Origin of the sequence: Clostridium sp. HBUAS56017 (genome assembly GCF_007115085.1) — a bacterium.
In the GTDB taxonomy this organism is placed as follows: Bacteria; Bacillota; Clostridia; order Clostridiales; family Clostridiaceae; genus Clostridium; species Clostridium cibarium.
The window spans coordinates 1-57,671 of the sequence record NZ_SULK01000009.1 but is presented as its reverse complement, the minus strand read 5'-3'; the positions used below and the strand labels follow the sequence as shown (position 1 = coordinate 57,671).

The 57,671-nt window shown below is 29.2% G+C and carries 47 protein-coding genes and 1 riboswitch (1 of these 48 running past the window's edge); of the genes, 43 read left to right on the top strand and 4 right to left on the bottom strand.

Going from position 1 to position 57,671, the window contains the following annotated elements; all coding sequences use genetic code 11:
- From FAY47_RS09440 to FAY47_RS09425, 4 genes are all read left to right on the top strand, one after another.
- On the top strand, window positions 1-156 hold the 3' portion of the coding sequence (locus FAY47_RS09440) for a GNAT family N-acetyltransferase (RefSeq protein WP_143316465.1). 615 nt of this gene lie to the left of the window's left edge; the window shows 156 of its 771 coding nt (coding positions 616-771); its start codon lies off the left edge, out of view; its stop codon occupies window positions 154-156.
- Window positions 157-175: 19 nt separating this feature from the next.
- The gene (locus FAY47_RS09435; protein ID WP_143316464.1) at window positions 176-637 is read left to right on the top strand and encodes a hypothetical protein; all 462 of its coding nucleotides are present in this window, start codon (window positions 176-178) and stop codon (window positions 635-637) included.
- Between the two features lie 31 nt (window positions 638-668).
- Window positions 669-1,091, top strand: a complete 423-nt coding sequence (locus tag FAY47_RS09430) for an N-acetyltransferase (protein WP_143316463.1) — start codon at window positions 669-671, stop codon at window positions 1,089-1,091.
- A 229-nt stretch (window positions 1,092-1,320) separates the two neighbouring features.
- The gene (locus tag FAY47_RS09425; RefSeq protein ID WP_185966781.1) at window positions 1,321-1,605 is read left to right on the top strand and encodes a hypothetical protein; all 285 of its coding nucleotides are present in this window, start codon (window positions 1,321-1,323) and stop codon (window positions 1,603-1,605) included.
- Window positions 1,606-1,647: 42 nt separating this feature from the next.
- Here FAY47_RS09425 and FAY47_RS09420 read toward each other — a convergent pair whose 3' ends face one another.
- Complete coding sequence (locus tag FAY47_RS09420; protein WP_143316461.1) at window positions 1,648-2,616, bottom strand: alpha/beta hydrolase; 969 nt, start codon at window positions 2,614-2,616, stop codon at window positions 1,648-1,650.
- 192 nt (window positions 2,617-2,808) lie between these two features.
- Between FAY47_RS09420 and FAY47_RS09415 the strand changes: the two genes are divergently transcribed.
- Complete coding sequence (locus FAY47_RS09415; RefSeq protein WP_143316460.1) at window positions 2,809-4,071, top strand: hypothetical protein; 1,263 nt, start codon at window positions 2,809-2,811, stop codon at window positions 4,069-4,071.
- Window positions 4,072-4,274: 203 nt separating this feature from the next.
- A riboswitch (glycine riboswitch) is annotated at window positions 4,275-4,377 on the top strand.
- Window positions 4,378-4,511: 134 nt separating this feature from the next.
- Window positions 4,512-5,870, top strand: coding sequence for an amino acid permease (locus FAY47_RS09410; RefSeq protein WP_143316459.1), 1,359 nt, complete (start codon window positions 4,512-4,514; stop codon window positions 5,868-5,870).
- Window positions 5,871-6,001: 131 nt separating this feature from the next.
- On the opposite strand, the gene FAY47_RS09405 is transcribed toward FAY47_RS09410, so the two are convergent.
- A complete protein-coding gene (locus tag FAY47_RS09405; protein ID WP_143316458.1) occupies window positions 6,002-6,430 on the bottom strand; it encodes a hypothetical protein in 429 nt (142 codons plus the stop codon).
- Window positions 6,431-6,676: 246 nt separating this feature from the next.
- Between FAY47_RS09405 and FAY47_RS09400 the strand changes: the two genes are divergently transcribed.
- Both FAY47_RS09400 and FAY47_RS09395 read left to right on the top strand, forming a co-directional pair.
- Entirely contained in the window at window positions 6,677-7,039 is a 363-nt protein-coding gene (locus FAY47_RS09400) for a metalloregulator ArsR/SmtB family transcription factor (RefSeq protein WP_143316457.1), read from the top strand.
- A gap of 26 nt (window positions 7,040-7,065) precedes the next feature.
- Window positions 7,066-9,258 (top strand): heavy metal translocating P-type ATPase, encoded by a 2,193-nt coding sequence (locus tag FAY47_RS09395; protein WP_143316456.1) that lies wholly within the window; start codon window positions 7,066-7,068, stop codon window positions 9,256-9,258.
- Window positions 9,259-9,379: 121 nt separating this feature from the next.
- Here the strand turns inward: FAY47_RS09395 and FAY47_RS09390 are convergent, their stop codons facing one another.
- Window positions 9,380-9,610 (bottom strand): DUF3892 domain-containing protein, encoded by a 231-nt coding sequence (locus FAY47_RS09390; RefSeq protein ID WP_143316455.1) that lies wholly within the window; start codon window positions 9,608-9,610, stop codon window positions 9,380-9,382.
- A 190-nt stretch (window positions 9,611-9,800) separates the two neighbouring features.
- Here FAY47_RS09390 and FAY47_RS09385 point away from each other — a divergent pair, with 190 nt between their 5' ends.
- The 15 genes from FAY47_RS09385 (at window position 9,801) to FAY47_RS09315 (ending at window position 24,015) form a co-directional block, all read left to right on the top strand.
- Entirely contained in the window at window positions 9,801-10,643 is an 843-nt protein-coding gene (locus FAY47_RS09385) for an ABC transporter substrate-binding protein (protein ID WP_143316454.1), read from the top strand.
- A 34-nt stretch (window positions 10,644-10,677) separates the two neighbouring features.
- Window positions 10,678-11,529, top strand: coding sequence for a transporter substrate-binding domain-containing protein (locus FAY47_RS09380; RefSeq protein ID WP_143316453.1), 852 nt, complete (start codon window positions 10,678-10,680; stop codon window positions 11,527-11,529).
- A gap of 42 nt (window positions 11,530-11,571) precedes the next feature.
- Window positions 11,572-12,426: an ABC transporter substrate-binding protein gene (locus FAY47_RS09375; protein ID WP_143316452.1), complete on the top strand. Its 855-nt coding sequence runs from the start codon at window positions 11,572-11,574 to the stop codon at window positions 12,424-12,426.
- 134 nt (window positions 12,427-12,560) lie between these two features.
- Window positions 12,561-13,745, top strand: coding sequence for a serine hydrolase domain-containing protein (locus FAY47_RS09370; protein WP_143316451.1), 1,185 nt, complete (start codon window positions 12,561-12,563; stop codon window positions 13,743-13,745).
- A 119-nt stretch (window positions 13,746-13,864) separates the two neighbouring features.
- Complete coding sequence (locus FAY47_RS09365; RefSeq protein WP_143316450.1) at window positions 13,865-14,926, top strand: galactose ABC transporter substrate-binding protein; 1,062 nt, start codon at window positions 13,865-13,867, stop codon at window positions 14,924-14,926.
- Window positions 14,927-15,165: 239 nt separating this feature from the next.
- Window positions 15,166-15,843 (top strand): response regulator transcription factor, encoded by a 678-nt coding sequence (locus FAY47_RS09360; protein ID WP_143316449.1) that lies wholly within the window; start codon window positions 15,166-15,168, stop codon window positions 15,841-15,843.
- Window positions 15,831-16,985, top strand: a complete 1,155-nt coding sequence (locus FAY47_RS09355; RefSeq protein ID WP_143316448.1) for a HAMP domain-containing sensor histidine kinase — start codon at window positions 15,831-15,833, stop codon at window positions 16,983-16,985. The genes FAY47_RS09360 and FAY47_RS09355 overlap by 13 nt, the downstream gene beginning before the upstream one ends.
- Window positions 16,986-17,042: 57 nt before the next feature.
- Window positions 17,043-17,714 (top strand): ABC transporter ATP-binding protein, encoded by a 672-nt coding sequence (locus tag FAY47_RS09350; RefSeq protein ID WP_143316447.1) that lies wholly within the window; start codon window positions 17,043-17,045, stop codon window positions 17,712-17,714.
- Complete coding sequence (locus tag FAY47_RS09345) at window positions 17,714-20,197, top strand: FtsX-like permease family protein (RefSeq protein WP_143316446.1); 2,484 nt, start codon at window positions 17,714-17,716, stop codon at window positions 20,195-20,197. Before FAY47_RS09350 ends, FAY47_RS09345 begins: the two co-directional genes overlap by 1 nt.
- Window positions 20,198-20,460: 263 nt before the next feature.
- Window positions 20,461-21,027 (top strand): flavodoxin family protein, encoded by a 567-nt coding sequence (locus FAY47_RS09340; protein ID WP_143316445.1) that lies wholly within the window; start codon window positions 20,461-20,463, stop codon window positions 21,025-21,027.
- Between the two features lie 158 nt (window positions 21,028-21,185).
- Window positions 21,186-21,581 carry a MerR family transcriptional regulator gene (locus tag FAY47_RS09335; RefSeq protein ID WP_143316444.1) on the top strand — a complete coding sequence of 132 codons (396 nt, stop codon included), beginning with the start codon at window positions 21,186-21,188 and terminating at the stop codon, window positions 21,579-21,581.
- A 72-nt stretch (window positions 21,582-21,653) separates the two neighbouring features.
- Window positions 21,654-22,298, top strand: a complete 645-nt coding sequence (locus tag FAY47_RS09330) for a flavodoxin family protein (protein ID WP_143316443.1) — start codon at window positions 21,654-21,656, stop codon at window positions 22,296-22,298.
- 40 nt (window positions 22,299-22,338) lie between these two features.
- Window positions 22,339-22,590, top strand: a complete 252-nt coding sequence (locus FAY47_RS09325) for a kinase to dihydroxyacetone kinase (RefSeq protein ID WP_143316442.1) — start codon at window positions 22,339-22,341, stop codon at window positions 22,588-22,590.
- A gap of 173 nt (window positions 22,591-22,763) precedes the next feature.
- Window positions 22,764-23,495, top strand: a complete 732-nt coding sequence (gene lepB / locus FAY47_RS09320; RefSeq protein ID WP_185966787.1) for a signal peptidase I — start codon at window positions 22,764-22,766, stop codon at window positions 23,493-23,495.
- Window positions 23,496-23,511: 16 nt separating this feature from the next.
- The gene (locus FAY47_RS09315; RefSeq protein WP_185966780.1) at window positions 23,512-24,015 is read left to right on the top strand and encodes a sigma-70 family RNA polymerase sigma factor; all 504 of its coding nucleotides are present in this window, start codon (window positions 23,512-23,514) and stop codon (window positions 24,013-24,015) included.
- Window positions 24,016-24,160: 145 nt separating this feature from the next.
- On the opposite strand, the gene FAY47_RS09310 is transcribed toward FAY47_RS09315, so the two are convergent.
- On the bottom strand, window positions 24,161-24,724 hold the full coding sequence (locus tag FAY47_RS09310) for a TetR/AcrR family transcriptional regulator (protein WP_143316439.1): 564 nt from the start codon (window positions 24,722-24,724) through the stop codon (window positions 24,161-24,163).
- A 171-nt stretch (window positions 24,725-24,895) separates the two neighbouring features.
- On the opposite strand from FAY47_RS09310, the gene FAY47_RS09305 reads away from it, so the two are divergent.
- The 20 genes from FAY47_RS09305 to FAY47_RS09215 all read left to right on the top strand — a co-directional run.
- Window positions 24,896-27,862: an MMPL family transporter gene (locus tag FAY47_RS09305; protein ID WP_143316438.1), complete on the top strand. Its 2,967-nt coding sequence runs from the start codon at window positions 24,896-24,898 to the stop codon at window positions 27,860-27,862.
- Between the two features lie 52 nt (window positions 27,863-27,914).
- Window positions 27,915-28,616: an MBL fold metallo-hydrolase gene (locus FAY47_RS09300; protein ID WP_143316437.1), complete on the top strand. Its 702-nt coding sequence runs from the start codon at window positions 27,915-27,917 to the stop codon at window positions 28,614-28,616.
- Between the two features lie 165 nt (window positions 28,617-28,781).
- Window positions 28,782-29,330: a sigma-70 family RNA polymerase sigma factor gene (locus FAY47_RS09295; RefSeq protein WP_143316436.1), complete on the top strand. Its 549-nt coding sequence runs from the start codon at window positions 28,782-28,784 to the stop codon at window positions 29,328-29,330.
- A 9-nt stretch (window positions 29,331-29,339) separates the two neighbouring features.
- Window positions 29,340-30,521: a DUF4179 domain-containing protein gene (locus FAY47_RS09290; protein ID WP_143316435.1), complete on the top strand. Its 1,182-nt coding sequence runs from the start codon at window positions 29,340-29,342 to the stop codon at window positions 30,519-30,521.
- A 232-nt stretch (window positions 30,522-30,753) separates the two neighbouring features.
- Window positions 30,754-33,552, top strand: a complete 2,799-nt coding sequence (locus FAY47_RS09285) for a sugar-binding domain-containing protein (protein ID WP_143316434.1) — start codon at window positions 30,754-30,756, stop codon at window positions 33,550-33,552.
- A gap of 78 nt (window positions 33,553-33,630) precedes the next feature.
- Window positions 33,631-34,596 carry a tRNA-dihydrouridine synthase family protein gene (locus FAY47_RS09280; RefSeq protein WP_143316433.1) on the top strand — a complete coding sequence of 322 codons (966 nt, stop codon included), beginning with the start codon at window positions 33,631-33,633 and terminating at the stop codon, window positions 34,594-34,596.
- A 297-nt stretch (window positions 34,597-34,893) separates the two neighbouring features.
- Window positions 34,894-36,039, top strand: coding sequence for a DegT/DnrJ/EryC1/StrS family aminotransferase (locus FAY47_RS09275; RefSeq protein ID WP_143316432.1), 1,146 nt, complete (start codon window positions 34,894-34,896; stop codon window positions 36,037-36,039).
- A 33-nt stretch (window positions 36,040-36,072) separates the two neighbouring features.
- Window positions 36,073-37,056 carry an NAD-dependent epimerase/dehydratase family protein gene (locus FAY47_RS09270; RefSeq protein ID WP_143316431.1) on the top strand — a complete coding sequence of 328 codons (984 nt, stop codon included), beginning with the start codon at window positions 36,073-36,075 and terminating at the stop codon, window positions 37,054-37,056.
- The gene (locus FAY47_RS09265; RefSeq protein WP_143316430.1) at window positions 37,025-37,990 is read left to right on the top strand and encodes a TIM barrel protein; all 966 of its coding nucleotides are present in this window, start codon (window positions 37,025-37,027) and stop codon (window positions 37,988-37,990) included. The genes FAY47_RS09270 and FAY47_RS09265 overlap by 32 nt, the downstream gene beginning before the upstream one ends.
- Complete coding sequence (locus FAY47_RS09260; RefSeq protein WP_143316429.1) at window positions 37,983-39,146, top strand: M20/M25/M40 family metallo-hydrolase; 1,164 nt, start codon at window positions 37,983-37,985, stop codon at window positions 39,144-39,146. The genes FAY47_RS09265 and FAY47_RS09260 overlap by 8 nt, the downstream gene beginning before the upstream one ends.
- A gap of 116 nt (window positions 39,147-39,262) precedes the next feature.
- Window positions 39,263-40,381, top strand: a complete 1,119-nt coding sequence (locus FAY47_RS09255; RefSeq protein ID WP_143316428.1) for a DegT/DnrJ/EryC1/StrS family aminotransferase — start codon at window positions 39,263-39,265, stop codon at window positions 40,379-40,381.
- The gene (locus tag FAY47_RS09250) at window positions 40,381-41,250 is read left to right on the top strand and encodes a GNAT family N-acetyltransferase (protein WP_143316427.1); all 870 of its coding nucleotides are present in this window, start codon (window positions 40,381-40,383) and stop codon (window positions 41,248-41,250) included. Before FAY47_RS09255 ends, FAY47_RS09250 begins: the two co-directional genes overlap by 1 nt.
- Window positions 41,251-41,266: 16 nt before the next feature.
- Window positions 41,267-42,583 (top strand): nucleotide sugar dehydrogenase, encoded by a 1,317-nt coding sequence (locus FAY47_RS09245; protein WP_143316426.1) that lies wholly within the window; start codon window positions 41,267-41,269, stop codon window positions 42,581-42,583.
- Between the two features lie 38 nt (window positions 42,584-42,621).
- Complete coding sequence (locus FAY47_RS09240; RefSeq protein ID WP_143316425.1) at window positions 42,622-43,944, top strand: DUF6271 family protein; 1,323 nt, start codon at window positions 42,622-42,624, stop codon at window positions 43,942-43,944.
- Entirely contained in the window at window positions 43,937-45,271 is a 1,335-nt protein-coding gene (locus FAY47_RS09235; protein WP_143316424.1) for an MATE family efflux transporter, read from the top strand. Before FAY47_RS09240 ends, FAY47_RS09235 begins: the two co-directional genes overlap by 8 nt.
- A 17-nt stretch (window positions 45,272-45,288) precedes the next feature.
- Complete coding sequence (locus tag FAY47_RS09230; protein WP_143316423.1) at window positions 45,289-46,344, top strand: glycosyltransferase family 2 protein; 1,056 nt, start codon at window positions 45,289-45,291, stop codon at window positions 46,342-46,344.
- An 86-nt stretch (window positions 46,345-46,430) separates the two neighbouring features.
- Window positions 46,431-46,583 carry a hypothetical protein gene (locus FAY47_RS20630; RefSeq protein ID WP_207706233.1) on the top strand — a complete coding sequence of 51 codons (153 nt, stop codon included), beginning with the start codon at window positions 46,431-46,433 and terminating at the stop codon, window positions 46,581-46,583.
- 435 nt (window positions 46,584-47,018) lie between these two features.
- Entirely contained in the window at window positions 47,019-48,713 is a 1,695-nt protein-coding gene (locus FAY47_RS09225; protein ID WP_185966778.1) for an ABC transporter ATP-binding protein, read from the top strand.
- A gap of 427 nt (window positions 48,714-49,140) precedes the next feature.
- Window positions 49,141-50,334: a lysine 2,3-aminomutase gene (gene ablA, locus FAY47_RS09220; protein ID WP_143316421.1), complete on the top strand. Its 1,194-nt coding sequence runs from the start codon at window positions 49,141-49,143 to the stop codon at window positions 50,332-50,334.
- Window positions 50,335-50,442: 108 nt separating this feature from the next.
- Window positions 50,443-57,671 (top strand): non-ribosomal peptide synthetase (locus FAY47_RS09215; protein WP_143316420.1); only part of this gene is annotated, 7,229 nt, incomplete at its 3' end.

The following is a 57,671-nucleotide window of genomic DNA, read 5'->3' as shown; positions in this document are numbered from 1 at the left end:
GCATTAGCTTGTGGTGCTAAATTAATTCTAGAGTGTTTAAATAAAGGTTTATATCCAAGTTGGGATGCACAAAACAAGGGTTCTGTGGCTTTAGCTGAAAAACTTGGTTATCATTTTGATAAAGAATATGTAGCATATGAAATAACGAACTATTAAGTGAGGAGAATTTATAGAAATGGGAAGATCATTTATACCAGATGAATTTGTTGTTCCAACTATATATAAAACGGAGAATTTTACCATAAGAAAGCTTACTGTTTTGGATTTACAGAAGGATTACATTGCTGTTATGGAAGCTAGAGATCATATTCATGAGCTTTATACGAAAGAATATACAAATGGATGGCCAGCTGATAATCTAACACTTGAAGAAGATGAGAATGATTTAAAACGGCACGAGAAGGAATTTAATGAGAGAGTTGCCTTTGCTTATACTGTATTTGATATCCAAAATGAAAACTGTTTAGGTTGCATTTATATTGATCCATCAGATTGCTATGATGCTGAAATTACTATGTGGACAAGAGACCATGTGACAGATATGCTTCTTTATAAAACGGTTAAAAAGTGGATAGAAAATCATTGGCCTTTTGAAAATACATATTACCCAATTCTAGGAGAGTTATATGATAAATAGTAATTTATTTTATATAGCAAGGAGATTAATTATGATTAGAGAGTTTAGAACAAAAGATATTGATAGGATAATGCAACTATGGATTGATACAAATATTTTGGCACATAATTTTATTGACAGTAAGTATTGGCAAGATAACTTTGAAGCAGTTAAGGAAATGATGCCTAAAGCAACAATTTATGTATATGAGAAAAATGGTGCGATACAGGCATTCATCGGTTTAATGGAGAGTTTTGTAGCAGGAATCTTTGTGTCAAGTAATTTTCAATCAAAAGGAATTGGGAAGTTACTACTTGATTATTCAAAATCTAAACACAATGAATTGTCTTTATGTGTTTATAAAAAGAATAATGATGCATTACGATTTTATTTAAGAGAAGGTTTTACAATTTCAACAGAACAAGTAGATGAAAATACTGGAGAAATAGAGCTGGTTATGAAGTGGAAAAAATGATTATAGGGAGAAACTTACAAATTTGAATTAAAGGGTAAGTTTTATAATGTTAACAAAATATATATTTCACCATTAATTACAGAAAAAGGTTTTATTTTACGCAAAAATGGTTAATATTTCTAATAGGTAAATCTTAAAAGGATGTTTATTAAAAATATGGATTTATGATATACTTACAAAAGCTGCAGAAATTGTGTATAATATAAAAAGTAAGAAAGTGGTGAAAACAATGGGAGAAAAAGAACTATATGTTCTAGAGTATGTAAATGAAAAAATCAATGGAAATGAAACTGTCAGATATAATTCTGACGTAGAAGAAGCATATGCAGTAAATGAAATAGCATATTATCTTAAAAGACTGGTATCTAAAAGATATTTCTTAGGAAGAGATTGGGCTAAAACAAGTGGTGAAGAGGTAAGTGAATATAAAAATAATGTAGTAGCTATAGATTATGAGAAGCTTTCTTTAACTAATGCAGGTAGAAAAGAATTGAAAAAACAAGAGTTACTATAAAATTTACAATGGTAGGGTTTTGATACCCTACCATTTTTTGTGTTATTCTTGTTCTGCATAATAATGATCAACTGCATAAATAAATGAATTGGTTAGAAAGGTAAATGACTTTTGGCTCACTTCAGCATTAGGACACATTTGATCAAAGCCATGAAAGCAACCTTTATACATTTTGAATTGAACTTCAACACCAGCTTTTTTTAAGTTTTCTACATATTGAATGGTTTCATCTCTAAAAGGTTCCAAATCACCAACAAAAGTAACTGTTGGTGGAAGATTACTGTAATCTTTTTCTCTTGCAGCAGCTGCATAGCATGGAACATTTGGACTGCCAAAAAGATTACCAAGATATAGTTTCCAGCCATTATAGTTAGATTTTGAGTTCCAAACTGGAGCGTTATTATCCCTTGCTGATTCAGTTATCATTCTATCATCTATCATTGGATATAATGGCATTTGGAAGGCAATATTAACTTCCTTCTTATCTCTTGCATATAGTGTAAGTGCAGCTGTTAAACCACCACCAGCACTATCTCCACCAACCATTAACTGATTTTCATTGATTCCTAATTCTTTTGCATGGTCTTTCATCCATAAAAGAGTTTCATAGCTATCTTCTAGAGCAGCAGGATATGGTGCCTCAATGGATAATCGATAATCAGGAACTACTACTATACAATCTCTAACTTTCATAAATTCTTTTGCATATAGCTTTGATTGATAAGGTGTTCCTATTGCATAACCTCCTCCATGGAGCCATAAAACTCCTGGGAGATTTTCTTTTTTGGTTTTAGATTTAAATATACAAACACGCATCATGGAACCATCTTTTCTTGAGATTTTCTTTTCTATGAATTCCATGGAATCGTCATTCATCTTTAATTTGATTTTTTTCCCAAGCTTATACATTAGACACAAACTTAAAGTATTATTAAATATACTATTAGCTATTTTAATTATTCTACCGTAAGTTCTTAAATCTTTATCAATCATACTACTTTTTATTTTCATATGCTTATCCTCCTTGTTGGTAAAAGCTGAGCAGCTAGTTAAGTATTATGTTAGATGATAATATCAATTAATTCAACAATTTTCCTCATCATTTTAAGCAGATGGTAGATTTTTCTTAGCAATTGTTTTAGAATAGAAATATTGGAAGACATAAGAAAAAATAATATAAGAACTAAAGAAATAGGGGGAATTATGAAGATACTAGATTTTTTTAAGGGAAAAGAAAGGGTAGACAAGCTTATTGAAGAGCTTCAAAATCCTAATGAAGAAAAGAGAGAAGAAGCGTTAAAAGCAATTTCTGAAATGGAGTTAACTTTAACAGAAGGAATTAAGCTGTTAGAAGCATGCAAAGGTGAATTTCCAAAAAGCAAGTATGAATGGAAGGATATTTCATCAGATCTTATTGCCATTTGTGCAGCAAGGCCCTATGGTGAATATATATTGAAAATAGAAAATATATATAAGGATTTAAATGATAATGCAAAAATAGCTGCGTTAAACTTTTTAGCAAGTTATGATAATGAAAAGGCCTTAATAAGCTACGTTAAGCTTTTAGAAAAGGATTATCAGAAGCTTATGAGCTTGCCTGTAGGTAATTTGAATGGAAATCCAAGAGGGATAGATATTTTGTTTCCAAGAATATTAAAGTTCGCCGATAATAAGGACATAGCAGTAGATATATATATGATATTATTGACTTGCTTTAATAACGGACTTATTCGTGAGGAAAAAATTGAATCTTCAAAGGCAGTTATAGTTCAAGATATAGTGGATATGGCTCATAGAATTATAAATTATAAATTTAATGAAGATGATAAATCTTTATGGGACAATGATGATTATTTAGACCTTAGATACTCTGCTGGAGTATACTTTGATTTAGGTGGATATATAAATGATCCAGAGGTTATATTATCGTTAAGAGGTTTAATGAAAATTAAGGATATGAGGCTTAAGATGTTTGCTGGAGTTTCATTAATAAAACTAGGTGAAAATTTAAGTGAAGAAGATGCATTGGAGATAGCAGGAGATAATGAAACAAGAAATTGGTTCTATATTAACCTTAAAGGACTTGATAAATTAGAGGTTTATCCTGAAAAATATAATACTCAAAGTTTTTTTGCAGAATCAAATATGGTTGATTGGCTTGTGTACCCAACAGAGCTTGGAAGAGTACCAGATGAAATTGAACTTATGAATGTATTTACTGATGGTGATGATGAGTATTATTTGTTCCGTTTTAGATGTGAAAATGAAGAAGATCCAGAAGAAAGTAAATGGATGGCAGGATTATCGGGACCTTTTAACACAAGTGAAGGGGCAACTACATCTGCAGGAGGATATACCTTTAGTCGTTTTGACAAATGGGAGGATAAGACTCCAGAAGAACATATGAAATCTATAGTTGGAAATATAGGTGAGTTTTGGAAGAAGAGAGCAGAAGAATTAGAATAGGTGTTATTCTAATCAATATGACAAAATAAAACTATAATTTTAACGAAAATAAAAAAAATGTTGCAAGTATATTGAAAATATATTACGATATAACAGTAAAATTAAATAAAGTTCAGATGAAGATAGCGGGAGAGTTATGGCATAGCTATACACCGAAGAAGTAAATCTTTCAGGTACCTATTAAATTAGAGATGACCGTTATTGGATGAACCCTTGGAGAGACTCGAAATAGAGCACCGAAGGAGAAAGTTATATGGAAAAACAACCTATAGCGAAACTCTCAGGTAAAAGGACAGGGACAGGTAACATATCTTATAAAAGTAATATAATATTAATTACTTAGTTTAGATCTTATCTATTCCCATTTGTATCTCCAATCATAAAATACTTATCGAAGGGGTAGTTATTAAAACACCTCATGACGTAAATGGAGGGATAAAATGGAAAAATCACAAAAACAAGACTTATCAAGAGGACTAAAAAATCGACATGTTCAATTACTGGCCATAGGAGGAGCAATTGGTACTGGATTATTTCTAGGTTCAGGGAGATCAATTCATTTGGCTGGTCCATCAATTTTATTTGCTTATATGATAACAGGGGTAATTTGTTTCTTTATTATGCGTGCCCTTGGGGAATTATTGCTTTCTAATTTAAATTATCATTCTTTCGTAGACTTTGTACATGACTATCTAGGAAATAAAGCAGCATTTATTACTGGGTGGACATACTGGTTTTGTTGGATTTCACTTGCTATGGCTGACTTAACAGCAGCTGGACTTTATGTGCAGTATTGGTTTCCAAATATAGCTCAATGGGTTCCAAGCCTTATAGCTCTTGTAATTTTACTTATTATGAATCTTACTGCAGTAAAATTATTTGGTGAAATGGAATTTTGGTTTGCATTAATTAAAATCATAGCTATTTTAGCCTTAATTATAATTGGTACATTCATGATTATAAAAGGATTTTCTACAGATGCAGGTGCTTCTAGCTTTACAAACCTTTGGAGTCATGGTGGATGGTTCCCAAATGGAGTAAAAGGATTTATTCTTTCTTTCCAAATGGTAGTGTTTGCATTTACAGGAATTGAATTAGTAGGTTTAACTGCTGGTGAAACTGAAGATCCAGAACGTGTTATTCCAAAGGCTATTAATAATATTCCAATTAGAATTATTATCTTCTACATAGGGGCACTTTTAGTTATTATGAGCATTTATCCATGGAACTCAATAAATCCAGAGAAGAGCCCATTTGTACAAGTGTTTGCAGCAGTGGGAATAGCAGCAGCAGCAAGTATAGTAAATTTCGTTGTATTAACTTCAGCAGCATCTGCTTGTAACAGCGGTATTTTTAGTACAAGTCGTATGGTTTATTCTCTTTCTAGAGAAGGTAATGCATCTAAGTCAATGGGAAAATTAACTTCTAATGGTGTACCTTCTAATGCATTGTTTGTTTCTTCAGTGGTTATATTTGTTTCAGTTATATTGAACTATGTTATGCCAGAAGGGGTATTTGTATTAATTACAAGTGTATCAACATTTTGCTTTATTTTTATCTGGGCGATTATAGTTATTTGCCATTTAAAATATCGTAAAACTAACGTTGAACTTGCTAAAAAGAATAAGTTTAAAATGCCATTTTACCCTATAATGAATTACATAATTTTAGGATTTTTAGCTTTTGTTATAGGTGTACTAGCACTTAATGAGGAAACTCGTGTAGCATTAATTGTAACACCTGTATGGTTTATAATCCTTGGAGTGATTTATAAGATACTTCAATCAAAGAAAAACTAAGAAAATTAATAATAGAATAGAGTATAAACTTTATATATAAGTTAAAAATAAAGAGGGCTGATTTTTTAAGGAAATCAGCCCTCTTTTTAGTCTTATATAAGTTCCAATTAATATTATATTAAAGGAAAATTTTAAAGTATAGTAATTTCCTCTCCACCTTCATTTACTCGTTGTTGAGCTCCTATAACTTTAATTAAGTCAGAAATAACATTGGAAAAATATCCAAATGCAATATTTAATTGGGGCTCTAAAGACTTATAAGTATCCCTTGAATTATTATATGCCATTTCCAAATCCAACTCTGATGCTGCTACTAAATATAATATAGAGTTTCCAATTAGTAAGAAAAACTCACCTAAAGCAGATAGTTTCTCTTGAATTAAATTTATTTCTTTTATGTTAATATCGTAATCCTTGATTTTTGCAATTTCTTCATAAATCCCAATTTGGGCCGCTTTTATAATAAAAAAGTATCCAATTATTCCTATTGTTGCTCCAAGTGACTCCATATTTAACAAAATTATTAATTGCAATGCCTTCTCATCATCACTGTTTTTCATACTTGTATCTCCTCTATACTTTAATATATTGGATTGCGACAAATTTGTTATAAGTATTATTTTCAAAAAAGGTTAATTATCCACTTTTATATTATTGAGAAAATTGGGTTTTTAAATAATTTAAAAATAATATATTCATTAAAAGTTTGAAAATTAATTTCATTTATGTTGACAAAATAGGATAGAGTTGCATATAATAAACATATGAACAAATATTCATACGTTCAAAGGAAAAGAGGGGTATATATGGGAAAAAATGATAATGAATTTTGTAGTTGTACTGTAATTCATGAAGATATAGTAAGTAAAGTTAAGGAATCTATACCAAAAGAGGAAACTCTTTATGATTTAGCAGATTTATTTAAAGTCCTTGGAGACTCAACGAGAATAAAAATATTATGTGTATTATTTGAAGCTGAGATGTGTGTTTGTGATATAGCAGCACTTCTTGGAATGACTCAATCAGCTATTTCGCATCAACTACGAGTTTTAAAACAAGCTAGATTAGTGAAATATAAAAGAGAAGGTAAAGTAGTTTACTACTCACTAGATGATGATCATGTTAAAGGTATCTTTGATCAAGGCTTAAGTCACATATCCGAAAGATAATAATTTTAAGATTGGGGGAAAAAGCTATGGCAAATAATATAAAATTAGAAACTAGTTCTACTGATAATAAGTCACAAAACTCAAGCAGTCTTAAATCTGTAAAAAAAGAATTTATGCTAGAAGGGCTTGGGTGTGCCAATTGTGCCGCAAAAATTGAAAGAGAATCAGGTAATGTAGATGGTGTAAGATCAGCATCAGTAGATTTTGTATCAACAAAGTTAACTATGGAAATAGAAGACCCATCAAAACAAAATGATATTATTGATAATGTTAAGAAGATAGTTAAGAGGATTGAACCTGATGTTAATGTTATGGATATGGATAGCATTCAGAATAAATCAAAAGCTAAAAATGAAGAAGTTGAAGAAGAAAGTAATAAGAGCGAGATCATTAGGCTTATCATTGGTGCCTTGATTTTTGCAGTAGCAACTATTATGAAGCTTTCTCAGCCAATAGAATTATTATTGTATCTGGTAAGTTATGTACTTGTTGGTGGAGAAGTAATTTTAGGTGCTTTTAAAAATATAATTAGAGGACAAATATTTGATGAAAACTTCTTAATGAGTATAGCAACCGTAGGTGCATTTGCTATAGGTGAGTACCCTGAAGGTGTAGCAGTTATGCTTTTCTATCAAATAGGAGAAATGTTCCAAGACATGGCTGTTAATAAATCAAGAAAATCTATTTCAAGTCTTATGGATATTAGACCAGACTTTGCTAACTTAAAGTTAGATGGTGATCTTAAAAAAGTAGATCCTGAAGATGTAAAGATAGGTGATATTATAGTAGTAAAACCAGGTGAAAAGGTACCTTTAGATGGTAAGGTAATCGAAGGAAAATCTATGGTTGATACTGCTGCATTAACTGGTGAAAGTGTTCCAAGAGAAGTTTCAGTAGGAGATAATATTTTAAATGGAGTTATTAATAAAAATGGACTTTTAACTATAGAGGTTGAAAAGAAATTTGGAGATTCTACCGTTGCAAAAATATTAGACTTAGTTCAAAATGCAAGCAGCAAAAAAGCTCCAACAGAAAACTTTATAACAAAGTTTGCAAGATACTATACCCCAGCTGTTGTTTTTGCAGCATTGGCATTAGGTTTAATCCCACCACTTGTTATAGAAGGAGCAACTTATTCAGAGTGGATTTACAGGGCGTTATCATTTTTAGTGGTATCTTGTCCATGTGCTTTAGTGGTATCTATACCTCTTGGATTCTTTGGAGGAATAGGTGGAGCATCAAAGAATGGAATACTTGTTAAGGGTGGAAATTATCTTGAGGCATTAAATTCAGCAGAAATGGTTGTATTTGATAAGACAGGAACTCTTACAAAAGGTATATTTAAGGTTACAGAAGTAAAACCAGAAGAAAATATTTCTAAAGATGAACTTGTAGCTTGTGCAGCCTATGCAGAAAATTATTCAAATCACCCAATAGCAACTTCTATATTAAGAGCATATGGAAGTGAAATAGTAAAAGAAAAAATAAAAGATTATGAAGAAATATCAGGTCATGGAGTTAAGGTTACCCTTGATGGAAAAGAAGTACTTGCTGGTAATTATAAGTTAATGGATAAGGAAAATATAAAGTATAAGCAAGTTGAAACTATAGGTACTGTAGTCCATGTAGCAATAGAGAAGAAATATGCTGGATATATAGTTATTTCAGATGAGGTGAAAGAAGATTCAGCTAAGGCTATAAAGGCTTTAAAAGAAATCGGTATTAAGAAAACAGTTATGCTTACTGGAGATAACAAAAAGGTTGGAGATGCAATTTCTAAAGAATTAGGCTTAGATGAAGTTTATTCTGAATTATTGCCAGATCAAAAGGTGGAAAAGCTAGAATTATTTTTTAAAGAAAAATCACCAAAGGGTAAAGTGATATTCGTAGGTGATGGAATAAATGATGCACCTGTTTTAGCTAGAGCAGATATAGGAATAGCTATGGGTGGGGTAGGCTCAGATGCAGCAATTGAAGCTGCTGATGTAGTTATAATGACAGATGAACCTTCAAAAATTGCCTCAGCTATAAAAATAGCAAAGAAAACAAGAAGAATAGTAATGCAAAATATAGTTTTTGCATTAAGTGTAAAGTTAGTCATACTAGCGCTTGTAGCAATTGGTATGGGAACAATGTGGGAAGCGGTGTTTGGAGATGTTGGAGTAGCGTTACTTGCAGTTTTAAATGCCATGAGAGCTATGAAAATAGAAAATATGTAGAGATGTTAAAATTAAGTGTAGTCATAATATTGGCTGCACTTTTTTAAATAATGTTAAAAGAGCTATGTAAGCAGAAGAAATATCTGTTTATATAGCTCCTTTTTTATTTAATAAAAAAATATTAAAAGGTTGGCTTATTATCTAAGTTATCACTTTCATTATCATTAGGATTACTTCTTAAATACTCTCTTCCATTTCTTGACTTTCCAACGTTTACGCCTTCAATTAGATGATCCTTAGCCATCATTATGGCCTCATCAATTGAATACACATTACCATTTTCAAGCATTACATCAGTTATATCTCCATCAGGATTTTTCTTTACCTTTACTACTTTTGATTTATCATCCATATTAGCACCTCACTTTTATTTTCTAATATTATTTGTAATTATATTGGTTTTTATTAAAAAACTTAAGTAAGAATGTATTTAAGTTAAATGGTATATTTAATATCTTATTTTTAAATAATAATGAGGAAGAGAATAGGGGAATATAAAAATATTTATAGGTATAAGATTAGATTTTTTAGGAGGAATTTAGTTGAAAAGTTATTTTAAATTTATAGTTTCGTTAATTGTTATTTTAAGCTTAGGAGTTCCGGTAAGTGCAAATATGATAAAGGACAATATAGCTTCGGTGCAGCAAGCAGATAGATTGCAAAAAATAAAGGAAAAGGGGGTATTAACAGTATATTCAGCTAACACTGCTCCATATTCTTACAAAGACCCTAAAACAGGTGAGTTTCGTGGAGTGGATGCAGAAATTGTAATGGAGCTTGCAAAGAGGCTTGGAGTAGGCAAAGTGGATGTAAGGTATATTCCATTTAGTAACGCAATAAATGAATTAATAAAAAATCCTGATGTAGACATGATAGCAGAGGGATTTTATATAACAGGTGAGCGTGAAGCTTTAGTCAATTTTACAATCCCAATCTATAATGCTAGTGAGGTGGTAGTAACTAGAAGAGATACTGGGATAAATAGCAAAGAGGACTTGAAAAATTCAGTTGTTGGTGTGCTTGAAGGCACAGTATATAGAACATTGGCTGAGAAGTGGAAAGAACAAGGAATTATAAAGGATTATATGTCTTTTTTTGACAATAATTCTTTAATAATAGGCCTAGAGAATAAGTTGGTAGATGCTGTGTTAACAGATTCTATAATAGCAGAAAATATTCTATCATCTAAATATAAGTCGAATTTTAAATTATTGTCTCCAAGTCAATATAAATCAGAAATAAATTATAATACAGCATATCCTGTGAAGAAAGGTGACGATAAATTCTTAAATGAAATTAATAAAAAATTGCAAGAGATGAAAGAGGATGGAACCATATATGAAATTATGTCAAGGAATGGGGTGTCAAGATATTACATTCCATAATTAATAGAATTTAAGTGTACTAGGAGGAGTTTTATTGAAAAGTTATTTTAAATGTATAGTTTCGCTAATTATTATTTTATGTTTTTCAGTATGTGTTAGAGGAGAAGTAATAAAGGCAAAAAATGAAAATGTAGCTTCGGGGCAGCAAACAGATAGATTACAGAAAATAAAGAAAAAAGGGGTATTAACCGTAGTTGCAACTAATAACAAACCATATTCCTATAAAGATCCTAAAACTGGTGAATTTGTTGGAGTTGATGCGGATATTTTAAAAGAAGTAGCTAGACGTATAGGAATTAATAAGGTAGATGTAAAGTACACTCTTTTTAGTAATGCATTGGAAGAATTGATTAAAAATCCTGACATTGATTTATTTGCAGAAGGAATATATGCAACAGAAGAACGTAAAGCTTTGGTGAATTTTACTATTCCAATTTATTATGAGAATGAGGTCGTATTAACTAGAAAAGACTCCAATATTAATAGTAAAGAGGATTTGAAAAATTCAACTGTTGGTGTTCTTGCAGGTACAGTGTATGTCCAATTAGTTGAAGGCTGGAAAAATCAAGGGATTATAAAAGATTATAGGGTTTATCCCGATAATAATTCTTTGACAATGGCATTAGAAAATAAAACATTAGATGCCATTTTAACAGATTCCTTAATTGCAGAGAACATTATCTTGTTAAAGCCTAAGTCAAAATTTAAATTATTATCTCCAAGTCAATACAAATCCGAGATAAATATTGATATAGGATATCCTATTAAAAAAGAGGATGTAACTTTATTAAATGCGATTAATGAAAAATTGCAGGAGATGAAAGAGGATGGAACTTTATTTGAGATATTAGCTAAATATGGATTAATAGCACATTACGTTCCATAAAAGACTTAAAGGTGGACTATATATTATTTAGGAGGAGTTTTAGTGAAAAGTTATTTCAAATTCATAGTTTCATTAATTGTGATTCTAAGCTTTGGAACAGGTGTAAAGGGAGAAACAATAAAAGTAAAAAATGAAAATATTATGTCTTCAGCACAGCAAATAGATAGATTACAGAAGATAAAGGAGAAAGGAGTATTAACCTTACTTTCGGCAAATGATAAACCTTATTCTTACGATGATCCTAAAACAAGTTTATTTACTGGAGTCGATGCAGATATTTTAAGGGAGGTAGCTAAGCGTCTTGGACTAAAAAAAGTAGATGTAAAATATACTACCTTTCCTAATGCAATAAATGAATTAATAAAAAATCCCGACATTGATTTATTTGCTCAAGGAATATATCAAACTGAGGAGCGTAAAGCACTTGTGAATTTTACAAATCCTATTTATGCTTGTAATGATGCAATAATGGTTAGAAGGGATTCCACAATAAAAAGTAAAGATGATTTAAAAAACGCAAAAATAGGTGTACTTGTAGGTACTGTTTATGAAGATTTAGCTAAGGATTGGAAAAGTAAAGGGGCGATAAAAGATTATATAATTTTTTATGATGATAACTCTGTATTAATATCATTGGAGAATAGGGCAATAGATGCTATATTAACAGATTCTATAATAGCAGAATATAATGTTTTATTTAAAGAGAATCCAAAGTTTAGATTATTATCTCCAAACCAATATAAACCCGACATTAATTTAAGTGTGGGATATCCTTTGAAAAAAGAGGATGTGACTTTACTAAATGCAATTAATGAAAAATTGCAAGAGATGAGAGAAGATGGTGCCTTATATGAGATATTAGCTGAGCATGGTTTGTTAGGTCATTATATTCCATAATAAATTCAGAAGTATTTCCATAGCGCAGAAATGTGTTATGGAAATTTTAATTTAACATAATCTAAAATTTGCATTTATATTATTACTATTTTGGTATAATAAGGGTATAAACTATATATAGGAGGGAATTTGAGATGCTTAATAAAATGGAGAGGGAACAAATAAAAAAAGTATTAAAAGGTAGTATAGACAGTAATTTTATAGCTGGAGCAAATTTAATGGTAATAAAGAATGGAAAGGAAATTTTCTATCATGAAGATGGGTTAGCTGATAGGGGGACAAGGTCTCCAATAAAAAGAGATTCTATATTTAGATTATATTCAATGACCAAGCCTATTACAGCAACTGCTGTAATGATACTTTTAGAAAGAGGTGAACTGGATTTATATGATTCAGTAAGTAAGTATCTACCAGGCTTTAAAGATCAAATGGTCGGAGAAGGTGATACCTTAGTTCCAGTAGAAAGAGAAGTAATGATTAAGGATCTACTTTCTATGACATCAGGGCTAGTATATGATGGAAGTAGTAGGGCTGGCAAAGATACGGAAGCTTTATTTAAGGAAATAGACAGAAGGTTACTTGGTGATTCACCAATGAGCACTATAGAGATTATAAACAAATTGGGAAAGTGTGCCTTAGCTTTTCAGCCAGGTAGTTCTTGGAACTATGGAACCTCTGCAGATGTACTTGGAGCTATTATAGAAGTAGTTAGTGGCAAAAGCTTTGGAGAGTTTTTAAAAGAAGAAATATTTGGGCCATTAGATATGAAAGATACTGGATTCTGGGTGCCTGAAGAAAAGAGGGAAAGGCTTGTAAAAACTTATGCAGATAATAAAAATGGAGATTTAGAGCTTTATACTGAAAATCATTTAGGGATAATTAATAAGATGGATAGGAAGCCAGCCTTTGAATCTGGAGGAGCTGGTTTAGCTTCTACTATCGATGACTATTCAAATTTTGCAAGGATGCTTATGAATAAAGGAAGTTTTAATGGTGTTCAAATTTTAAAGCCCCATACAGTGAAATACTTAACATCGGGAAGGTTAAACGATATTCAGCAAGAAAGTTTTAATAATTGGATTACCTTATGTGGACATAGTTATGGCAATCTTATGCGTGTAATGACAGATTGCAGTAGAGCTGGAGACCTTGGAAGTCATGGAGAATATGGATGGGATGGTTGGCTTGGATCATATTTTGGCAATTGTCCAAAGGATGATTTAATATTCTTATTTATGATTCAAAAGACTGATGCAGGTACTACTACACTTACTAGAAAGTTAAGAAATATTATATTAAGCTCCTGCTGTGAAATTTAGTATAACATATTCATAATATATAAATTAAACCCTGGACAATTTTTTGCCTAGGGTTTAATTTATATTTTCTTTTTTATAGCACATAATAGGCATAGGACTATGATTATGGGAGGCTAAAAATGAAAATATTAAGAAAAATAATAATTTCTATTATAACTTTAGCTATAGTAACAAGTATATTAGCATGTAGCAATGAAAAAATTACAGTTGCTATATTTCATGAGTATAAAACAGCACCAGTTAGAGTTGGGGTATTATTAAATAATTTTTATAATCCATATAACTTACAGATTAAGAGTGATTTAGAAAAAATTCAAGAAGAAAATAAAAATCAAATAGAATTTGCTTTTTTTAATGGAGAAGGTAATATTGCCATAGAAAGTGAAATTATTAATAATATGATTGCAAACAGGTATGATCTTTTGGTATTAGGAGTTGTGGATAAGAGTGCATCTGAACTGGTAGAAGAGGCAGTTTACAAAGCTAAACAAAGCAATACTCCACTCATCTTTTTTAATATAAATACCTCTAAATTAGATTCAATTAAAGGTTATGAAAAGGCACTTGCTATAAATACTGATTCAGTTCAAGCAGGTATTCTAGAAGGTAAAATGATTGTTGATCTATGGAATAATGATAGGAAAAGCATAGATAAAAATGGTGATAATAAACTTCAATATGTTTTAATAGAAGGGGAAAAGGAAAGTTATTCAAGTATTGTAAGATCAAAATACTCTATTTCCACAATTAATGATGCAGGAATAGAAACAGAGGAACTTGCAAGAGTAACTGCTAATTGGAATATAGAAATAGCTGAAAGTGCAATAACACCATTGATTTTTAAATATGGTAATAAAATTGAAGCTATAATATCCAATAATGATTCTATGGCAATAGGTGCTGTTAATGCACTTCAAAAGTATGGATTTAATAAAGGGAGTAAGGGGAAGAATATATCAGTTTTTGGAATTGGGGGAGTATCTGAAGCACAAGAGCTAATAAAAAATGGTTATATGACAGGTACGGTTGTACAAAATACGCGCTTACTTACAGAGGCTATTTATAAAATAGGAATGAATTTGGTTTTAGGTGAAAATCCTCTTAAAGACACTAATTATGAATTTGATGAAATGGGTAAAGTTGTTTTTATACCATTTGAAGAAGATGTAGTTAAAAAGTAAAGTTATGAATATTCTTTTATGGTAATATTCCTTAGAATATATATTCTGATATTCTTAAGAATATGCTGGTAAAATGCGGGTTTTCAAGAACTAGACTATGATAATACATCTATTAACATTATATATCATAAAAGGACTATATTGGAGTTTGAGTTAAATAGGTGTTAGAATGTATTTAGTTATAGTAAGTAGACTTTAATGAATTACGAATATAACTATATGTTATATAAGGAGGCAATATGAGAAAGTGGAAAATATTAATTGCTGATGATGAAGAGGGCATAGTAAGTACAATGAAAAACTATTTTGAGATGTCAGATTATCAGGTAGTTACAGCTTGTAATGGTAAAGAGGTTCTTGAAAAAATATCTTGTGAGCCAGATATAATATTATTGGATATTAATATGCCTGATTTGGATGGATTCTCCACATGTCAGCGAATTCGAGATCATGTTTTTTGTCCTATTCTCTTTCTTACAGCACGAATTGAAAGCAGTGACAAGGTTAAGGGGCTTCGTATGGGGGCAGATGATTATATAGTTAAACCTTTTGATTTTGATGAGTTAGGGGCAAGAGTAGAAGCACATTTACGTCGCGAACAGAGAAAGAAAAATCAGCCAACAGTACGATTCTTTAAAGAATTGTCAATTAATTATTCTGAAAGAGAGATTTTTATAAATCAAAATTCAGTTGTATTATCTAAACGAGAGTTTGATATTGTAGAACTTCTCTCAATGAATTCAGGACAAGTCTTTGACCGTGATCGGATTTACGATATAGTATGGGGGATTGACGGGGAAGGTAATAGTGATACAATCATGGAACATATTCGAAAAATTCGTGCAAAGTTAGGAAGATATACACTTCATAATTATATCGAAACAGTTTGGGGGATAGGATATAAATGGAATGGTTAAAACAAATGAATTTAAAAAAGTCATTTTTCTGTCTTATTCTAATTTTCTTGCTAATTGCAATAATCTTAAGTATTCTAGTATTTTTAGGATGTAGTAAAATTCAGCAAACAATTGCTCCAGCAATTTCTATAGATATTGAAAATAATAAATTAACATCTGACTTAGAAACTGATTCAAATAGATCAATAAATACTTGGTATAATGTGTTGAACATTATACAGATTGCTCTACCTGTGATATTTATTATAGTTGCTCTATTAGCAGCAGATATTGTATTTTATCATATAAAATTGAAGCAACCTCTTGCAATATTAAAGAATGGAGCAGAAAAAATCATGCGAAATGATTTAGATTTTACTATTAAAAAATATTCGGATGATGAACTTGGGAGTCTCTGTACTACATTTGAATCTATGAGATGTGAATTGTTAAAAAGCAAAAAAGAATTATGGAGACAAGTGGAAGAACGAAAACAATTAAATGTAGCTTTTTCACATGACTTGAGAAATCCTATTACTGTTTTAAAAGGAGCAATAAAGATACTTGAAAAGGGCTTTTTGAACGGAAAAATTACAGCTCAAAATGCACAAGATAATCTGAATTTGATAGATAAATATATAAAACGTATTGAAATTTATGTGAAGAATATGAATACTGTCCAGAGCTTAGAAGATGTTCAATGTGTTTTGGAATCAACAAATTGGAATACTTTTGTTGAAGAATTTTATGAAAGTATTCATTTGTTAGTAGAAGGGACAGATATTGACGTATTGATAAATATAGAAAAAGAAAACAGTATTGTTTGGATTGACAAAGCAATTATACTTAACGTTGCTGAAAATTTAATCACAAATGCTATTAGATATACAAAAACTAAAATTCAAATAGATTTTTCTTTAAATAAGAATGAAATAATTTTATCAATTCAAGATAATGGAGTTGGGTTCCCAGAAAAAATTTTAAAGCATGGTACAGAACCTTTTATAAGAGGGGAAGAAATAAACAGGCATTTTGAACATTTTGGTCTTGGTTTATATATTTGTCAGTTGATGTGTAAAAAGCATGGTGGTGTATTGGAATTACAAAATAATTTTACAGGAGCTTTGTGCAAAGCTAAATTTTATATTTGCAAAAAAACTTGAGAGAATCTTGAGATTTGATTGTTATACTCTCCATATGAAAGAAAGGAGAGTGTTTTTATGTTCATTGAAACAAAAAACTTGTTAAAAGTTTATGGTGTTGGGGAAAACGAAGTTGTTGCTCTAAATAAAGTAAATATTAAAGTTGAATCTGGGGATTTCATTTCTATTATGGGTCCTTCAGGAAGTGGAAAAAGTACATTGTTACATTTGCTTAGTGGTTTGGATATGCCTACATCTGGAAGTGTTTTTTATGATGGTGAAGATATTTACAATACAAGTGATAAGGAACTTTCAAGGTTTCGACGTGAAAAAATAGGTTTTGTATTTCAGAAATTTAATCTTATACCAGTTTTAACTGCAAGAGAAAATATTATTATGCCATTACTATTGGACAAGAAAGAACCTGATGAAATTTATTTAAAACAGATTACAGACTTGTTGGGGATTAGCGAGAGACTTTCGCATCTACAAAGTGAACTTTCAGGAGGACAACAACAACGTGTTGCTATTGCACGTGCACTAATTTCTAAACCTGATATTATTTTTGCAGATGAACCAACAGGTAATTTAGATAGTAAAAGTGGTAGTGAGGTTATGGAGCTTTTATGCAGTATATGGAGGGATATGGGAAAGACTTTGATAATAATTACTCATGATAATAGGATTGCGAAAATGGCTAAAAGACAATTTGTAATTGTGGATGGGGTATTATCGGAGGTGACAGTTTGATGAAATCATATAGCACTTTAGCTTGGAAAGAATTAAAAGCACAGAAAGTTACGTCTATACTTATACTTATTGCCATTGTTTTATCAACTGTAATGACGACAGCAATTGGACAATCATTAGGTATTTTAAGGTATTTGAGGCAGCAGCAAGCGGTGCAACTAAATGGCTACAGGTATGCAACCTTTCACAATATTGATGAAAACCAAATAAATGAATTATCAAAGGACCAGCGTTTATCTTGGACAGGTAGTAATATTCTTCTTGGAACTACTAAGTTGAAAAATAGTGGTGTTACTATATCACTAAACGAATATGATAAAAATTCAATAAATGCTTATCCAGGAATATCTAAGGTAAAATCCGGTAGGTTACCTGAAAATGCATGTGAAATTGCATTATCTCAAAATACATTAGAACTTATGAACTTTAGTGGAGGTATAGGAGATACAATTCATTTAGATTTAGATATTTCTTTATTAAAAGATAAAAATGCCACTTATAAGTACGGAGCTGATTTTAAATTGTGTGGTATTTTGGAAAACAATTATCTTGGATATAGTAGTGGGTTAGTAGTTGGTATTGCAGGCAGTGGAACTGCCAAAGAGATTCTTCCTGAAAAATATCAAGTATATTCTCTTGATTTTATAACTTCAAACAAAAAAGATTTTCAGCGAACAGTACTTAATTTGGCAGATGAGTTTCATATTGACAAAGACTATATTCAATATAATTGGCTTTATTTAGATTCGTTGGGGATTAATTATGATTCAAATAGTGATAGGGAAGGAAAGACTTCTGGATTTTCTTTTATGACTGTTACAGGTTTTCTTATAGGTTTTTTAGTGTTGCTAGCAGCTGGTCTGGTAATTTACAATATACTAAAAATTGCAGTGGGGAAACGTATTAAAGAATATGGTTGTTTAAGAGCAATAGGTGCAGATCGGAAACAACTTTACTATTTAGTGGTAAAACAAATCTGCATACTATGTGGAATAGGAATTCCATTAGGAGCTATTATAGGTACTCTTTCAGCTAAAGGGATTACCAAAATTGTAACAAGTTCATTTCCACCAGATGCTTTTATGGCAAGCAGTGTTGAAGAAGTGATAACTTTAATTGAACAAAATAGTTCTAGTAAATTATTACCTTTGCTTATAAGTGCATTAATTACATTGCTTTTTGCTTTTTTAGCTGCAATACCTGCTGCTAGATATGCAGGGAAGGTATCACCTACAGTTGCTATGGCTGAAACTTTTGTGAAAATAAAGCGTAAAAATCGAAAGAAAAAACATATTAGAAATTTCGAGATGTTTTATGCAAATTTAAATTTAAAACGTAATACTGGAAGATCTGCAATAACAATTATTTCTTTGGTTATGAGTATTACTGTATTTATTGCATTAAATGCATTTTCTAATCTTTTGGATTCTTCTAAAGAAGTGCAAAAATTGCACATCGGTGATTATTCATTGACCAATGAGACGGTAGGATTTTCGCCTTCAATTGTTGCTAAAATTGGAGAACAAAGAGGCGTAGCTTCCTTATCTACAATTAAATTTATGGAATATCATCAAAATAAGAATAGGTCTTTAGATATTAAAATAGATTTTCAGCTAAAGCAACCATACGAAACGATTCAGGTTATTGGTGTAGATGAAGAAAGATTGAAAAAGTTATATCCAAATATGACAGAGGCTGAGAATCAAGCATTGAAGTCTGGTATAGCTTGCTTAATTAAAAATCCTGTATCAATGTCAATTGAAGGGGAAGTCCATGAGGCTACTTCTTTTAAACCTGGGGATAGAATAACAGTGCAAGATTGCTCTATGGATGTTATTGGAAACACAGAAGCTGTATCATTGGTGGGCAAGGGTTATTCAAATGGTGTTCAAGTTATTGTATATGATACAATATATGATAAATTGACAGGCAAAAATGAGTATACAGAACTATATCCAATACTAGCAAAGGATGCAGATAAAGATGCTATTGAACAGATTTTTAAAGATATTTGCAGCGAGATTCCAGAAAGTAGTTGGATTTCTTTCAATAACACTGATAAGCAATTGGAGGAAAGCTGCCAACAGATAAAGATGTTAGCATGGGGATTAATTATTTTTATTGGCTTAATAGGTTTATTGAATATTATTAATACAACATATACTAATATTCATACTCGAATTGATGAAATTGGGATGTTACGAGCTATTGGAATGAGTAGTAGCAGTCTTTATAAGACATTTTTATGGGAAGGAGTATATTATGGTATAATTGCTTCAATTGTTGGCTCCTTGGCAGGATATATATGTGCTATTTTTGTGCAAGCGGCAACTACAGAGAAGATAGCTTTAGTGGCAATACCAATAGTTTCTATATTAGAAGTAACAATTATATCCGTTATTTCTTGCTTAATTACAACACTTATTCCATTAAGAAAAATAACGCGAATGAGCATTGTTAATTCTATTGACATAGTTGAATAACCATTAGTTTAAAGTTGCTAAATATATGAGCGTCTTAGAATGATTTTTATTTATTTTAAGACACTCTTTTTTTCAACATTTTCAGTATTTCGTCTTTAATAAGTAAAGGCATTAAATGTTTGGACTTTTAAAAATATATAATGGTATTAAATTAAGCAGTAATATAGGTAGAATATGATATAATAGTTCTATATTTGGAAGTGGGGCACTATTTTTGAAGTAATTGGCGGATTTAAAATTTAACTAGGGAGGATGTGCATGGGATGAAGGTTTTAGGAATTAATGGCAGTTCTAGAAAAGATGGAAATACGGCATTGATTATGAAGACTGTTTTTGAGGAATTGGAAAAAGAGGAAATTGAAACGGAAATGGTTCAATTCTCTGGAAATATAATTGAGCCTTGTAAAGGGTGCTTTGCATGTAAGGGGAAGAATAACTGTGTTTTTAAGAAAGACATGTTTTATGAATATTTTGAAAAAATGAAGTTAGCAGATGGTATTCTTCTGGGATCTCCAGTCTATTCAGCAGATGTAACAGCAAATATGAAAGCTTTTTTAGAAAGAGCAGGAGTTGTTGTTGCTACAAATCCAGGTTTGCTTAAACATAAGGTTGGTGCATCTATATCTGCTGTTCGTAGAGGTGGAGGAATGACAGCAGTAGATACAATGAACCATTTCTTGTTAAATAAAGAAGTTATCATAGCAGGGTCTACATATTGGAATATGGTTTATGGAAAAGATGTAGGTGATGTATATAGAGATGAAGAAGGAATGGAGAATATGCGTAATTTGGGACAAAATATGGCTTGGCTATTAAAGAAAATTAATTAAACCATGCAGAGTGGTTAGGGAAATATGGAACGTCAGGCAAATTGACTTAAAGGTTAAACATGAAAAAGAAGACTATTTAGAGAAACTGAATTTGAGGTTAATTCAAAAAAGATTGTATTTAATTTTCTAAATTATTGTAATAAGCAAGGAGAAAAAGTTTGAATAAATATACACGAAAGGATTTATCAGAATTATTTAATATAGGAAAAGAAACTCTTAGATATTATGAAAATATAAATTTGATACCTAATCCAGTAAGGAATGAAAGTGGTTATAGAATTTATTCAGAGGATGAGGTATTAAGAATTAAATTTATTGTTCAAATGAAAAATTATGGATTTAGCTTAAGAGAAATATCTGATTTGATTAGAATGGTTAGTAATGATAAATGTGCCAATCAATATAAGTTAGTAGATTATATAGATAATAAGATAACTGGAATTGAAAATCAAATTAAAGAATTATATCAATTGATAGAACTATTGAATAAAGTAAAGGAAAACAAGCATTTAGGTGAATGCGATTTTTTTAAATCTTTAATAAATAATTATTGACATTGTTCTATACTACAACCATTACACTATTAATATAATTAATTTTATAAAATAGGAAATGGGGTTTTAAACATGAAGATAATTGCTATTAACGGAAGTCCAAGAAAAAACGGAAATACAGGAATTTTGCTAAATAAAGCTCTTGAGGGAGCAGCTTCAAATGGAGCAGAAACAGAAATATTCCATTTATATGATTTTAATTACAAAGGATGTAAAAGTTGTTTTGCATGTAAATTAATAAATGGTAATAGTTATGGAAATTGCTCTATTAATGATGAAATAAGTCCAATTCTAAAAAAAATTAAGAACTCAGATGCTATAATTCTTGGTTCTCCAATTTATTTAGGATCAATTACAGGTGAAATGAAATCTTTTATGGAACGATTAATTTTTCCATATCTAGTTTATGATGAAAATTATTCTTCACTTTTTCCTAAAAAAATTTCTGTAGGATTAATTTATACCTTTGGAGTTGATGAACAAAGATTGAAACAATCAAAATGGCAAGAATCCATTAAATACAATGAATTTTTAGTGGAAAGATTTTTAGGAAAAGCAGAATCACTTTTTGTAACCGATACTTATCAATTTGATGATTATTCAAAATATGTTTCAACAGCTTTTGATGCTGGTAATAAATTAAAACGTAGGGAAGAAGTATTTCCGCAAGATTGCAAAAAGGCATTTGAATTAGGAAAACGACTAGTTGAAATATGATAAGATACTTAAAAATTTGTAAAGGAAAAGGAGATAAACTATGCTTGAATATAAATTTGATACCCAGTTATTAATTGCAGGAGAAAATCTTTCTGAAGATGAAATAAATGAATATATTACAAAGAACTTTGAAGGGGATTCCTTACTTGCAGTTGGTGATGAGGAACTGATAAAAATTCATTATCACACAAATGCTCCATGGAAGGTACTTGAGTATTGTGCTTCATTAGGTGATATTCATGACGTTGTTATAGAAAACATGGAACGTCAGGCAAATGGACTTAAAGGTTAAACATAAAAAAGAATACTATTTAGGGAAACTGAATTTGAAGTTAATTCAAATTTAGTTTCCCTTATATTATATTAAATTTATAAATTACTGTAACCTTTTCTTTATTATTTGTACTAATATATGTAAGACAAATGCATTTGTGGAAAATAATTAAATGTTGGAGGATATATAATATGGATAAAAATAAAGAATGTTCAGTAATAAAAGATTTAATACCATTATATAAAGATGAGGCTTTAAGCAAGTTATCTGTAGAAGCAGTTGAAGAACATATTGAAAAATGTGATTTTTGTAGGAAATATAAAGATAATGTTTTTGGTGAATTATCTAAATCAGGTTCAATTGACAATAATATGCCTGAATTTGAAAAGCGTGAAGTACAAAATTATAAAAATATCGCTAGTAGATTAAAAAAGAGAAGAATTAGAAATGCTTTAATAACTGCCTTTAGCACTGTTTTAGTAATTATGCTTTTTTGTTCTATTTTCACATTTCATAAAGTGTTAAGCGGAATTATGGAGCCAACAATTGAAATGGGGGATATATGTTTTATCAATAAAATGTCTTATAAATTTTCTAAACCTATTGAAGGTGATCTTGTTTATTTGTTAAGAGAAGATCCAAGTTTCCATTATGAATTCAAAGATGTTGGCAGAATTGTTGGCATTCCAGGAGATAAGATACTTATTAAAGATGGTGTATTATATGTTAATGGTGAAGAAAAACAGAAAGATGTTTATGAATATATAAAAAATGGTGGAATAGCTAAAACAGAAATTACAGTTCCTGATGGAAAGTATTTTGTTATGGGAGATAATGTAAATATTAGTTATGATAGTAGGTTTGAAGAGGTTGGATGTATAGACGAAAAAAATGTACTTGGAAAGGTTTGCTTTGCATGGTAACACAGGGTGAATAATGATGAATGATTTTCAAGATATTTATGAAAAATATTATTATGAAATATTCAGATTCATAAATAAGTTAGTTAATTATAATAAAAGTGTTTCAGAGGAGCTTACCCAAGAGACTTTTTATCAAATATTTATATCTTTACATAGATTTAAAGGAAAAAGTGATATAAAAACATGGATGTGTCAGATTGCTAAAAATGTATGTTTTAAATATTTTAGAAAAAATCCTATAAGTGTAAGTTTTGATTCGGAAGATATTAATAATAAAGTTATAAATATAGTAGAAAAAACCCCAGAAGAGCTAGTACTATGTAAGGAGCTTAATGAAATAATATTAAAGGGCATAATTAATATGAATGATAAATATAGAGATGTACTAGTATATAGACTATATGAGAGCATGCCATTTAAAAAAATTGCAGCTATTATGAATATCTCAGAAAATTCAGCAAAAGTAATATTTTATAGAGGGAAGGAAATGTTGAAAAAGAGCCTTACAAAAATGCTTTAAGTAGTTCTTTAACAAAGCATAATAAATCCCTCTGGTATATAACCTGACTATCAGTAATTTTCAAATCTCTTATACAAATAATATTTTCGTAGTATATTATTTGTATAAGAGAAGTATTAAATCTAATAAATTTCAATAAAAACTACTATACACAATTCTCCAAAATATATAAGCATATTTCCACCATTTGTTCTTCTGTTTCTACCATGCCAGTTTGGATCCATCTAACCAATACATTATAAATAGCACCACTCCAAAAAATCATATCATATTTATCTTTAACATCTTCTGTCTTGGCATTACTAACCATATGTTTTGTGATTTCCTCCAATATTGTATTACCAAAACCAGCCTTCAATAAAATACGAAAAGGCTTGGCATGAGCTTTTGAGGTAATAAATAAAGTTTTCCAATATAATTCCTTTTCAGTACTATAAGTGAATTTATCCATTGCATCAGTAACATCTGTTATTAGATTATAAAGCAAATTTTTTAATACATCTTCCTTAGATTCATAATTTCTGTAATAGGCTGTTCTAGATACACCAGCTCTTTTGACAATCTCTGAAATGGTAATATTGCTATATTCCTTTTCTTCCATTAATAAAATTAATGCAGATTCAATACATTCCTTAGTTATTTTATTTGATTCCTTATTAGATAATCTTGAAACATTTCTATTTTCAATTTCAGATTTTCCTTCTGACATTACAATTCCTCCTTGTTTGTGTACTTTTCATGTTCATGCATTGACAGCTTCATAGACGCACGTTACACTTATAACGACAATACAATTGTAACACTGCGGAAGGGTACTGTCAAAGGGAAAGTATTTAAATAAATCGTAAGAAGTTGCATTTTTGATAGAGGAGGATTGGACATGTTTAAACAAATAAAACAAAAACACATTTTATCACTTATAACATGGATAGTAATATTGATTATTTCACTTTTAGTAATGCCTGATATTTCTCAACTAGTGAAAGATAAGGGGCAAAATAATTTGCCTAAAAACGTAGAAAGTGAAATAGCTGCTCAAATTGGTAAGAAGGTTACAGGTAATGAAAAAACATCCACAACGGAAATTATTGCAGTTTTTCACAATGAGAATAAGATAACAGAAGAAGAAAAAAATGCAATTAATTCAAAGGTGGAAGAATTAAAGGACAATAAAGAAACATATGGAATTGATAGTATTACTAGTGCAAAAGACAATAAAGAAACAGCTGAACAATTAATTTCAGGAAATAATAAGACAGAATTAGCTTTAGTTACTGTTTCAAGTAGTGAAAATTTAGAAGAAGCAGTTAACAAAATTCAGGAAGCAATTAAAATAGATGGAGTTGAAACCTATGTAACAGGTGAAAAAATCTTATCAGATGAATTCTCTAATACTACAGAACAAGGAATTGAAAAGACAGAAATTATAGCAGCAATCTTCATTTTTGTTGTATTGGTTCTTGTTTTTAAATCTCCAATCGTTCCTGTAATTTCACTTACAACCGTTGGAGTATCATTAGTAATATCCTTAAGCATTATCATGAATTTAGCAAAATATTTTGATTTGCCAATTTCAGATTTTACTCAAGTTTTTCTAGTAGTTGTATTATTCGGAGTTGGCACAGATTATAATATATTGCTATATGATAAATTTAAAGAAGAGTTAAGCAAAGATCAGGACAAAATAGATGCTGCAATTACCTCAAGAAAAACAGCTGGGCGTACTATGCTCTATAGTGGTCTTTCTGTATTTATTGGATTTGCAGTTTTGGGATTAGCTAAGTTTTCATTTTATCAATCAGCTGTTGGTGTTGCTATAGGGGTGGCTGTCTTACTGGGAGTCTTGTTAACATTAAATATGTTTTTCATGGCAACCTTAGGTAAGAAAATGTTCTGGCCAGCAAAGGAATTTGAAGGAAATAGTTCTAGCCCTTTATGGCATGGACTTTCAAAAATTTCTATAGCTCGTCCAATATTAATGTTAAGCCTTATTGCAATTTTCGGTGGAATTTTTATGATTAACAATTCTGAAAAATTAAATTTCAATACAGCTGATGAAATTGCAGATTCAAACCCTAAAAAAGAAGGATATCTTATTATTCAAGAAGATTTTTCAAAAGGTAAGGCAGCACCAACAACTCTTTATATAGATAGTGATAAGACTTTGGATAATCAAGAAGACTTAGCTACTATTGATGATATAACAGAATTTCTGAAAAACGAAAAAGGTGTAAAACAAGTTTTATCAGCCACTCAACCTTCTGGAGAAAAAATTGATGATTTATATTTAAAGAATCAATTAAAAACTGTAGTTTCAGGTGTAGAAGATGCAAAAAGAGGATTAGAAGAAATTAAGTCTGGTTTATCAAGTGCAAATACCCAGTTAAGCAATGCTGGAATCAATGAAAATTTAGCAAAGGTTCAGCAATTAGCAGATGGAACTAAAGAACTGGCAAATGGCTCAAATAAATTACATAATAGCATTAATGAATATGTTAATGGAACAAATCAAATAAATAGTAGCTTAGGTGAATTGAAATCTGGAACAACACCATTAGTTGGTACTATGAATCAAATTACTAGTGGTAGCAATGAACTTCAAGAGAAAATTAACACTATAAATAATGAAATAGCAAATTTATCTGATATAAATCAAAAGATTTCTTTATTACTTTCTGCTAATCCAACAGCAGGAAATGGAGATAGTACAAGCATATTAACTCAGTTACCAAACTTAGTAGGGCAATTAAATCAAGGGTATTCTACTTTAAATGCAGCATTAAATCAAGTTAATGAAAGTTTACCAATGTTTTCGGATGGTGTTAAGAATCTTGCTGAAGGAAGTCAGGAACTAACAAATAATGGCTCTTATTTAAGAGAAGGTTCAAAACGAGTGAATTCTGGTGTACAGAGTGCAAATGCTGGTGTACAAGAATTAAATAATCAATTAAAGACATTAGGACAGCAGACAGCTGATTTACAAAGAGGTTTAGGTTCTGCAGCATCAGGAATTTCAACTATTTCTCAAGGATTAAGTACTATACAGTCTTACATAAAAGAGTTAGGTGACTCTTACATTGGAAATAAGTTTTATGTGACAAAGTCTGTTTTAGCAGATAACTTACTTGAAGATTCCTTTAAAGCCTTTTTATCAAAAAATAGGCAGATAGCTCAAATAACTGTGGTATTAACAGATGATCCAAGCAGTAGCGAAGCTACTGAAGTAATAAAAAATTTGCAAAATGATATTAAGGCAAGAGTGAAAGGAACTTCTTTGGAAGATGCAAAAATTGCTTTTGGTGGACAAACATCAGAAACTTCTGATTTAGAACAAATTTCTAATGAAGATTTTACGAGAACAGCCATTATCATGTTAATTGGTATAGGTGTAGCTCTAGTGTTTGTAACAAGATCAATTTTACAGCCAGTTGTAATTATAATTACATTGATGGTTGCTTACTTATCTTCTATTGGAATTACAAGACTTTTGTCAGGTATGTTCCTTGAAAAAGATTTATTAACTTGGAATGCACCGTTCTTTACATTTATCATGATTATTGCATTAGGTGTTGATTATAGTATCTTTTTAATGATGAGGTATAGAGAGGAAAGTGTAGATAGTACGGTGCCAAAAACTCTTAGTATATTAAATGCTTCTACAGTCATAGGAGCTGTAGTTATATCAGCTGCAATTATTTTAAGTGGTACTTTTGCAGCCTTAATTCCATCAGGGGTAACAACTCTTATCCAAGTTGCTGTAGGAGTAATTTTGGGACTATTGGTACTACTAATAATTTTACCGATTACTATATCAGCATATATTAGATTAACTTATATAGATAAATAACATGAAAAGGTGATATAATGAGTGAAATAGAAACATGCAAGGGATGATAAAAATGAAGGTTACATATATTGAACATAGTTGTTTTTCCGTAGAACTTGAGAAGGTTATTTTACTTTTTGATTACTATAAAGGACAACTTCCTGATTTTAATAAAGAAAAAACAATTTATGTGTTTTCAAGTCATAATCACCATGACCATTTTGATATGTCAATTTTTCAGTTATTAAAAGGATATCCAAATGTTAAGTATATCCTCTCAAAGGATATTAAACGAAAGTTTGGAAGAAAGTTTTTTAATACTCATGGTGTTGAAGATGATCTTTATGAAAAGATAGAGTTTATTGACAGTAACAAAACTCTTGAAACCTTTGATTTAAAGGTAGAAACCTTAAAGTCAACAGATGAAGGGGTAGCATTTATTGTTACAGCTGAAGGCAAGACAATATATCATGCAGGAGATCTTAATTTATGGGCTTGGAGCCATAAGAGTGAAGAGATTAGAGAATATACTAAGGAAATTTATGAAGAAGAAATAGAAAAAATCAAAAATAGGCATTTTGATGTTGCCTTTGTTGTCTTAGATTCTAGACAAGAGGAATACTTCCATTTAGGTTTTGATTATTTTATGAAAAATACTGATACGGATAAGGTATATCCAATGCATTTTTGGGATGATAGTTCTGTAATAGATAGAATAAAAGATATGGATTGTTCTAAAACATATAGAGATAAAATAGTTTCTTATTTATTTTAAAAATTAATCACTTTGGTCTATATTATAAACCCCATGCAAGTCTGAATTTTAGATTTGCATGGGGTTTTAAAAAAATTTAAAAGATTTTAGTGAGATATATAAGTTATGTTACGTAGTATTATATGACAAGGTTATTTATATTTGCAAATATAATTAGGAGGAGTTATGGAAATAAATGAACAAAATTTTATAAAAGGGCTTATAAAAAGAGATGAAGATGCGTTAAGGTATGTGATTAAAGAATATGGATGGCTTATAAAAGCTGTAGTTTCAAAACAATTATATAATTTGAAGCATATTCAAGAAGAATGCATTAATGATATATTTCTAAGTATATGGGACAACATAGATAAATTTGATGGGAAAAAGGGAACCTTTAAAAATTGGGTTATAGGGATTTCTAAATATAGAAGTATTGATTATAAAAGAAAGTATATTAAGGATATAAGTAATGAGGAATATGACTCCTTAGAAATAGGAATTCCAGATAATTCGGATGTAAGAATAATTAATGAAGAGATGCGTAAAGACGTAGAAAATTTATTAAGCTGTTTAAAGGATAAGGACCGTGATATTTTTGTAAAGCATTATTTATTAGATATGAATCCCTCAGAGATTGCAACAAAGTTAGGATTAACCACTAATAGCATATATAACAGGATATATAAAGGAAAAAAGAAGATTAGGGAAGTAAAGGGATTTGTAATTAAATAGGAGGTAAATATGAAAAAGGATATATATAGTTTATTAAATAATGGGCAATTTAATGAAGAAGAATATGAAAATATAAATAAAGAAGAGTTTGATGATTTTACAGTTAAAAAGATAGAAAGATATGTAAAGAGAAATTCTAAAGCAAAAAAGAAAAACAATAAAGTTAGAATATCTATAGCAGTTGCTGTTTGTATACTTGTTGTAGGAATGTATAATTCAAGTTTTGGAACTAATGTAGTAGCTAGTGTTAGTAACATGATAAGTAAGATTGATCCAAATAAAAATTATAATGCAGATTATGTTGTAGCTTTAGGTAAATCTTATAGCAAAGATGGTGTTGAGATAAAGCTTGATGAATGCTATCGTAATGTTGGTCAAATAAGATTAGTATACACAATGAATTTTGAAAATGGAGTTCCTGAAGCTGTAAAGGCAAAAGAAAGAATAAGGACTAATGAAGAGGTAGTTAAAGGATTTAGTTATGAATATGTAGATTATGAAAATAACGGTATCGTTAAAAATTCAAAAGTTAGCATTAATGACTGGGTAATTAGTGATTTAGATCGTTTAAATTATGATAATTATAAATATGGGATATGGAATTATGAGTCAAAGGATATTAAAATAAGTGAAAATTCAATTACAAAGGAACTTATTTTTTATGTTGAAGGAGTTACAATAAAGGATGATCTAAATATAAAAATAGAATACGATAAAATAGTGAATAACGCTGGTGAAGAAATTAAAGGTCCATGGACAATTGATTATAAGATAAAGGCTGAAGGTGATGTTAGTGATATACCAAAGACTAGTCTAAATAAAGATTATGGTCATAAGTTTAAAAATGGAAGTATGGTAACAATTGATAGCTATGCTAACACAAATACAGGTATTAAAATTTTTGGTACTACGATTAAGGATAGGGAAATGCCTATAATACGTTTGCAAGGGGTAGACAATTTAGGAAATAATATATTAATGTATCCTAGAAATACATCTATAAATACTGAAAAAGATACAAGTGAAGTATTATTTGACTTATATGATGGGCAGTCAAATAATAGACAATACCTAGCAGAAGGGGTAACTAACTTGAAGCTTAGGTTATATGCTGATAATTCAATGAACTCAGGAAAAGTTGGAGATGATTTCATCCCAGTAGGTGAGGAGTTTAACGTAAAAATTCAATAGATCTTTAAAAGAATAATTAAAGTAAAAGACTGTAGCATTAAAAAGGTAGTACTACAGTCTTTTTAAATATTATAACATATATGAAATTGATGCAATAATATATCTATGTATTTATATGGAATAAAACCTTTAAATTGACATTCTAAAAAGTTAAAAATATAATAATGTTAAATATATGACATATACAATTTAATAAGTTGTTATGTTTAATTATTAGAAAAAGGGTGATTTCATGTATGCAGCTATTGATTTAAGTGGTATTTGGGATTTTCAATTAGATGAGAAAAAGCAAGGGATAAGTGAACCGTTAAAGGATACTATTATACTTCCAGGGACAACCTCTGATTCAAAAAAGGGAAAGAAAAACGAAAGTGTTGAGATTGGTTGCTTGACAGATGAATACAAGTTTGAAGGATATGCTTGGTTTTCAAGAGAAATGAAGATTACAGATGATATATGTGATAAGAACTATTTTCTTTATTTGGAACGGACACGTATTACTACATTATGGATAAATAATATTAAAGTTGGTACACAAAACAGTCTTTGCACTCCACATATTTATGATGTTACAGGTTATTTATCAAAGGGTAAAAACAGAATTACCATACTAGTTGATAACACAGATTATCCTACTAAAGGTGGTCATTTAACTTCTAAAGATACACAAACCAATTGGAATGGTATTATAGGAAAAATTGAACTGCAGATATTCAATAAAGCTTATTTAGATGATGTTCAGGTTTATTCTGACATAAGAGATAAAGAGGTAACAATAAAATCAAAGATTATTGGAGCAGATAAAGGTATTTTAGCAGTTTCAGCAGTAGGCTTTAATAGTGAAATTAAGCATAACGTAGAAGAAAAAATCTTCAGCTTTAATTCAAAGGATATACTTATAAAGTATCCTTTAGGTGATGAGGCCTTCCTTTGGAGTGAATATAATAGAAACTTATATAAACTTAATATTAAAATGATTATAAATGGACTAACTGTTGATATAAAGGAAGTTACCTTTGGTTTACGTGAGTTTAAAACATCAGGAGATAAGTTTACCATAAACGGCACAAAAACATTTCTTAGAGGAAAGCATGATGGCTTGGTTTTTCCACTTAAGGGGTTTGTACCAATGGACTTGGATCAATGGCTAAATGTATTGAATATTTCAAAGTCATATGGCATAAATCATTATCGCTTTCATACTTGCTGTCCACCTGAAGCTGCTTTTATAGCTGCTGATATACTTGGAATTTATATGGAGCCAGAGCTACCTTTTTGGGGAACTATTACTGATGAAAATGATGAAAACCATAATAGGGCAGAACAGGACTTTTTAATTAGCGAGGGTTTTTCCATCCTTAAAAGTTTTGGGAATCATCCTTCATTTGTTATGATGTCTCTAGGTAATGAGCTTTGGGGCAGTAGGAATAAGTTAAATATGATTTTAAAGAATTACAAGAGTTTTGATAATAGACACCTTTATACTCAAGGATCAAATAACTTTCAGTTTAGTCCTACTATTTTAGAAAATGATGATTTCTTTTGTGGTGTAAGATTTTCTAAGGAACGTCTTATAAGAGGCTCTTATGCTATGTGTGATGCTCCACTAGGACATGTTCAAACAGATATGCCAAGCACAATAAAGGATTATGATGAGGATATTTTTCCATCAATAATTAATAAGAATCATGATGTTAAGGCTGAAGACATTGTAGAAATACAATTTGGCACAGGGGTAAAAAAGGTAAAGACAGCTGATTCTAAGGAGCAGCTTATACCACAAATTCCTGTAGTTTCTCATGAAATTGGGCAATATGAAACTTTCCCTAATTTTGAGGAAATAAAAAAATATAAAGGTTCATTAAAGGCAAAAAACTTTGAAATATTTAATGAGCGACTTAAAGAAAAAAACTTAGATCACTTGGCAAAAAAGTATTTTAATTCTTCAGGGAAGCTTGCGATTCAGTGCTATAAGGAAGAATTGGAATCAGCATTTCGTTCAAGAAAGCTAGGTGGATTTCAGCTTTTAGATATACAAGACTTTCCTGGACAAGGAACAGCTTTAGTTGGAATTCTTGATGCATTTATGGATTCTAAAGGCATAATATCACCTAAAGAGTGGCGGAGCTTTTGCTCAGATGCTGTGCTTTTAGCAAGATTTGAAAAGTATAACTATTTAGAGAAAGAAAGCTTTAATGCACATATTGAACTTTGTTATTATAGGAATATAAGATTGAAAACCTTGAAATTATTGTGGAAGTTAAAGGATGAGAATATTGTATATGAAGAGGGAGAGGCATTTATAGCACATATTGGAGATGAAAATTATATTGATATTTGCGACATAAGTTTTAAAATGCCAAAAGTAGAATCAAAGAAAAAGCTTACATTATCCCTTAAAATAGAGGGGATGGATATAGGGAAACATTATAACTTGTGGGTGTATTCTGAAAATATTCATATTGATAAATCAGGTTTAAATATATTTGATGAGTTATCAAAAAAGGCGATTTCATTACTAGAAAAAGGAGAAAACGTAATTCTATTTCCAAAGTTAAATAGTTTAACAAATTCTATTGAAGGCTTTTATTCATCAGATTTTTGGTGCTATCCAATGTTTCGCTCAATATCTGAAAGTATGAAAAAGGAAGTGCCAGTTGGTACTATGGGGTTGCTTATCAATAATACTCACCCTGTTTTTAAGGATTTTCCTTGTGAGGATTATTCAACATATGAGTGGTGGAGTATAGTTTCAAATTCATCTTCAGTTATACTAGATGGAACTTCTAAAAATTTTAGTCCTATGGTTCAGACTATCGATAATTTTGAGAGAAATCATAAGCTTGGGCTATTGTTTGAATGTAATGTTTTAAAGGGTAAACTCTTAGTTTGTACTTGTGATTTTGAAAAAGTAAGAGATAAGCCAGAAGGAAGACAATTTCTTTTTAGCATTTTAAATTATGCATCTTCAAAAGAATTTAAGCCAGAAGCTGCTATTAGTATTTCAGATATAAAAAGGTTCTTAAGCTAAGTGTAAATAATATTAAGTAGATAAGAAAAGGTCATGCTGATATAATAGGTTTAGAATATTTATAGAAGGAGTTATTAAATGAAATACTATTTAGCACCAATGGAAGGAATAACGGGATTTATATATAGAAATTCATATGAAAAGTTTTTTAGTAATATAGATAAATATTTTACACCATTTATTGTTCCAAATAACAGCAAAAGCCTTAAAACTAAAGAGCTTAGAGATGTTTTGCCTGAAAATAATAAGGGATTAAATGTAGTACCTCAAATACTTACTAATGATTCAGAAGGTTTTATTATAACAGCAAGAAAACTTCAACAACTAGGCTATAATGAGATTAATTTAAACTTAGGTTGTCCTGCTGGAACTGTTGTTTCAAAAAATAGGGGCTCAGGCTTTCTAGCTAAGAGAGATGAATTGGACAAGTTTTTAGAGGAAATATTTAAAATAGATGATATGAAAATTTCAATAAAGACTAGGATAGGTAAGGATAGTCCAGAAGAATTCTATGAGTTAATTAAGATTTACAATAAATATCCCATGGAAGAATTGATTATTCATCCTAGAACGAGGGAAGATTTTTATGGAAATAAACCTAATCTAGAGGTTTTTAAGGATGCACTAGCTTTAAGTACTAACCCAGTATGTTATAATGGTGATATTTTTACCGTAGATGACCATAAAAGATTAGTGGAAGATTTCCCAGAATTAAAAACAGTAATGCTAGGACGCGGAATACTTGCAAATCCAGGACTTATGAATTTGATAAAGAGTAATGCTCCTTTAGATAAGAAGGTATTAACGGGTTTTCATGATGATGTTTTTGATACCTACATAAAAGTCTTCAATGAAGATAAAAATGCTATGTTTAGGATGAAGGAATTATGGGGATATATGATTTATATATTTTCTGACAATAAGAAATATGCTAAAAAAATAAAGAAGGCACAAAAGGTAAGTGATTATAGGGAAGCTGTCTCAAGCTTGTTTTTAGAACAAGAGATTATAGAGGGAGCTGGAATGTTTTATAATAAATATTAAATAGTTTTATCAATATATACGAGATGAATGTTCAAAGGTGTAATAATATGCAACTTTGGACATTTATTTTTTATATAAAAATAAGGCGGGTATTTGAGAAAATAGATAGAAAAACTGCACTAAGGCAAGCAATAGAAACAATAACTTACCAAATAATAAGAGAAAATGATAAATAAGGAATAGTTGACAGTAATTACAACATTGTGTAAAATAGGGTAAAATATATTTCAATAATGCAAAATATGATTTAATAAATTGTAATTTTACAGTGATATAAATAAAAAGGAGGAGAAAAATATGAAAAAAATCCCGTTTGCGGTACCAGAAATAACTGATGATGACATATCAGAAGTAGTTAAAGCATTGAAGTCAGGGTGGATCTCTAAGGGGCCAAGAGTACTTGAATTTGAAGAAAAAATAGCTTCATTTTTAGGAGTTGATGAAAAAAGTGTTATAGCTTGTAATTCTGGGACTGCAGCTTTACATTTGGCAGTTCTTTCATTAGGGCTATCTGAAGATGATGAGGTTATTGTTCCAAGCTTTACTTTTTGTTCAACAGCAAATGTTATTGAACATGTTGGAGCAAAACCAGTATTTGTTGATATCGATGAAAATGATTACTGTTTAGATGTTAAAAAGATTGAAGAAAAAATAAATGAAAAAACAAAGGCTATTATAGTTGTTCACTTTGGTGGTAATGTGGGCAATTTAAATGCTTTAAAGGATATTTGTAAAAAACATAATATAGTATTGATTGAAGATGCAGCACATGCCTTTACTTCAAAATATGATGGGAAATATATTGGAAATCATGGAGATTTTATATGCTTTAGTTTTTATGCTACCAAAAATATTACTACAGGTGAAGGTGGGGTATTAATAGCTAAGGATTTAGATCATGCAAAAAAAGCCAGAGAATTATGTTGGCATGGTATAGATAAAAACTCTTGGGATAGATATGTATATCCAGGAAATTGGGGATATAGTGTTCTTGACCATGGCTATAAGTATAACATGACAGATATACAGGCAGCTTTAGGTATTAGTCAATTAAAACGTGCTGAAAAAATGAAAGAGGCACGAAGAAAATTATTTAAAATGTATTTAAAAGAATTAGGTTCTTTAAAGGACTATATTTCATTACCTGTTTTAGATCATGATAATATTGAAAATTCATGTCACCTATTTCCAATTAGAATCAAAAAAAATGCACCCATAGATAGAGATGAATTTATCGAGGATATGAAAGAACTAGGGGTATGTTTAAGTGTGCACTATATACCTGTTCACATGCATCCTTATTATAAAAAATATGGAGCAGTATTACCTAAAACAGAAGAGGTATTTAATGAAATAGTATCTTTGCCTTTATGTAGTAGTTTGGCAGAAGAAGACTTTATGTATGTAGTTGATTGTATTAAAAAAGTATTAAAAGTGAAATAGATTATAAGTTATAAAAGGGGTTTAATAAATATTATGATAAGTAACAAAAAAATATTGATATTAGGCGGTGCAGGGTTTATTGGTACTGCGTTAACAAAAAGATTATATAAGGATAATGAAATTGTTATAGCTGATAAATGTAACTTTGAGAAATCAAGTTTAAAATTAGCAGGTTTATCTAATGAGGCTTCAATAAAGAAAGTAGTTTTAGATGCTACTGATTATGAAAGTACAATTAATCTAGGAGAAGATTTTGATTATATCATTCATGCAACAGCCATATTAGGAATTCACAGGGTAGTAGAAAAATCAATTTTAACTATTGATACAAATTATACTTCTTGTAAATATGCCTTGGAGCTTGCAAGGAGACAAAAGAATCTTAAAAAGTTTTTATCCTTTAGCACAAGTGAAGTATATGGAAGAAATATAGATATGGCAAGTGAAGAAAAGGACATGACTGTTGGACAAGCCAATGAAGCTAGATGGTGCTATGCAGCCAGTAAGATTCTTTCTGAACATTTAATCAATGCATATAATAGAGAACATGGTGTACCTACTGTAATAATAAGACCTTTTAATGTTTTTGGAGAAAACAGAGTAGGATCAAATGCAATGTCTGCCTTTTTATTTAGAGCTATGTTAAATGAACCAATTACAGTAGATGGTAATGGAGAGCAGATTCGTACTTGGTGCCATATAGAAGATTTTGTTAGTGGTTTACTTAATGCATTAGAATCTAATACTAGTGGGGAAGTTTATAATATTGGTAATCCTAATAATTCAATTAGCATATTAGATCTTGCAAAACTCATTAAAAAAATTACTGATTCTAAGTCAGAGATTAATATATCAGGAGTGTATGTCCCAGATGTAAAAAATCGTACTTTAAGTATAGAAAAGGCTAAAAGAGATCTTGGCTATGAACCCAATATAGGTCTAGAAGACGGAATAGAAAAAATGTATTTATGGGCAAAAAAATTAGATGAGGATAGAATTAGAGAGTTATATGAGTAATATGGAGGATATAGCAAAATATTTAGGCTATACTTTTTACGCACCTGATGATACGCAAATGGATTCTAAGGCAAGGAAGGCAATTGGAAGAATTGAAGCAATTTTATTTAGTCGGCAAGATTTAGAAGATACAAATTGGTCTATAGCATGGAAAAATATTAAAAAAGCATCTAAGATATATGGAGAAAATAATGTTAGTTTTCATTTTCCAGTAGATGACTGCGATTATATATATGATAAATTTGTTAGAAGTAGACTCATTGAAGCTATAAATAGATCAGCTGATTTAGGACTGCGACTTGTAGTATTACATGCAAATCAAAGACTATTATTAGATGAGTGGAAGAATGTTGATGTTAGTAGTATGAGGATAAACTTTATAAACGAACTTTACAATATTGTAGATAAAACAGATAAAGGTATGGTAATTGGACTTGAAAATATGCCGCCTATAGGGAATCGTAATGATGATGCAGATCCATTATTTATATTTCCATCAGATTTTAAAGATATAGATCATCCAAGAATAAAAATAACATTTGATATCAACCATTATTTTAACGTGGTTGCAACAATGGAAGAAGCAAAAAATAATAGAAGTCTCAAAGAGAAAATGCCTAGCTTTTATGGTGATTGTGATTATATGGATTTTCAGAAAATTCAAGACAAGATAATTCACTGGCATTTTTCAGGATTTGATAATATTGCAAATCCATTAAGTAATCAAATATGTAGAGAAGGATGCTGCCCTTGGGAGTCAAAAAAAGTAAGAGAAGACAAATTTAAGGAGGCAGCTCGATTCATAATAGAAAATAATAAAGTTGATGATGAGAGAAGCGTTATATTTGAAGTGCAGGATAAGGATTATAGTCATAGAATAAATGTACTAAAAACGGCAAATTGGTTTATGAGGCAAGGTGAGAAAGATGAATAGTGATGATATAGTTAGCAAATCTTATAGTGAAGTAATAAATCTTACAAAACAGTTAATTCCATCTCATCCCATGTATGCCAATCATGGACAATTTGAAGGGCAAAAAATACTTCAAGATTATTTAAATAGTAAAGGGTGGACAACCTATTTAGATGAATATGGTTTTGAAGATTTGAAAAAGAATGAGATTATGAAAAAGCCTTGGGAATATGATGATTATTACAAAGGCTACGAGAAGATAAAAAAATATAATTTATATGGAATTCTTGATAGTGGAATACCTGGAAAAACATTAATTTTAAATGGACATATAGATGTGGATATTATTGATAAAGATAACCCGTTAGAAAATTGTGAGCCATATTTATCAAGTGATCGTTTATGGGGTAGAGGTTCTACAGATATGTTAAGTGGGTTATGTAGTTTAGCTACAATAAAAAATTATCTTGATAATATTTCATGGAGTGGAAAAGTTATTTATACTGCAGTAGTAGATGAAGAAATTGGTGGGAATGGCTCTATTAGAGCATGTCAGTGGATGAGAGAAAAGGGTTTTCTAGAAAGTGAATATCCAATTGAATGTATAATTTCTGAACCATCAGACTGTAATATTTGTTATGAAACATTAGGATTTTTGCCTTTTATAATTTCATGTAAAAGTCAAATTAAGCATATGAATGGGGAAGGAAATAAAATGAACTTCTTTAAGCTAACAAATATTTTTAATGAATTAGCTAAATTACAAATATCTGATGATGAACTTAATGTTAATGTTGGGTATATACATGGAGGAAATGATGCAAGTCTGCCAATGGAGGATTTGCTTTTGAAAGGTGTTATTGCAACGACTGCTGAGCATAACAATGATTATGTAGAAAAAGTATTGTCAGATTGTGGTGCAGATATATTTATACCAGGCATTTCAATAAATGCAGTAAAATCTTCAAATAATATTTTTGGGAAAAGTTTGTATAAAGGGGATTTGTTTAAAAGCAGCTGTGATGCATCTGTTTTTTATAATCATAACATACCTGTTTGTGTATTTGGACCAGGTAGTTTAGAGCAGGCACATACTAGAAAAGAATATATTTTACTATCAGAGATAGAAAGGTATTTAACACAGTTTTACAAATGTGTTAGAGAATATTTTGATTAGATATGGACACAAGATTTGTAAGTGTAAAAAAAGTAAGATATCCCCTTTATAGAAGATCATCATCCTTAAAGTTCTGGTTTAAATTATTATTATCGCCTAGAGGTGATTTGAAAAATATGATAGCTAACATTTTTCAGGTTGAAGAGAAAATGGTAAGTTTATTTCATTCTGAAAGTGAAGCTATTATTAAAATATTAGCATACCATAAGGCATTTAATAAAATTGATAAAGTTTATATTCCAGCATTCTCTTGCACAGAGCTAGCAGATGCAGTTATATCAGCGGGATGTAAACTTGTACTATATGAAATAGATAAAGATTTAAATCCCGTAAAAGAATTATTTGAATCTATAGAAGGGAACAAAGATTTAATTTTAATACTGCCATCATTATTTGGTTTAAATCATTTAAGTGAAGATTTATATCATTACTTAGAAAAGCAGGAGTATATTGTTATATTTGATGAAGCGCAATCTTTTCCAATTACTCCACGTATTTGTGGAAAGAGTAAGAAAAAGTGGTATTCAGTTATATCCTTTGGAATTTCCAAACCAATATCATCAGTAGGTGGAGGAGCAATAATAACTCATTTTAAGGATAATGGACAAGACTTACAAGTGAAAAAAAATGATGAAAGATATTTTGGGGATCTAGTGGATGAGTTCAATGGAATTTTATTAGCTAAGTTATCACGTAATCATATATTAAGAAAATTTATTAAAGAGACATTAAAGAAACAAAAGATATATGATTCATTAGAAAAATTGCAAGAAAATTCTGTCTTTAGAAATAAAGAACCTATAGGAATTTCTACTTTTCAAGAAAAATGTGCTTGTATTCGTATTAAAGATTATATGAAATGGGCAGAAGATAAAAATATCCTCTTATTAAAAGAAGAAATTATAAAATTATTTTGCAACAAATTTGGAGAGGATTCGTTAAAGCTAATAAAATCAGCTATAAAGAATCAAAGTATATTTGCTTTATTTATAAATGAAAATAGAAGGCATGAAGTGGCAGTTAAATTATCACAAATGGGAATTGAAACAACTTTATACTATTTGCCTATTGAATTTATTAAACGTTATGAAAATAAATATATAGATGCTATTAGTAAGTGTGATTATAAAAATTCAAAAGAAATCATAGAATCAATTCTAATTTTGCCATGTAATTTAGATTATGATGCTAAAAAAATTGAAATGATGCTTGAGGAAATGGGAGGAGTTTTATAATGGATGAAAGCCAGTTAGAGTCGTTTATGTATTTTAGTCCTTTTTCATGTGAAGAATTCTGTAAATCAATAGATAAGTACTTAAGTTTTCAATATATTCCTTGCAAGATAGAGTTGAAAGCTAAAGAATATTTTGTGAATTTATTTAAAAATGAAGATGATTACTTACAGATAGGGGCAGTTGGATATGGAGGAATATTCCCTTTTCCTCATAGTGATGATGATTTTAAAGAAATAATTGATTTTATAAATAACGAGTATGGAAATATATCAAAAATGGTGCTACCTCCATTTGTTAAGGTCAATAATGATTTTTTTAATAAAGTTAGTGACAAATACAGTATTTCATACTTGGAAACTGCTGTACTAGATTTAGAAAAATATAAACAATTGTCAGATAGTATGTTTAAAGGAAGTGTAAGGACAGATATACGTTATTCAATAAAACATAATGTTACTGTTAGAGAATGTACTTCAGAAGAAGATATAGAAGAATTTTATATCTTTTATAAAGAAACTATGGATCGTGTAGGTTCAACCTATTATACACCAAAGCAGATGTTAAAAGAGTTAATTATAGATAAAAAAGCTGCATGTTTATTATTGGCTTGTCTAGACAACAAAATTATATCCGGAAGTATTTTTCTTCAAAATAAGAATCATGTATTTTATTGGATTAATGCTTCAGAATATAAATATCGTTCTTTAAGAGGAAATTATTTAATTTTAAAAACAGCTATTGATAAGGCAGCTGAAGAAAAAAAGAAATATTTCAATTTTGGATATTCACATAATGATAATATTTTAAAAACTAAACTTGGCTGGGGATGTGAATTGCAAAAATATTTTGTTTTAAATAAAAAAAATTAGAAGGGGATAGTAAAGAATGAGTATTTATGAGAATTTAATCGAAAGGAAAGCAAACCTTTGTGTAGTAGGGTTAGGATATGTAGGAATGCCTTTAGCAGTAGAGTTTGCTAATCATTTTAATGTTATTGGCTTTGATATTAATAGACATAAAGTAGATCTATATAGAGATGGTATTGATTGTACAAATGAGGTTGGAAATGATGTGATAAAAAATTCAGGAGTTAATTTTACATCTGAAGAATCAGCTTTAGATAAAGGAAGTTTCTTTGTTGTAGCTGTACCTACACCTATTCATGGTGATAATAGACCAGATTTAAAACCTTTAGTTTCAGTATCTGAGCTTATTGGAAGGCATTTGAAAAAAGGTGATTTTGTGGTGTATGAATCAACTGTTTCCCCAGGAATAACAGAAGAAGTATGTATACCTATTCTTGAAAAAGAATCTGGTTTAAAGTGTGGACAAGATTTTAAAGTTGGATATTCACCAGAGAGAATCAATCCAGGAGATAAGAAGCATAAATTAAAAAATACAGTTAAAATTGTTTCTGGAATTGATGATGAGGCTCTTGAAGTTATTGAGAAAGTGTATATGACCATTTTAGAAAATGGAGTTTATAAAGCTGAAAATATAAAAATAGCTGAAGCGGCAAAAATTATTGAAAATTCCCAAAGAGATGTAAATATCGCATTTATGAATGAGATATCAGTTATTTTCAATAAGATGGGTATAGATACATCTAAAGTATTAGATGCAGCAAAAACTAAATGGAATTTTCAAAGGTTTAACCCTGGTTTAGTAGGGGGACATTGCATAGGTGTTGATCCTTATTATCTAATTTATGCTTCAGAGCGTAAAGGATATAAGCCAGAATTATTGTCAGCAAGCAGAAAAGTAAATGATAATATGGGAAAATTTATATCCCAACTCGTTATAAAAAAAATGATTGAAAATAATATGTTTATCTCTAATGCAAAAATTGGAGTGATGGGATTTGCTTTTAAAGAAAATTGTCCAGATGTTAGAAATACAAAGGTTTATTCTATAATAAAATCCCTAGAGGAGTATGGAATAAATATAATTGTATCAGATGACTATGTTGATAAAGAAGAGGTAAAAAGGTATTACGATATAGATTTAGTACCAGAGAGTTCTGTTAAAGATATTGACGTATTGATTGTAGCAGTTTCTCATAATAATTACTTAAAATACGATAATGAAAAATTAAATGAGAAGTTTAATAGGGATAGTTCCAATAAACTCTTAGTTGATATAAAAGGAATTTTCCGTAATAATGCTGCAATAAAAAATCAGTTTAAATATTGTTCATTATAACTTTTACAAAGAATAGAAGATAAGAAAGGAAGATAAAAATGAAATCTGCGTATTTTATTCCTACCAATAGAAAGATAGAAAGGTGTGCTAATAGCTATATTAAAGAGATAGTTTATGCAAAAGAAAATTATTCTCTAGATATACCTTTTATAGTTGTTGAAACTAATGACTTTGATTTTGTAAAAGAAAATCACAAAGTTTTAGCTAATTTGAAAAAACAGTATCCAAATGTTGAGATTATTCATATGACTACGGATATTCAAAAAAAATATTTTGATAAATTATTTGAGGGCATAGAAAGTGGAGAGCAAATAAAAAACATATTTACTAATACTGAATCAAATTATGGTACAACTATGAATAAAATTTCTCTATTAACTTGTTCATTAGGAGCAGAAGCCTTTCATAGGAGAGATTCAGATACATGCTTAATATTTGATGAAATGTCAGATGTTCGTAACGTTTATCCAATAGAATATGAATTGAAGTATTTAGGAAAAAGGATTAAAGAATTGGCGGATAAAGGGATCAGTGTACCTAATGAGGTTAATAAGGATAAAGAAATTACGGTTGTAGGCGGTAATTACTTTGGTGAATGGAATCTTGATGTTAAAGACTTTGCTAGAAAATCTTTTGAAATTATATATAAGTTATATGAATTACTAGGGTTTGAAAAAGATAGTATCAAGGAAATATGCGATGAGGCTTTTAGATTTGATGTACAATTTGAAGATAGAGATAAATTAACATTAGTTACTTCAGTTAATGATGGACTGAACCCTGATTGTGGTAATGTGGCTGTATATAAATTATTTGAGTACTTACCTAATGTTCCAGGGAAAAATACATTAGCTGCTGATTATTTTATGTTTGATACTGCAACAGCGCTAGGATTACCATCTCTTCATCATACTCGTGCTGTATTTCATGAATATCATTCAGAAAGATTTGAATTTGAAAGAAAAAATCGTTACTGGTATGGTGTAGCTAAGTTTGCTGATTATTTCAATAATTATGGAACTATATATAATGATAATATTAATGACGAATTTAGTTCAGAAAAAAAATTAATCTCTGAACCTATTATGAATATGCTTAAAGAAAGCATATCAGAATTTGAAAATCTAAGCAAAGATGAACGTATTGATAGAATTAAGCAGATAGCAAGTCAGGTATTGATTCCCTTTGATGAGTCTTACGGAAAGATTGGTGAAAATTTATTAAAAAATGCAGAAGGATATATTAATGAAGCTGATGATGATTATAAAAAGCATATAATGTTACTTGATAATTGGAATTCTATAATTTCAAAGGCAAAAACAATTGATATAAGAAAATTTATTGGAGGATTTAATGAATAGTAGATATAAGAAAATTTTGATGCTAGCATTACCTATAGTTATTCAAGAAATTGTTTTTCAGATACAAGGAATTGTAGATAAAATGTTTCTTGGGAAAATTGATTTTAGTTTTATATCAGTAATTGGTAATGTAACATACCCATTAAATATTACTTATGCGATTATTATCGCAGTTTGTACAGGTGTAACAATATTAATTGGTCAAAACCATGAATCAAAAGATAAGGTATCAAGATATACCATTGCAGCACTTAAATACAATTTACTATTTGGGGTACTTATATTTATACTATGGAAGTTTATTTCTAAACCTTTGTTTGGAATAATTGATGTAAGTCCAACTCTTTTACCTATGTGTATGGATTATATGTTTTATATTTCATTTTACTTAATTTTATGTGGCGTTGATTCAACACTTCAATCACTATCACAAGGTTTAGGGGTAACATATCCTATACTATACGGATCAATTATTAAGGTTGTAGTAAACATAATTTTAGACTGGCTGTTTATATGTGAGCCTTTTGGCATTCCTTGTTTTGGAATAAAAGGGGCTGCAATAGCAACTGCAATAGCAAATTCTGTGGGTACCATATACTTGTTTTGGTATCTTTTGATGCACAAGTCTGTAATTAATTTAAAGATAAAAAGTTCACTTTCAAGTGATATAAAGCATTTTGTGGAAATATTAAAGCTAGGGCTTCCAACTAGTGCTGAATCACTATTTTGGTATGTTGGAAGTTTTGTTGTAACAAAATTTCTAAATATATTAAGTGAAAATGAGGTTGGTATTTATTCCTTGATTACAAGTATTGAAATGCTTTTATATGTGTTTTGTACCGCTTTTGGTACTGCAACGCTAAGTTTAATAAGTCGTAATATAAGTAAATCAAAAAGTAATGAAATTAGAAATATTTTTGGTGATTGTTTAAAGTTTAATCTTTTAATTATATGTAGTTTATCAGTAATTTCTTATATAGCTAGATATCAGATATTAAATATATTTACAAATGAAACTTCAATTATTATTCAGTCTAATATATATTTAATTGTAATGTTTGTAACATTAATTCCTAAAACCTTGAATGTAATAATAGGAAGTAGTATACGTGCTATGGGAAATGTTAAGTGGATGTTACTAACTCAAATCATTGGAACATCTATTACAGTAGTTGTGTCATATTTACTAGTATTTAAAGTTGGCATTGGAACATTAGGAGTATTTATTACATTTTTCATTGATGAACTGGTTAGATCCATTATAAATTATATAAAATTTCATTACATGACTAACAATATATCAGCTAATTCCCCTGTTGCGATTTAAGGAGATGATATTAAATTATGGATAAAGTATTAGTTAGTGTTATAATTCCCACATATAATAGGGAAAAAACATTACCGAGATCTATAAACTCAGTACTTAATCAAACGGTTGAAAATTTTGAACTATTAATAGTTGATGATAGAAGTACTGACAATACAAAAGATATGATTACGGAATATATGAAGAAAGACAAAAGAATAAAATATATAGTAAATACAAATAAAAAAGGTGTAGCAGGTGCTAGAAATAGCGGAATTAAAAATTCAGTTGGTAAATATATTGCTTTTTTAGATTCTGATGATGAATGGGAATGTTTTCACTTAGAAAAATCAATAGAATTAATTGAGAAAACAAATTCTACCGTATGTTTTGCTTATTGGCATGAGAAACATGGTGATTCAATCGAGGACATTGGTGATTCAGAAGAGATAAAAATGAAATTAAATTCTGCTGTACAAGCTTCATGTGTCACTGATTATAATGATTATTTTTGTTTAGAAAAAAGTTTTTTAGAATTTTCAATAATCAATTATTTTTATTGTTATCATATAAATACTCTAGTTATGGAAAGAGAAAATATAAATATAACAGGAAAATTTAGAGAAGATTTATTTACAAGTGAAGATGTAGATTTAGTATTAAGAATTATTGATAAGTGTAAGGTTGTCATACACAAGAAAGCTCATTTTATTTATTATGATGATGGTGATAATAATTTGTATTCTTATATTGATAGAGAAAACGTAGAAATTTCTAAAGTGATGAAAGATAAAGAAATTGTAGCTAAACTCACTTTTGATGGAGAAAATAAAAATAATATGAGAAAATATTTAAAGCTGTTGGTTAATAAATCTGATAATATAAAAAATAGAACAAGGTGTATTGATATTATTAACAAGCGTATAGAAGAAAAATATTATACATTAGCATTTATCAATTCACCAGGGATTAAATCTGTAAAATATGCAAGAAAACTATTTTTCATGAATAGAAATTTTAGTAATTTCAAATTTTTCTGCAGATGTGTTTTTTCTTCCAAGAAACATGACATTTACAACTTTGATTTTAATTAATATATTTAAAGTATCTTCTCTTTTTAAATAAAAATTGTGCATTTGAAACGGTAAGATTCGACTACACCCCAAAATCCACGACAGGAATGTCGTGGATTTTTATATTTAATGAATATATTGAAGCGTTAAATAGTATATTTAAGTTAGATAAAAAGTTAGTCAATCCTATTTATATTAATATAGATGAAAGTGCATTTGATATAAAATTACAAACATTCCAGAGTGTAAAAAGTTTATGAAAGATATAATCAAACTCATCATATAAGTGGAAAATTTTTTCCCTTTTTCGGGGAATTTTTATTGACACCAACAGCTTAGACAGGGAGAGAAAAATGAACATTCCAAATTATTATTGACAAATGTGTAAGGTAAGTATATATTTATGTTAATAAAAGTATTATTTACATAAATATAGAAAAAAATAGGTTTTTATGACAAACATATCAGTTAATAAAATTGAACTTGAAGCGTAGTTGAAGTTGATTTAGAGAAGGTAAAATCTTAAGTACAACCATTTTATCCTATCAGAGCTTTGTCTTTTTTTAGTGTTATTCCGTCAAACTTCATGAGAAGAGATTGGTCATTAGGTTATGTTTGAATTAATGAAACTGCTTAAAGCATGTGGGTTCAGTGTTTTACAAAAAGAGTAATTATATATGAAAAAGGGGGGCGTTATGAAAAAATACATATTTAAATTTAAGGGTTTGCTTGCGACTACTATCTTATTAGTAAGTATAGATGCAGTTATTAGTGTAGCTATATCATTTATGCTAAAGTATATTATTGATTTAGCTGAGGGGGATAATATAAATATTTTTTTTAGAGGTGTAGTACTTTTAGGGGCTTATACAGGAGTGTCGCTAATATTTAAATTTGCATTATATATTTCTAAAGCAATATATATAAGAAAAACTATGACTTATTTAAAAAATGATATGTTTTCTAATATATTAAATAAAGATATAAAAACCTTTAATGAGCAAAATAGTGCAAACTATATTTCTTTACTTACAAATGATGTAAATATGCTAGAACAAGATTGTTTTCTTAATATGTTTAACTTAATTAACTATTTAGTATCATTTATAGCAGCGCTAATTTCTGCTATATACTTAAATTTATCAATAACTATTGCAATACTTGTCCTTGCTTTAATAGCTATGTTTATTCCAAAATTATTTGGAGGTAAATTATCAAGTAAGAAGAAAGTCTATTCAAGGTCATTAGAAGAACTTACAAGTAAAACAAAGGATATACTTTCAGGTTTTGAGGTAGTAAGAAATTTCAATATTTTCTCAAAAGCTAAAAAAATGTATAATGAAAGCAATTCTAATGTAGAGATAAAAAAACAGGAGTTTTCAATATATAACGGAATAGTTGATTGTTGTGCTGAATTTTTAGGTATTCTAATGTTTATTATTCCTTTAATATTTGGAGGATACTTATTAATAAAAAAAGAAATTACTATGGGTACATTAATAGGGTTAATTCAATTAATGAATTATTTATCTAACCCAGTTGTTCAAAGCATACAAATTATAAATAAGATTAAATCTTTAACCAGTATATCTGAGAAGATAAATTCTTTAGCAACAGGGGAATGTGAAGGTGGAGGAAAATATGAATTAACTAGTTTTGAAAAAAATATAGAGTTTAAAGATGTTTCTTTTAGCTATGATGGAAGTAAACTAGCACTAGAAAATGTTAATATAGAATTTGAAAAAGGAAAGAAATATGCCATAGTTGGAGGAAGTGGAAGCGGTAAATCTACAATCGTAAAGCTTATTTTAGGATATTACAATGATTTTAAAGGTCAAATATTTATTGATGGAATTAATAATGAAGATATAAAATTAGATGATATATACAAACATATTTCAGTAATACAACAAAATGTATTTATGTTTGATGGAACGATTAAAGATAATGTTACCTTATATCAAGACTATAGTGATGAAGAAATAATGGATGTAATAGAGAAAGCAGGACTTTCAAATCTCATAGAAAGATTACCAAATGGAATTTATGAAGAAATAGGTGAAAATGGAGGTAAATTATCAGGTGGAGAAAAGCAAAGAATAGCTATAGCTAGATCATTAATCAAGAAATCGTCTATAATGCTTCTTGATGAATCAACATCAGCTTTAGATAATGAGACTGCTTATAGTATAGAAAAATCTCTTTTACATTTAGAGGATGTGACTTTAATTGTAATTACTCATAAACTTATGGAGGATACCCTTAAGGATTATGATGAAATTATAGCAGTTAATGCAGGAAATGTAATAGAAACAGGTGATTTCTACAGTTTAATTAATAAGAAAGAGTATTTTTATAGTTTATATTATGTAGCAGAAGGATGCGAATAGATGACTATTTTGTAGATTACAATAATAGTGTAATTGATAATTTAATATAAAAAAATAGCAGATTATATATGAATTTTAATTATTCACCAAATTTATTTCAAGAGGATTTATTGAAATAAATTTGGTGTTATTTTTTTGCTTTTAAAAGAAACTAGATAGTTTTGTTTTTGCTAAATTGTATCTGATGCTTAATTAATAGGTTACATATAGCTAAATAAGGGTTAAAAGGTATAATTTTAAGCCATTTATTAAAATGAAAAGCTTGATTATTTTCAAGAATACATTATAATATAATCATATGAAAAAAATGACAAAATTGTAACAAATAACAATAATATGAGAAATATAAGGAATAATTAGTTGTAATATTAAGAGTTACAAAAATTTATAATTTAAATTGGGGAAAAATAAAAGAGGGGGCTAGGAAATGAGAGTTAATAGAAGATCTGAAATTTTTAACGATGTGAGTGATGAAGAATGGAATGATTGGAGGTGGCAATTTAAAAATAGGATTGAGACTATAGAAGAATTAAGTAAGTACATAAAATTAACTCCCGAAGAGGAAAGTGGAATAAGTGAGCTTAAAGTATTAAGAATGGCAATTACACCATATTATTTGAGTTTAATTGATGAAAATGATCCAGAAGATCCAATTAGAAAGCAAGCAATTCCGACAGTATCAGAATTACATATAGCTCCTGGAGAAAGTTTGGATCCGTTAGCAGAGGAGAATAGTTCTGTTGTAAAAGGATTGGTTCATCGATATCCTGATAGAGTATTAATGTTAATTACGGATCAATGTAGTATGTATTGTAGGCATTGTACAAGACGAAGACTTGTTGGACAAAAAGATAAAGCACTTCCTATTGATGAGGTAAATAAAGCTATAGAATACATATCTAAGACTCCTAAGATAAGAGATGTACTTATTTCAGGGGGAGACTCATTACTTGTGGGTGATGAAGAATTAGAATACATAATAAGTAAGGTAAGGGATATACCTCATGTTGAAATTATAAGATTAGGTTCAAGAGTTCCTGTAGTTATGCCACAAAGAATTACTCCTAAATTAGTTAAAATGTTATCTAAGTATCATCCAATATGGTTAAATACACAATTTAATCATCCAAATGAAATAACAGAAGATTCAAAAAGAGCATGTGAAATGTTGGCAAATGCAGGGATACCTTTAGGTAATCAATCGGTACTTTTACGAAATATAAATGATTCAGTTGATATAATGAAAAAACTGGTAAATGACTTGGTTAAGATAAGAGTTAGGCCATACTATATTTATCAATGCGATCTTTCTGTAGGTTTGGAGCATTTTAGGACATCTGTATCAAAAGGAATAGAAATTATGGAAGGATTGAGAGGTCACACATCAGGATTATGTGTACCAAGTTTTGTTGTAGATGCGCCAGGTGGTGGTGGCAAAATTCCACTAATGCCAAACTACATGATTTATCAAGGGGATAATAAAGTAGTATTAAGAAATTATGAGGGGAAAATTATAACTTATCAAGAACCAATACGCAATAATGAAAGGTGCAAATCTTGCGATAATAGAGAAGAAAATTGGATTAAACTCTCAGATATTTTAGAGTTTGAAAATGTGTAATAAAAAATATTACATAAAGTGATAAGTGAATTATATGAATGTTTTTGAAAAGGGGTGAATATTTAGTGGGATATACATGAAGTATAAGGTTCCCATTAAAGATAAAGCATGGTATTAAAAAAAGAGGGCTATGAGGAGTTATTAGTAGATAATGTTGATATTTTAACAGAAGAAGAAAAGAAGAGAATACTTTATGATTTCAATGATACATATATAGAATGTGAAAAGAATAAAACTATACATAAAATTTTTGAGAAACAAGTTGAGAAGACTCCAGACAATATTGCAGTAATATTTGATGATAAGAAGTTGACGTATAGACAATTAAATGAAAAGGCTAATAATATTGCAAGAATATTGAGGAAGAAAGGGATAAGTTCTAACAATATAGTAGCAATAATGGTTGAACGTTCTTTGGAGATGGTTATAGGGGTACTAGGTATATTGAAGGCAGGTGGCACATATTTACCTATAGATCCAGAATATCCAGAGGAAAGAATAAAGTATATTATAAATGAAGCTAAAGTTAATATGCTATTAATTCATAATAAGGTAAGGAATAAGATTCAGTTTTCAGGGGAGATAATAAATCTAGATGATGAACTATTATATAAAGGTGATGGCAGTAATTTAGGAAATATAAAATCACCTGAGGATGCGGCTTATATTATATATACATCTGGAACAACAGGAAATCCAAAAGGAATCATAACAGAGCATAGAAATGTAGTAACATATACAAATTCATTTATTAAATTATATAAATTGACTGACATTGATGCTACATTACAACAAGCATCCTTTACTTTTGACGGTTTTGTAGAAGAAATATATAGTGTTTTGTTTGTAGGTGGAAGAATAATTGTTCCTAAAAATGAAGAAGTAAAAGATGCAATAAGTTTAAGAAATTTAATAATACAATATAAGGTTACCATATTAAGTTGTTCACCATTAATTTTAAGTCAATTTAATAATCTAGATCCTATGCCATCTGTACATACTTTTTTAAGTAGTAGTGATGTTTTGAAGAGTGAATATTTTTCGAATATTATTACATATTCTAATGTATATAATATGTATGGTCCATCTGAAACTACAGTTTGTGCAACTTACTATAAATGTAATAGTAATGAAAAATCTAAAGTACTTGTTGGTAAGCCAATAAATAATTATAAGGTATATATTCTAGATAAGGATCTTAACGTTCTTCCTATAGGAGTGGCAGGAGAAGTATTTATATCAGGAGGAGGAGTATCAAGAGGATATTTAAATAATGAAAAGTTAACAAAGGAAAAGTTCCTTGAAAATCCTTTTATAGAGGGTACTAGAATGTATAGAACAGGAGATTTAGCTAAGTGGACACAAGATGGAAACATTGAACTATTGGGAAGAATAGATAAGCAAGTTAAAATAAGGGGATATAGAATAGAATTAAATGAGGTAGAAAGTGCCTTATTGAGGCATGAGTTAATAAGAGAAGTAGTAGTAATAGCTAGAGACGATATAAGTAGCAGTAAATATTTATGTGCCTATTTTGTAGCAGATAGAGAATTGACAGTAGGGGAAATGAAACAGCATTTAATGGATAAATTACCAGAGTACATGCTTCCTTCTTATTATATACAATTAGAAAAAATCCCTTTAACAATTAATGGCAAAATAGATCAAAGAGAATTACCAGAACCTTATGGAAGGATAAATACTGGAACAGAGTATAGAGCAGCAAGAACTGAAGTAGAACAAATAATATCAAAGATTTGGAGAGATATATTAAGAGTTGATAAGGTTGGAATAAATGATAATTTCTTTGAATTAGGTGGAGACTCAATTAAGGCAACTATACTTATAACTAAACTAAATAAATACGTTAATTTTAAATTAAAATTAAAAGAAATATTTAAGTTAAATACAATAAAGAAAATTAGTGAGTATATAAGTAACACGAAAAGGAATGTATATGAGTCTATAGAAAAAACTGAAGAAAAAGAATACTATAAAGTTTCTTCTGTTCAAAAGAGAATGTATATGCTTCAGCAGCACGATTTAAAAAGTACGGTATATAATGTGCCTACAGCAATTTTAATTAATGGTTCAATGTATAAAGAGAAGGTTGAAGAAGTATTTAATAATATAGTAAAAAGGCATGAAAGTTTACGAACATACTTTGAAATAAATAACGGAAATATAATTCAAAAAATACATAATAAAATAGAATTTAAGGTAGAGTATATAGAAAAAGTAAATAAGACAGCTAGTGAGATAGAGAAAACAATAAGAGAATTTATAAGACCTTTTGATTTAGGAAAGGCACCTTTATTTAGGGTAGGTCTTATAAAGATAGAGAATGAAAAATATATATTAGTATTTGATATGCATCATATAATAGCTGATGGTATGTCTATACAAATAATAGAAGAGGAATTAGTAAAACTTTATAAAGGAGATACATTAGAAGATTTAAGAATACAGTACAAGGATTATTCAGATTGGCAAAGTAAATTTTTAAAATCAGAAGAAATGGTAAAGCAAAAAGAATATTGGTTAAACAGATTTTCAGATGAAATACCAGTATTAAATATGCCAACTGACTTTGCAAGGCCAATAGTTCAAAGCTTTGAAGGTGAGACCCTTAAATTTAGCATTGATGAAGATTTAAAAGAAAAATTAAATATGATAGCAAATAAAAATAGTAATACTATGTACATGGTATTGTTAGCAGCTTTTAATGTGTTATTAAATAAATATACAGGACAAGAAGATATAGTAATAGGTTCTGTTGTTTTAGGAAGAACACGTGATGAGGTTTCAAATGTAGTAGGTATGTTTGCAAACACTCTAGCTATGAGAAATCAACCTAAGGGAGAAAAAACATTTAGAGAGTTTTTAACTGAAGTAAAGGAATGCGTGTTAGATGCTTACGAAAATCAAGATTATCAATATGAGAATTTTGTAACAAATATAGTTACTACAAGAGATACGAGCAGAAATCCAATATTTGATTTTATGTTTGGATATCAGAATATGACATCTGAGGAAGAAAGTCTAAAGGAGATAAATGGACAACTTATCATTATAAATAATAGTGAATCAAAGTTTGATATGACTTTAGAAGCAATAGAGGAGAAAAATAGAATTCAATTTACTATTGAATATTCAACAAAATTATTTAAAAAAGAAACTATTGAGGATTTTATTAGGCATTTTATAAATGTTATAAAAGAAATAACAACAAGTGTAGACAAGAAGATAAGTGATATAGAAATAATATCAGAAGAAGAGAAAAATAAACTTATATATGAATATAACAATACTTATGTGGAGTATAATTCTAACACAACATTAATGGAATTGTTTGAGAAGCAAGTTAAAAATACACCTAATAAAGTAGCAGTAGTATTTGAAGAAAAAGAATTAACATATAAGGAATTAAATAAAAGAGCCAATAAACTAGCAAGAACTTTAAGACGAAAGGGAGTTAAACCAAACTGCTTAGTAGGAGTCATGGTGGAAAGATCTCTAGAAATGATAGTAGGGATAATTGCAGTGTTAAAAGCTGGAGGAGCTTATGTACCAATAGATCCTCATTATCCAGAAGACAGAATAGAGTACATTGTTAATGATAGTAAAATGAATATATTTATAACACAAAATAAATTCATGAAAAAAGTAAAATTAAATGGAGATATATTAGATATAGAAGATAAATCTATATATGAAGAAGATGATAATGATTTAGTAAAGGTAAATTTACCAGAGCATTTAGCTTATATAATATATACTTCTGGAAGCACAGGAAAACCAAAGGGAGTAATTATTACTCATGGTTCGGTAATAAATACAATTTTGGATATTAATCAGAAATTTAATATTAATGAAGAAGATAAAATAATAGGCTTATCATCAGTATGTTTTGACTTATCTGTATTTGATATATTTGGTGCTTTAATTGTAGGAGCAACTTTAGTAGAGATTAAAGATCAGAGAGATGCAAATGAGATAATAGAGGTATTAGAAAAACATAGTATAACAGTATGGAATTCAGTACCTGCAATAATGTATATGCTTATAAAAAGTGTAAAAGATGAATTCTTAAATAAAAGCTTGAAATTAGTGATGCTAAGTGGAGATTGGATTCCTTTAGAATTGCCTAATGAAATAAAAAAACATTTTTCAAATGCTGAGACAATAAGTTTAGGTGGGGCTACAGAAGCATCAATTTGGTCCATATATTATCCAATTAAAGAGGTTAAAGACGAATGGGTTAGTATTCCATATGGAATGCCATTAGCTAATCAAAAGTATTATGTTCTTGGAAAGCAAATGGAAGTATGTCCTTATGGGGTAACAGGTGAATTATATATTGGTGGTATTGGTTTAGCTAATGGATATATTAATGATATAGAAAAAACTAAGAAAGCATTTATAATGCATGATGAATTTGGAATGTTGTATAGGACTGGTGATTGGGGAAGATTCAATAGGGATGGATATATAGAATTTTTAGGTAGAAGAGATGAGCAAGTAAAAATTAGAGGCTATAGAATTGAACTTGGTGATATAGAGGATAATCTTAAAAAACATCCAGTTATAAGAAATGCGGTTGTATTACAAAAAGAGTCTAAGGAAAAGGGTAAGTATATAGCTGCATATGTAGAAACAGATATAAACAATTTCCCTATAATTGATGGAAAAGTAAGATATACACTTCCTAATAATATGTCCATAGCTCATCTTAATAAAAATGAAACTGACTTTATGTATAAAGAAATCTTTGAGGATCAAAACGATTTAAAACATGGTATCAGCATTAAAGATGGAGATTGCATATTTGATATAGGTGCCAATATAGGTTTATTTAGTTTATTAATAAATAACATATGCAAGAATGTAAAAGTTTTTGCTTTTGAACCTATACCAGATTTATTTAATTTACTAGAAATTAATGCAAGATTGTACGGAACAGACACGAAGGTATTTAATTGTGGACTTTCAAATAAAAATACAGAAACGGTGTTTACATTCTATCCAAAAGCTTCAATTATGTCTAATAAATATGGAAATATAGAAAGTGATAAAGAAACTTTTATTCAAACACTGAAAAGTGATGAAGAAACAGTAAATGAAGAGCAAGAAAATTATTATAGTGAGATGTTAGAAGGTAGATTTGAAGCAAAAGAGATTGTTTGTAAAATGAAAACTATATCTGAAATAATTAAAGAAAACAATATAGATAAAATTAATTTATTAAAAATTGATGTAGAAAAAAGTGAGATGGATGTTTTAGATGGTATTTCAGATAGAGATTGGGACAAAATCGAACAGGTAGTCGTTGAAGTAAATGATTCAAATGGCAGATTAAATACAGTAGTAAATTTATTTGAGGGACATGGATATAAAGTTCAGACTGATAAAGATAGCGAATTTGAAAATACTAATATATATAATGTTTTTGCTATAAAAAAGCAGGAAGATATTAGTTCAACAGTTTATGAAGAGGATTACTATGAACCAAGAAAAATAAATATTTTGGATAATCAAATTATTACAAAGAATAATTTGTGCACTTTTCTAAAAGAGAAATTGCCAGAGTATATGGTTCCTAACTATTTTGTTCAGGTAGAGAAGATGCCATTAACAGCAAATGGTAAGATAGATAGAAAAGAATTACTTAAGTTAGAAGAAAATATGATAATATCTGCAGAATATATAGAACCAAGGAATGAGATAGAAGAAAGGCTTAGTGTTATATGGAATGAAATATTAGGTATCAAAAATATAAGTGTAAAGGACAACTTTTTTCAAATTGGAGGTCATTCTTTAAAATTAACAATGCTTATGACAAGCATACATAGGGAGTTTGAAGTTAAGATATCACTAAGTGAATTATTCAAAGTTGCAACAATAGAAGATCAAGCAGAATATATACAGGCAGCATCAATAACAAGATATATGGAAATAGAAAAAGTGGAAGAAAGAGAGTATTATCCATCATCTTCAGCGCAAAAGAGAATGTATATAATTCAAGAATCTAATAAAAATAAAACTAATTATAATATTCTAGATACAATTTTATTAGTTGGAGAACTAGATAAAGAAAAACTTAATGAAACATTCAGGAAACTAATAATAAGACATAAATCACTAAGAACAAGCTTTGAAATTTCAGATGGAGAAGTAGTTCAAAAAATATGTAAAGACTTTGAATTTAATATAGAAAATTATGAGGTTAAGGACGAAAGTGAAGTAGAAGCTATTATTAGTAGTTTTATAAGGCCATTTAATTTAAGTAAAGCTCCATTAATTAGGGTTGGACTTATAAAGATTGAAGATAGTAAGCATATTCTTATGATAGATATGCATCATATAATTTGTGATGGAGTTTCAACGGAAATAATTATAGATGAGATAGGGAGAATCTATGAAGGGGAGAAGTTAGAGGAATTACCAATACAATATGTAGATTATGCAGTATGGCAAAATAAAAATAAAGAAGATATAAATGAAAAACAGAAAGAGTACTGGTTAGAAAGATTTTCTGGAGAAATTCCTGTATTAAATTTTCCAACAGATTATGTTAGACCAGTAGTGCAAAGCTTTGAAGGTGAAACATTAAGTTTTAGTATAAATAAGAATTTAGCACAGAAATTAAACAAAATAGCAGAAGAAAATAACTCTACATTATATATGGTTTTACTATCCACATTAAATGTATTATTGCATAAGTATACAGGGCAAGAAGATATAATTATAGGATCTCCTGTTGCAGGAAGAACACATGGAGATTTAGAAAAAGTAGTTGGAATGTTTGTAAATACATTAGCCATGAGAAATAAACCAACTGGAGAAAAAACTTTCAAGGAATTCTTGAAAGAAGTAAGAGAAAATTCATTTAATGCTTATGAAAATCAAGATTATCAATATGAAGAGTTGGTAGAAAATCTTAAATTGAAAAAGGATACAAGCAGGAATCCTTTATTTGATGTAATGTTTGCAATGGAAAATATAAATTCGAAAGATTTAACAATAAGCAAAATAAAATCTCAAAACTATAATTACGAAGAAAAAGTATCGAAATTTGATATAACGTTATTTGCAATAGAAAAGCAAGAGAAATTACTATTCAATCTAGAATATTCAACAAAGTTATTCAAGAGAGAAAGTATGTATAGATTTGCTAATCATTTATTAAATTTAATTCAAGGAATAATTGATAATGTAAATGAAAAAATCTCTGAAATTAGTATTACATCAGATGAAGAAAAGCAAAAATTATTATATGAATTCAATGATACTTATACAGAATATCCAAGGAACAAAACAATTTGTGAATTGTTTGA

Bases quoted from the DNA above. Each gene is read 5' to 3' on its own strand.
- FAY47_RS09340 (WP_143316445.1), top strand. From the start codon at position 20,461: ATGAAGGTTTTAGGAATTAATGGCAGTTCTAGAAAAGATGGAAATACG.
- FAY47_RS09285 (WP_143316434.1), top strand. From the start codon at position 30,754: ATGTATGCAGCTATTGATTTAAGTGGTATTTGGGATTTTCAATTAGAT.
- FAY47_RS09275 (WP_143316432.1), top strand. From the start codon at position 34,894: ATGAAAAAAATCCCGTTTGCGGTACCAGAAATAACTGATGATGACATA.
- FAY47_RS09415 (WP_143316460.1), top strand. From the start codon at position 2,809: ATGAAGATACTAGATTTTTTTAAGGGAAAAGAAAGGGTAGACAAGCTT.
- FAY47_RS09260 (WP_143316429.1), top strand. From the start codon at position 37,983: ATGAATAGTGATGATATAGTTAGCAAATCTTATAGTGAAGTAATAAAT.
- FAY47_RS09435 (WP_143316464.1), top strand. From the start codon at position 176: ATGGGAAGATCATTTATACCAGATGAATTTGTTGTTCCAACTATATAT.
- FAY47_RS09430 (WP_143316463.1), top strand. From the start codon at position 669: ATGATTAGAGAGTTTAGAACAAAAGATATTGATAGGATAATGCAACTA.
- FAY47_RS09230 (WP_143316423.1), top strand. From the start codon at position 45,289: ATGGATAAAGTATTAGTTAGTGTTATAATTCCCACATATAATAGGGAA.
- FAY47_RS09325 (WP_143316442.1), top strand. From the start codon at position 22,339: ATGCTTGAATATAAATTTGATACCCAGTTATTAATTGCAGGAGAAAAT.
- FAY47_RS09350 (WP_143316447.1), top strand. From the start codon at position 17,043: ATGTTCATTGAAACAAAAAACTTGTTAAAAGTTTATGGTGTTGGGGAA.
- FAY47_RS09255 (WP_143316428.1), top strand. From the start codon at position 39,263: ATGATAGCTAACATTTTTCAGGTTGAAGAGAAAATGGTAAGTTTATTT.
- FAY47_RS09400 (WP_143316457.1), top strand. From the start codon at position 6,677: ATGGGAAAAAATGATAATGAATTTTGTAGTTGTACTGTAATTCATGAA.
- FAY47_RS09250 (WP_143316427.1), top strand. From the start codon at position 40,381: ATGGATGAAAGCCAGTTAGAGTCGTTTATGTATTTTAGTCCTTTTTCA.
- FAY47_RS09280 (WP_143316433.1), top strand. From the start codon at position 33,631: ATGAAATACTATTTAGCACCAATGGAAGGAATAACGGGATTTATATAT.
- FAY47_RS09420 (WP_143316461.1), bottom strand. From the start codon at position 2,616: ATGAAAATAAAAAGTAGTATGATTGATAAAGATTTAAGAACTTACGGT.
- FAY47_RS09235 (WP_143316424.1), top strand. From the start codon at position 43,937: ATGAATAGTAGATATAAGAAAATTTTGATGCTAGCATTACCTATAGTT.
- FAY47_RS09355 (WP_143316448.1), top strand. From the start codon at position 15,831: ATGGAATGGTTAAAACAAATGAATTTAAAAAAGTCATTTTTCTGTCTT.
- FAY47_RS20630 (WP_207706233.1), top strand. From the start codon at position 46,431: ATGTCGTGGATTTTTATATTTAATGAATATATTGAAGCGTTAAATAGT.
- FAY47_RS09265 (WP_143316430.1), top strand. From the start codon at position 37,025: ATGAGGATAGAATTAGAGAGTTATATGAGTAATATGGAGGATATAGCA.
- FAY47_RS09245 (WP_143316426.1), top strand. From the start codon at position 41,267: ATGAGTATTTATGAGAATTTAATCGAAAGGAAAGCAAACCTTTGTGTA.
- FAY47_RS09425 (WP_185966781.1), top strand. From the start codon at position 1,321: ATGGGAGAAAAAGAACTATATGTTCTAGAGTATGTAAATGAAAAAATC.
- FAY47_RS09365 (WP_143316450.1), top strand. From the start codon at position 13,865: ATGAAAATATTAAGAAAAATAATAATTTCTATTATAACTTTAGCTATA.
- FAY47_RS09360 (WP_143316449.1), top strand. From the start codon at position 15,166: ATGAGAAAGTGGAAAATATTAATTGCTGATGATGAAGAGGGCATAGTA.
- FAY47_RS09330 (WP_143316443.1), top strand. From the start codon at position 21,654: ATGAAGATAATTGCTATTAACGGAAGTCCAAGAAAAAACGGAAATACA.
- FAY47_RS09305 (WP_143316438.1), top strand. From the start codon at position 24,896: ATGTTTAAACAAATAAAACAAAAACACATTTTATCACTTATAACATGG.
- FAY47_RS09410 (WP_143316459.1), top strand. From the start codon at position 4,512: ATGGAAAAATCACAAAAACAAGACTTATCAAGAGGACTAAAAAATCGA.
- FAY47_RS09225 (WP_185966778.1), top strand. From the start codon at position 47,019: ATGAAAAAATACATATTTAAATTTAAGGGTTTGCTTGCGACTACTATC.
- FAY47_RS09390 (WP_143316455.1), bottom strand. From the start codon at position 9,610: ATGGATGATAAATCAAAAGTAGTAAAGGTAAAGAAAAATCCTGATGGA.
- FAY47_RS09300 (WP_143316437.1), top strand. From the start codon at position 27,915: ATGAAGGTTACATATATTGAACATAGTTGTTTTTCCGTAGAACTTGAG.
- FAY47_RS09310 (WP_143316439.1), bottom strand. From the start codon at position 24,724: ATGTCAGAAGGAAAATCTGAAATTGAAAATAGAAATGTTTCAAGATTA.
- FAY47_RS09315 (WP_185966780.1), top strand. From the start codon at position 23,512: ATGAATGATTTTCAAGATATTTATGAAAAATATTATTATGAAATATTC.
- FAY47_RS09405 (WP_143316458.1), bottom strand. From the start codon at position 6,430: ATGAAAAACAGTGATGATGAGAAGGCATTGCAATTAATAATTTTGTTA.
- FAY47_RS09370 (WP_143316451.1), top strand. From the start codon at position 12,561: ATGCTTAATAAAATGGAGAGGGAACAAATAAAAAAAGTATTAAAAGGT.
- lepB (WP_185966787.1), top strand. From the start codon at position 22,764: ATGGATAAAAATAAAGAATGTTCAGTAATAAAAGATTTAATACCATTA.
- FAY47_RS09295 (WP_143316436.1), top strand. From the start codon at position 28,782: ATGGAAATAAATGAACAAAATTTTATAAAAGGGCTTATAAAAAGAGAT.
- FAY47_RS09270 (WP_143316431.1), top strand. From the start codon at position 36,073: ATGATAAGTAACAAAAAAATATTGATATTAGGCGGTGCAGGGTTTATT.
- FAY47_RS09395 (WP_143316456.1), top strand. From the start codon at position 7,066: ATGGCAAATAATATAAAATTAGAAACTAGTTCTACTGATAATAAGTCA.
- ablA (WP_143316421.1), top strand. From the start codon at position 49,141: ATGAGAGTTAATAGAAGATCTGAAATTTTTAACGATGTGAGTGATGAA.
- FAY47_RS09290 (WP_143316435.1), top strand. From the start codon at position 29,340: ATGAAAAAGGATATATATAGTTTATTAAATAATGGGCAATTTAATGAA.
- FAY47_RS09345 (WP_143316446.1), top strand. From the start codon at position 17,714: ATGAAATCATATAGCACTTTAGCTTGGAAAGAATTAAAAGCACAGAAA.
- FAY47_RS09240 (WP_143316425.1), top strand. From the start codon at position 42,622: ATGAAATCTGCGTATTTTATTCCTACCAATAGAAAGATAGAAAGGTGT.